This is a genomic window from Rhodococcus mengyinensis, from assembly GCF_048381435.1.
GTDB classification, from domain to species: Bacteria; Actinomycetota; Actinomycetes; order Mycobacteriales; family Mycobacteriaceae; genus Rhodococcus_F; species Rhodococcus_F opacus_D.
On record NZ_JBLWIT010000071.1, the window covers coordinates 1 to 53,618 of the forward strand.

Annotated in this window: 46 protein-coding genes and 2 pseudogenes; 34 read left to right on the plus strand and 14 right to left on the minus strand. The window is 67.2% G+C overall.

The annotated features are described in order from the left end of the window. From hppD to ACNJ7E_RS13895, 4 genes are all read left to right on the plus strand, one after another. A partial coding sequence (gene hppD, locus ACNJ7E_RS13880) for a 4-hydroxyphenylpyruvate dioxygenase (RefSeq protein WP_418340133.1) occupies positions 1-1,206 on the plus strand: 1,206 nt, incomplete at its 5' end. 101 nt (positions 1,207-1,307) lie between these two features. Then, positions 1,308-2,858: an FAD-dependent oxidoreductase gene (locus ACNJ7E_RS13885; protein WP_418340135.1), complete on the plus strand. Its 1,551-nt coding sequence runs from the start codon at positions 1,308-1,310 to the stop codon at positions 2,856-2,858. A 14-nt stretch (positions 2,859-2,872) separates the two neighbouring features. Further along, complete coding sequence (locus ACNJ7E_RS13890) at positions 2,873-5,248, plus strand: FdhF/YdeP family oxidoreductase (RefSeq protein ID WP_280779620.1); 2,376 nt, start codon at positions 2,873-2,875, stop codon at positions 5,246-5,248. A gap of 132 nt (positions 5,249-5,380) precedes the next feature. Continuing rightward, positions 5,381-5,863 carry a DMT family transporter gene (locus tag ACNJ7E_RS13895; protein WP_418340136.1) on the plus strand — a complete coding sequence of 161 codons (483 nt, stop codon included), beginning with the start codon at positions 5,381-5,383 and terminating at the stop codon, positions 5,861-5,863. On the opposite strand, the gene ACNJ7E_RS13900 is transcribed toward ACNJ7E_RS13895, so the two are convergent. Beyond that, entirely contained in the window at positions 5,836-6,603 is a 768-nt protein-coding gene (locus ACNJ7E_RS13900) for a hypothetical protein (RefSeq protein WP_418340137.1), read from the minus strand. The two genes, ACNJ7E_RS13895 and ACNJ7E_RS13900, sit on opposite strands and share 28 nt — an antisense overlap. 132 nt (positions 6,604-6,735) lie before the next feature. Here ACNJ7E_RS13900 and ACNJ7E_RS13905 point away from each other — a divergent pair, with 132 nt between their 5' ends. The 3 genes and pseudogenes from ACNJ7E_RS13905 to ACNJ7E_RS13915 form a co-directional block, all read left to right on the plus strand. Then, on the plus strand, positions 6,736-6,981 hold the full coding sequence (locus ACNJ7E_RS13905; protein WP_418340138.1) for a sigma factor-like helix-turn-helix DNA-binding protein: 246 nt from the start codon (positions 6,736-6,738) through the stop codon (positions 6,979-6,981). 121 nt (positions 6,982-7,102) lie between these two features. Next, entirely contained in the window at positions 7,103-7,411 is a 309-nt protein-coding gene (locus ACNJ7E_RS13910; protein WP_418340139.1) for an antibiotic biosynthesis monooxygenase family protein, read from the plus strand. A 227-nt stretch (positions 7,412-7,638) separates the two neighbouring features. Next, positions 7,639-8,211, plus strand: a pseudogene (locus ACNJ7E_RS13915) (amidohydrolase family protein); the annotation flags it as partial. Between the two features lie 92 nt (positions 8,212-8,303). Here the strand turns inward: ACNJ7E_RS13915 and ACNJ7E_RS13920 are convergent. Together ACNJ7E_RS13920 and ACNJ7E_RS13925 are read right to left on the minus strand one after the other, a co-directional pair. After that, a complete protein-coding gene (locus ACNJ7E_RS13920; RefSeq protein WP_418340140.1) occupies positions 8,304-9,449 on the minus strand; it encodes a serine hydrolase domain-containing protein in 1,146 nt (381 codons plus the stop codon). Beyond that, positions 9,446-10,837: an APC family permease gene (locus ACNJ7E_RS13925; RefSeq protein WP_418340141.1), complete on the minus strand. Its 1,392-nt coding sequence runs from the start codon at positions 10,835-10,837 to the stop codon at positions 9,446-9,448. Before ACNJ7E_RS13925 ends, ACNJ7E_RS13920 begins: the two co-directional genes overlap by 4 nt. 146 nt (positions 10,838-10,983) lie before the next feature. On the opposite strand from ACNJ7E_RS13925, the gene ACNJ7E_RS13930 reads away from it, so the two are divergent. Beyond that, entirely contained in the window at positions 10,984-11,694 is a 711-nt protein-coding gene (locus tag ACNJ7E_RS13930; protein ID WP_418340142.1) for a TetR/AcrR family transcriptional regulator, read from the plus strand. 331 nt (positions 11,695-12,025) lie between these two features. Here the strand turns inward: ACNJ7E_RS13930 and ACNJ7E_RS13935 are convergent, their stop codons facing one another. Beyond that, the gene (locus tag ACNJ7E_RS13935; protein ID WP_418340143.1) at positions 12,026-12,718 is read right to left on the minus strand and encodes a GntR family transcriptional regulator; all 693 of its coding nucleotides are present in this window, start codon (positions 12,716-12,718) and stop codon (positions 12,026-12,028) included. 163 nt (positions 12,719-12,881) lie between these two features. Between ACNJ7E_RS13935 and ACNJ7E_RS13940 the strand changes: the two genes are divergently transcribed. After that, positions 12,882-13,775, plus strand: coding sequence for a LysR family transcriptional regulator (locus ACNJ7E_RS13940; RefSeq protein WP_418340144.1), 894 nt, complete (start codon positions 12,882-12,884; stop codon positions 13,773-13,775). Here the strand turns inward: ACNJ7E_RS13940 and ACNJ7E_RS13945 are convergent. From ACNJ7E_RS13945 to ACNJ7E_RS13960, 4 genes are read right to left on the minus strand one after another with little or no spacing between them, the layout of a single operon-like run. Further along, positions 13,715-14,584: a LysR family transcriptional regulator gene (locus ACNJ7E_RS13945; RefSeq protein ID WP_005250384.1), complete on the minus strand. Its 870-nt coding sequence runs from the start codon at positions 14,582-14,584 to the stop codon at positions 13,715-13,717. The genes ACNJ7E_RS13940 and ACNJ7E_RS13945 overlap by 61 nt on opposite strands. 41 nt (positions 14,585-14,625) lie before the next feature. After that, positions 14,626-15,369 carry a 3-oxoacyl-ACP reductase FabG gene (gene fabG, locus ACNJ7E_RS13950; RefSeq protein WP_009475780.1) on the minus strand — a complete coding sequence of 248 codons (744 nt, stop codon included), beginning with the start codon at positions 15,367-15,369 and terminating at the stop codon, positions 14,626-14,628. Positions 15,370-15,383: 14 nt separating this feature from the next. Then, positions 15,384-16,574, minus strand: a complete 1,191-nt coding sequence (locus ACNJ7E_RS13955; RefSeq protein ID WP_005250387.1) for an acyl-CoA dehydrogenase family protein — start codon at positions 16,572-16,574, stop codon at positions 15,384-15,386. Between the two features lie 22 nt (positions 16,575-16,596). After that, positions 16,597-16,947, minus strand: a complete 351-nt coding sequence (locus ACNJ7E_RS13960) for an AMP-binding enzyme (protein ID WP_009475779.1) — start codon at positions 16,945-16,947, stop codon at positions 16,597-16,599. A gap of 230 nt (positions 16,948-17,177) precedes the next feature. Here ACNJ7E_RS13960 and ACNJ7E_RS13965 point away from each other — a divergent pair, with 230 nt between their 5' ends. Genes ACNJ7E_RS13965 through ACNJ7E_RS13980 form a run of 4 tightly spaced genes read left to right on the plus strand, consistent with a single transcriptional unit; the run spans position 17,178 to position 21,288 of the window. After that, complete coding sequence (locus ACNJ7E_RS13965) at positions 17,178-18,347, plus strand: acyl-CoA dehydrogenase family protein (protein ID WP_009475778.1); 1,170 nt, start codon at positions 17,178-17,180, stop codon at positions 18,345-18,347. Positions 18,348-18,351: 4 nt separating this feature from the next. Next, positions 18,352-19,575, plus strand: coding sequence for an acetyl-CoA C-acetyltransferase (locus tag ACNJ7E_RS13970; RefSeq protein ID WP_418340145.1), 1,224 nt, complete (start codon positions 18,352-18,354; stop codon positions 19,573-19,575). Positions 19,576-19,621: 46 nt separating this feature from the next. After that, positions 19,622-20,074 (plus strand): MaoC family dehydratase, encoded by a 453-nt coding sequence (locus ACNJ7E_RS13975; protein WP_009475776.1) that lies wholly within the window; start codon positions 19,622-19,624, stop codon positions 20,072-20,074. A gap of 17 nt (positions 20,075-20,091) precedes the next feature. Continuing rightward, a complete protein-coding gene (locus ACNJ7E_RS13980; protein WP_418340146.1) occupies positions 20,092-21,288 on the plus strand; it encodes an acetyl-CoA C-acetyltransferase in 1,197 nt (398 codons plus the stop codon). 160 nt (positions 21,289-21,448) lie between these two features. Here ACNJ7E_RS13980 and ACNJ7E_RS13985 read toward each other — a convergent pair whose 3' ends face one another. Both ACNJ7E_RS13985 and ACNJ7E_RS13990 read right to left on the minus strand, forming a co-directional pair. Further along, the gene (locus ACNJ7E_RS13985) at positions 21,449-22,885 is read right to left on the minus strand and encodes an MFS transporter (RefSeq protein WP_418340147.1); all 1,437 of its coding nucleotides are present in this window, start codon (positions 22,883-22,885) and stop codon (positions 21,449-21,451) included. Beyond that, the gene (locus tag ACNJ7E_RS13990; protein ID WP_418340148.1) at positions 22,869-23,297 is read right to left on the minus strand and encodes a MarR family winged helix-turn-helix transcriptional regulator; all 429 of its coding nucleotides are present in this window, start codon (positions 23,295-23,297) and stop codon (positions 22,869-22,871) included. The genes ACNJ7E_RS13985 and ACNJ7E_RS13990 overlap by 17 nt, the downstream gene beginning before the upstream one ends. Before the next feature lie 209 nt (positions 23,298-23,506). Between ACNJ7E_RS13990 and ACNJ7E_RS13995 the strand changes: the two are divergent. The 16 genes and pseudogenes from ACNJ7E_RS13995 to ACNJ7E_RS14070 all read left to right on the plus strand — a co-directional run. Further along, positions 23,507-24,262, plus strand: a pseudogene (locus ACNJ7E_RS13995) (serine/threonine-protein kinase); the annotation flags it as partial. 2,091 nt (positions 24,263-26,353) lie between these two features. Further along, the gene (locus tag ACNJ7E_RS14000; protein WP_418340166.1) at positions 26,354-26,773 is read left to right on the plus strand and encodes a response regulator transcription factor; all 420 of its coding nucleotides are present in this window, start codon (positions 26,354-26,356) and stop codon (positions 26,771-26,773) included. Positions 26,774-27,230: 457 nt separating this feature from the next. Then, positions 27,231-29,054, plus strand: coding sequence for an amino acid permease (locus ACNJ7E_RS14005; protein WP_418340149.1), 1,824 nt, complete (start codon positions 27,231-27,233; stop codon positions 29,052-29,054). Continuing rightward, positions 29,051-29,941 carry a universal stress protein gene (locus ACNJ7E_RS14010; RefSeq protein WP_418340150.1) on the plus strand — a complete coding sequence of 297 codons (891 nt, stop codon included), beginning with the start codon at positions 29,051-29,053 and terminating at the stop codon, positions 29,939-29,941. Before ACNJ7E_RS14005 ends, ACNJ7E_RS14010 begins: the two co-directional genes overlap by 4 nt. Before the next feature lie 103 nt (positions 29,942-30,044). Continuing rightward, entirely contained in the window at positions 30,045-31,652 is a 1,608-nt protein-coding gene (locus ACNJ7E_RS14015) for an SLC13 family permease (RefSeq protein WP_418340151.1), read from the plus strand. Positions 31,653-31,870: 218 nt separating this feature from the next. Beyond that, complete coding sequence (locus ACNJ7E_RS14020) at positions 31,871-32,623, plus strand: TauD/TfdA family dioxygenase (protein WP_418340152.1); 753 nt, start codon at positions 31,871-31,873, stop codon at positions 32,621-32,623. Next, positions 32,620-33,630 carry an AurF N-oxygenase family protein gene (locus ACNJ7E_RS14025; RefSeq protein ID WP_418340153.1) on the plus strand — a complete coding sequence of 337 codons (1,011 nt, stop codon included), beginning with the start codon at positions 32,620-32,622 and terminating at the stop codon, positions 33,628-33,630. Before ACNJ7E_RS14020 ends, ACNJ7E_RS14025 begins: the two co-directional genes overlap by 4 nt. Further along, positions 33,627-34,949 (plus strand): KamA family radical SAM protein, encoded by a 1,323-nt coding sequence (locus ACNJ7E_RS14030; RefSeq protein WP_418340154.1) that lies wholly within the window; start codon positions 33,627-33,629, stop codon positions 34,947-34,949. The genes ACNJ7E_RS14025 and ACNJ7E_RS14030 overlap by 4 nt, the downstream gene beginning before the upstream one ends. Further along, positions 34,946-36,436 (plus strand): GNAT family N-acetyltransferase, encoded by a 1,491-nt coding sequence (locus ACNJ7E_RS14035; protein WP_418340155.1) that lies wholly within the window; start codon positions 34,946-34,948, stop codon positions 36,434-36,436. Before ACNJ7E_RS14030 ends, ACNJ7E_RS14035 begins: the two co-directional genes overlap by 4 nt. After that, positions 36,433-37,509: an Ldh family oxidoreductase gene (locus ACNJ7E_RS14040; protein WP_418340156.1), complete on the plus strand. Its 1,077-nt coding sequence runs from the start codon at positions 36,433-36,435 to the stop codon at positions 37,507-37,509. Before ACNJ7E_RS14035 ends, ACNJ7E_RS14040 begins: the two co-directional genes overlap by 4 nt. Continuing rightward, positions 37,506-38,732, plus strand: a complete 1,227-nt coding sequence (locus tag ACNJ7E_RS14045) for an ATP-grasp domain-containing protein (protein ID WP_418340157.1) — start codon at positions 37,506-37,508, stop codon at positions 38,730-38,732. Before ACNJ7E_RS14040 ends, ACNJ7E_RS14045 begins: the two co-directional genes overlap by 4 nt. Further along, positions 38,729-40,000, plus strand: a complete 1,272-nt coding sequence (locus tag ACNJ7E_RS14050) for a GNAT family N-acetyltransferase (RefSeq protein ID WP_418340158.1) — start codon at positions 38,729-38,731, stop codon at positions 39,998-40,000. The genes ACNJ7E_RS14045 and ACNJ7E_RS14050 overlap by 4 nt, the downstream gene beginning before the upstream one ends. After that, positions 39,991-40,911, plus strand: a complete 921-nt coding sequence (locus tag ACNJ7E_RS14055; protein WP_280779741.1) for a branched-chain amino acid transaminase — start codon at positions 39,991-39,993, stop codon at positions 40,909-40,911. Before ACNJ7E_RS14050 ends, ACNJ7E_RS14055 begins: the two co-directional genes overlap by 10 nt. Continuing rightward, the gene (locus tag ACNJ7E_RS14060) at positions 40,908-41,657 is read left to right on the plus strand and encodes a hypothetical protein (protein ID WP_418340159.1); all 750 of its coding nucleotides are present in this window, start codon (positions 40,908-40,910) and stop codon (positions 41,655-41,657) included. The genes ACNJ7E_RS14055 and ACNJ7E_RS14060 overlap by 4 nt, the downstream gene beginning before the upstream one ends. After that, entirely contained in the window at positions 41,654-42,973 is a 1,320-nt protein-coding gene (locus ACNJ7E_RS14065; RefSeq protein WP_418340160.1) for an MFS transporter, read from the plus strand. The genes ACNJ7E_RS14060 and ACNJ7E_RS14065 overlap by 4 nt, the downstream gene beginning before the upstream one ends. Further along, complete coding sequence (locus ACNJ7E_RS14070; protein ID WP_418340161.1) at positions 42,970-44,226, plus strand: ATP-grasp domain-containing protein; 1,257 nt, start codon at positions 42,970-42,972, stop codon at positions 44,224-44,226. The genes ACNJ7E_RS14065 and ACNJ7E_RS14070 overlap by 4 nt, the downstream gene beginning before the upstream one ends. A 22-nt stretch (positions 44,227-44,248) precedes the next feature. Here ACNJ7E_RS14070 and ACNJ7E_RS14075 read toward each other — a convergent pair whose 3' ends face one another. From ACNJ7E_RS14075 to ACNJ7E_RS14095, 4 genes are all read right to left on the minus strand, one after another. Further along, positions 44,249-45,652: a WS/DGAT/MGAT family O-acyltransferase gene (locus tag ACNJ7E_RS14075; RefSeq protein WP_418340162.1), complete on the minus strand. Its 1,404-nt coding sequence runs from the start codon at positions 45,650-45,652 to the stop codon at positions 44,249-44,251. A 215-nt stretch (positions 45,653-45,867) separates the two neighbouring features. After that, positions 45,868-47,343: an aldehyde dehydrogenase family protein gene (locus ACNJ7E_RS14085; protein WP_489686835.1), complete on the minus strand. Its 1,476-nt coding sequence runs from the start codon at positions 47,341-47,343 to the stop codon at positions 45,868-45,870. Between the two features lie 418 nt (positions 47,344-47,761). Beyond that, positions 47,762-48,787, minus strand: coding sequence for an acyl-CoA dehydrogenase family protein (locus tag ACNJ7E_RS14090; RefSeq protein ID WP_418340163.1), 1,026 nt, complete (start codon positions 48,785-48,787; stop codon positions 47,762-47,764). Next, on the minus strand, positions 48,787-49,938 hold the full coding sequence (locus ACNJ7E_RS14095) for an acyl-CoA dehydrogenase family protein (protein ID WP_280779746.1): 1,152 nt from the start codon (positions 49,936-49,938) through the stop codon (positions 48,787-48,789). The genes ACNJ7E_RS14090 and ACNJ7E_RS14095 overlap by 1 nt, the downstream gene beginning before the upstream one ends. Before the next feature lie 321 nt (positions 49,939-50,259). On the opposite strand from ACNJ7E_RS14095, the gene ACNJ7E_RS14100 reads away from it, so the two are divergent. From ACNJ7E_RS14100 to ACNJ7E_RS14120, 5 genes are all read left to right on the plus strand, one after another. After that, positions 50,260-50,712, plus strand: a complete 453-nt coding sequence (locus ACNJ7E_RS14100) for a MaoC/PaaZ C-terminal domain-containing protein (RefSeq protein ID WP_418340164.1) — start codon at positions 50,260-50,262, stop codon at positions 50,710-50,712. Beyond that, positions 50,709-51,158 carry a hypothetical protein gene (locus ACNJ7E_RS14105; RefSeq protein ID WP_009475743.1) on the plus strand — a complete coding sequence of 150 codons (450 nt, stop codon included), beginning with the start codon at positions 50,709-50,711 and terminating at the stop codon, positions 51,156-51,158. The genes ACNJ7E_RS14100 and ACNJ7E_RS14105 overlap by 4 nt, the downstream gene beginning before the upstream one ends. Continuing rightward, on the plus strand, positions 51,155-51,856 hold the full coding sequence (locus ACNJ7E_RS14110) for an SDR family oxidoreductase (RefSeq protein ID WP_009475742.1): 702 nt from the start codon (positions 51,155-51,157) through the stop codon (positions 51,854-51,856). Before ACNJ7E_RS14105 ends, ACNJ7E_RS14110 begins: the two co-directional genes overlap by 4 nt. A 199-nt stretch (positions 51,857-52,055) precedes the next feature. After that, positions 52,056-53,228, plus strand: a complete 1,173-nt coding sequence (locus ACNJ7E_RS14115; protein WP_009475740.1) for an LLM class flavin-dependent oxidoreductase — start codon at positions 52,056-52,058, stop codon at positions 53,226-53,228. Positions 53,229-53,256: 28 nt separating this feature from the next. After that, on the plus strand, positions 53,257-53,618 hold a 362-nt coding region (locus tag ACNJ7E_RS14120), incomplete at its 3' end, for a RidA family protein (RefSeq protein WP_418340165.1).

A 53,618-nucleotide genomic window follows, 5' to 3' on the forward strand; every position in this document is an offset into this window, starting at 1 on the left:
ATGACGATCGAGCAGACTCTCACCGACAAGGAACGCCTGGCAGGTCTCGACCTCGGCCAGCTCGAGCAACTGGTCGGGCTCGTCGAGTACGACGGCACCCGCGACCCGTTCCCGGTCAGCGGCTGGGACGCCGTCGTCTGGGTGGTCGGCAACGCCACCCAGACCGCCCACTACTTCCAGTCCGCGTTCGGGATGACCCTCGTCGCCTACTCCGGACCCACCACCGGCAACCGCGACCACCACAGTTTCGTCCTCGAATCCGGCGCCGTCCGCTTCGTCATCAAAGGCGCCGTGAACCCGGACAGCCCCCTGATCGAGCACCACCGCACCCACGGCGACGGCGTCGTCGACATCGCCCTCGCCGTCCCCGACGTCGACAAGTGCATCGCCCACGCCCGCGCCCAGGGCGCCACCGTCCTCGACGAACCGCACGAGGTGACCGACGAGCACGGCACCGTCCGCCTCGCCGCGATCGCCACCTACGGCGACACCCGCCACACCCTCGTCGACCGCAGCAACTACACCGGCCCCTACCTGCCCGGCTACACCTCGCGGGCGTCGTCGCACACCAAACGGGACGGCGCCCCCAAGCGGCTGTTCCAGGCCCTCGACCACGTCGTCGGCAACGTCGAACTCGGCAAGATGGACCACTGGGTCGACTTCTACAACCGAGTCATGGGCTTTACGAACATGGCCGAGTTCGTCGGCGAGGACATCGCCACCGACTACTCCGCCCTGATGTCCAAGGTCGTCTCCAACGGCAACCACCGGGTCAAGTTCCCCCTCAACGAACCCGCCCTCGCCAAGAAACGCTCGCAGATCGACGAATACCTCGACTTCTACCGCGGTCCCGGCGCCCAGCACCTGGCGCTGGCCACCAATGACATCCTCACCGCCGTCGACCAGCTCACCGCCGAGGGCGTCGAATTCCTGGCCACCCCCGACTCCTACTACGAGGACCCCGACCTGCGGGCCCGGATCGGCAACGTCCGCGCCCCGATCGCCGAACTGCAGAAACGCGGCATCCTCGTCGACCGCGACGAGGACGGCTACCTGCTGCAGATCTTCACCAAACCCCTCGTCGACCGCCCCACCGTGTTCTTCGAACTCATCGAACGCCACGGCTCCCTCGGCTTCGGCATCGGCAACTTCAAAGCCCTCTTCGAAGCCATCGAACGCGAGCAAGCCGCCCGCGGAAACTTCTGAGCGAGAGGATCACTCCACAAGGCCGGTGAGCAGGGAATGTCGTCGACGATTGTGCAGCGACTTTCCCGCGGAATCGGTGCCGTCCCGAATACGATGACGCCATGAGCCCTACCGAGGCAGTGGTGGCCGGTGCCGGTCCGACCGGGCTCACGCTCGCGCTGGAACTGGCGCGTCGGGGTGTGGAGGTGCGGATCCTCGACAAGTCGCCCGAGCCGTTCGCGGGTTCGCGGGGAAAGGGATTGACCGCGCGCAGCCAGGAAGTGATGGACGATCTCGGCATCGTCGACGAAATCCTCGAGGCCGGGTTCCGGCACCTGCCCAGCCGGGTCGCGGTGCGCGGCCAGGTGGTGCGCGACAGCGACCCGCACGCGGACCTGAGCCCCACCCCCGATCGGCCCTACGACGGCGGTCTGATGATCCCGCAGTGGCGGACAGAGCAGATCCTGCGAGAAAGACTGTCGGAGTTCGGGATCGACGTGGAGCGCGGTGTCGAGGTGGTCGGCTTCGAGCAGACCACCGACAAGGTGACCGTCCGGCTCGCCGGCGGCGGGACCGTCATGGCGCGCTACCTGGTCGGCTGCGACGGCGGGCGCAGCGCGGTGCGCAAGGCGCTCGGGGTGACGTTCGAGGGGACGGGCGGCATCGAGGGCATGCTCCTCGGCGACGTGTCCGTCGACGGGCTGGTCCCCGATCGCTGGTACCAGTGGACGCACCCCGAGCGGGGGTTCGTCGCGTTGTGCCCGTTCCGTGGAATCAACTCCTGGCAGTTCCAGGGCGTGCCGTTCGCGGACTTCGACGAGGAGGGCAACCTGCCCGAACCGTCGCTCGAGTACTTCCAGCGGGTTCTCGACGACATCGCCTGCGGCCCCGGCGTGCGATTGTCCGAACCGACGTGGCTGTCCACCTGGCATGTGAACGTGCGGATGGTGGACCGCTTCCGCGACGGTCGGGTGTTCCTGGCCGGGGACGCGGCCCACGTTCATCCGCCGTCCGGTGGGCTCGGGATGAACACGGGAATCCAGGACGCCTACAACCTCGGGTGGAAACTCGCTCTCGTCCTGGCCGGCTCCGCGGACCCGTCGCTCCTCGACACCTACCAGGAGGAACGCTTGCCGCTCGCGCGCTGGACGCTCGGGGTGAGCAGCGCGGGACTGCAGAAGGTGGCCGCGAGCCTCGGGCGCGAGGACTCCGAGGGGTTTGCGGGCGCGGTGACCGAGGACGGTCAGCAACTCGGTCTGGGCTACCCGTGGAGTTCGCTGTCGCGGGAGGGGGACGCGACGACGGGTCTGCGCGCCGGAGATCGCGCACCCGACGCGCCCTGCCTGAGCCCCGACGGCACGCCGCTGCGGCTGTTCGACGTGTTCCGGGGGACGCACTTCACGGTCCTCGGGTTCGGCGGCGGCTCCCGGCACATCCTGCAGACCCTGGCCGAAGACGCGCCCGACGACGTGACGTACGTGGTGGTGGGCGATTCCCGAGGTCCCGGCGTGGACGTCGTCGACGACCGCGGTTTGGCGCGCAGCGCATACGGGGCACACGGTGGCACGCTGGTGGTGGTGCGCCCCGACGGGTACGTCGCGCTCACCGCCGCGGCCACCGCGGCCGACGACGTCATCGACTATCTCGGTCGACTGGTGGGGAGGTCGTCCTGACGAAAGGCTGAACGATGCGACACAAGGACGAGGAACGGGACTACGACGAGGCCGATCTCGAGGTCGGGCCCCCGAAGGACCACGCGGCAGGCCCGACCGCTGTCGCGGTGTCGATGAAGCGCGCGCTCGAGCACATGGGCGTGGTCCGCACGGCCGAGACGTTGCTGCAACTGAACCAGGCCGAGGGGTTCGATTGCATGAGCTGTGCGTGGCCCGATCCGGAGCCGGGCCACCGGCACGCCGCGGAGTTCTGTGAGAACGGCGCCAAGGCGGTGGCAGAAGAGGCCACCCGCGACCGCGCGACACCCGAATTCTTCGCCCGCCACAGTATCGCCGAGCTCGACTGTCACAGCGAGCACTGGCTGGGTCAGCAGGGCCGGATCACGCATCCGATGGTGAAGCGGCCCGGCGGAACGCACTACGAGCCCATCGAATGGGACGAGGCCTTCACCCTGATCGGGGATCAGCTGAACGCCCTGGACAGTCCGGACGAGGCGATCTTCTACACGTCCGGCCGGGCGTCCAACGAGGCGGCGTTCGCGTACCAGCTGTTCGTCCGCGCGTTCGGGACGAACAATCTGCCCGACTGTTCCAACATGTGTCACGAATCGACCAGCATCGCGCTGCAGGAGTCGATCGGCATCGGCAAGGCCAGCGTCACGATGGACGACGTCTATCAGGCGAAACTCATTGTGCTGCAGGGCCAGAATCCGGGGACCAATCATCCGCGGATGTTGTCGGCGCTGGAGAAGGCCAAGCGGAACGGTGCGAAGATCCTCTCGATCAACCCGCTCCGTGAGGCGGGCCTGGTCAACTTCAAGAATCCGCAGACGCCCCGCGGCATGGTGGGCCCGGGCACCGACTTGTCCGACATGCACCTGCCTATCGCACTGAACGGCGACCTGGCCCTGCTTCAGGCGTTCGGCTCACTGCTCGTCGAATGGGATGCCCTCGATCAGGAGTTCATCGACCAGCACACGATCGGATTCGAGCTGTGGAAGCAGCACGTCACCGACATCGACTGGGACGTCGTCACCCGCACGACCGGGCTGTCGCGGGAACAGATCACCGACGCGGCCCGGCTCCTGCGGGATTCCGACGCCACCGTGTTCTGCTGGGCGATGGGACTCACCCAGCACCACAACTCGGTGGCGATCATCAAGGAAGTCACCAATATCGCTCTCGCTCAGGGAAACATCGGCAAACCCGGTGCCGGGCTGCTGCCGGTGCGCGGGCACTCGAACGTACAGGGCGACCGCACGATGGGGATCTGGGAGCGTCCGCCGCGGCACTTCCTGGACGCGCTCGCGAAGGAATTCGACTTCGATCCGCCCCGCGAGAACGGGTACGACACCGTCGATTCCATCCGGGCGATGCGTGACGGCAAGGCGCACTTCTTCCTCGGGCTGGGCGGCAACTTCGTCCAGGCCGCCCCGGACACCGACGTCACCGCCGCCGCACTGCGCAAGACCCGGATGACGGTCCACATCTCGACGAAGATCAACCGCTCGCATCTCGTGTGCGGTGACACCGCCCTGATCCTGCCGACGAAAGGCCGCACCGAGCAGGACGTCCAGGCCGGCGGGCCGCAATTCATCTCGGTCGAGGACTCGACGTGCTCGGTCCACGCCTCCCGTGGTCCATTGAAACCGGCCAGCCCGCACCTCGATTCGGAGGTGGGGATCGTCACCCGCATCGCGGAGGCCACGATCGGCGACCGCTACGGTCTCGAGTGGAAGAAGATGCGGGACGACTACGCGAACATCCGCCTGCACATCTCCCGGGTGGTGCCCGGCTGTGAGGGGTACGAGGTCAACGTCCGCCGGCCGGGCGGGTTCGTCCTGCCGCACCCGCCGCGCGATTCCCGCACGTTCCCCACCCACTCGGGGCGCGCCGAATTCGCGGTGTCCCCGATCGAGGTGCTGCAGGTGCCCCCGCGGCACGTGATCCTGCAGACGATCCGCAGCCACGACCAGTTCAACACCACGATCTACGGGCTCAGCGATCGCTACCGCGGAATCGAGGGCGGCCGCCGCGTGATCTTCCTGCACCGCGACGACATCGCCGCCCTCGGATTCGACGACGGCGACATGGTCGACCTCTTCACGCACTGGGCAGAAGACGACCGCGTCCGCTGTGCCCACGATTTCCGGATCGTCGAATACGACACGCCCCGGGGTTCGGCCGCCGCCTACTACCCGGAGACCAACCCGCTCGTCCCGCTCGATTCCACGGCGGCAGGCAGCAACTGTCCCACGTCGAAGTCCGTCATCGTCTCCCTGGAACATGCCGGCAAATACAGCGCCGAATTCCCACCGGAGGCGAGCCAGGACGAGGTCGGATCGGACCGATTCCACAAGTCGACCCCCCAGCCGAAGCACCTCTCCTGACGTGAGTGGCATCGTGTGCCCCGGCACGCTTTCCCACTCACCTGCGCAGGTGAGCGGCGATGTGTCCGGGGGTGCGCTTCGGCGCTCACGTCACCGGGCGAACCGGACATTCTGCACTTACAGTGAATGACTGTGACCGCCTCCGTTCTGTCGCTGCTGTTCGCGCTACCGCTCGGGGCCAAGTTCTCCGAGCGCACGGTCACACGCGCCGACTGGCTGTGGGCGTCCGCCCTCACCGCGGCGATCGCGGTCCTGGTCGTGGTCGGCGACCCGCGGCCGGGCGTCGAGCGCGCGGAGACCCGGCACTGGGTCGTGATCTGCCTGATCGGGCTGCCCTTCGTCCTCGCGTGCCTGCTGGGTGCGCGGTCGGGTAGCCGGTCGCGGCGCGCGCTGCTGCTGGGGCTGGCGGGCGGCGCGTTGTTCGGGGTGGCAGCGGTACTGACGAAGGGTGTGGTGCACCTCGCCGGTGAGGGGCCGAGGCCGCTGTTCAGCTCGCTCGAGTTGTACGCGCTCGTCGTGGTGGGAGCCGCCGCGGTCGCGCTGGCGCGCGGCGCCGCCGTCGTGGAGGACACGGGCACCGATCCGGCTCAGCCCCTGTCCCGGTCGCGCAGGTAGGTCGCCAGCGGTTCGTGGCGTTGTATGCGTGACACGGCGATTCGACGCGCCGCCACCCACATCAGCGCGGAGACGACGACGGCGAGGGCGACGCACAGAGCGAAGTCCGCGGTGCCGATCCGCGTGTGCACATCGGCCGGTCGCACGAGGCGCCACAGCACGACCGGGACGACGGCGATTGCCACCGAGAACGCCGGGAACACCCCGTACGGCACCACCAGCAGGATCAGCCATCGGACGACGACGGTGCGCCACCGGCCGCGTTGCTCCCACCGCCACCGCAACGACCGCTGGTGGTACGGGAAGAACACCCCGACCAGACTCGACCCGGCGAGTGCACCGAACGGGCACAGCGCCACCGCGACCACCACCACCGCCGTGAACAGCCAGTCCTGCTCGACGACACCCACGGCGATCGCGATGGTCGCGCAGATCGGGGCGATCAACATCCACAGCGCCACCGCCTTGGCGGCGAGCAACGCACCCAGCGCGTCCCGGTCGTCGAGCGTGGCGAGAACGCGCTCGCGGTCCGGTGCCAGCACGTTGGTGGCGGTGACGTCGGCGTACATCCAGCCGGCGAGGGCCAGGGCGAAACCCGACGGTCCGGTCCATTCGAACAACCAGTTCCGGGGGAGCAGGAACCAGGCCCCGATCATCAGGACGGCGTTGAACGCAACGGTCGCCAGGGTGTCTGCCGGGTTGCGCCAGATCCTGATCCACTCCGCGCGAAGAGCGGCCATGCCGTTCAGCGTAAAGCGTCGGGCGGGCCGTCGGAGCCGTGTCGGCAGGATCCCGGACGGTCGGGACGCCGGTCCCTTCCACCTGGGACATCAGGTCGGCGACAGTGGTGCGATCCGAGAGAAAGGCCTGTCGTGACCATCGACGACGAGGAGGCGGCCGGGTCCGTCACCCTGATGGACAGCCTCCCCGACCGCCACCGGACGGTGCTGCGACTCCGGCTCGCGCACCGCCTCCCGGCCGTCGAGGTGGCACGCATCCTCGGGACGAACGTCGAGGCCGTACTTCTCCTCCAGCATGCGGCACTCAACCTCCTCCGGCGGCAACTCGCCGCGGGGGCGGTGGTCGACGGCGACCGTCCGGCGAGCGGATGGCAGTGATCGACGCTGCGAGCTCCCGCGGTGCCGCCTCTTTCACGTCGTCTCGGCGGTGTGCCGCCGCATTCGTGGAGTTTGCCGACCCACAGGTTCATTCTGAGGAGGGTCGGAAAGGAGAGCCACAATGATGACAATCATCACCAGAGTTGTGCTTCGCGACGAGGGTGCCGAGCGATGGGACCGCGCAATGCATGAGCGGGTTACTGCGGCGCGTGAAAAGCCAGGGTGGATTTCAGCGCAACTTCTCAAGGGGGTCGATGAGCCACTCGAGCGCGCCATCGTCGGTGTCTGGGAAACGAGAGAAGACTGGTCGGCCTGGCATCATGACGAAGCCTTCCGCGCCACTCGTGACGAGCTTGTGGGACTTGAAGCCGGCCAGATGGATTCCACGTGGTTCGAGGTGGTCCAGAACACTGCGACTGAAGAAGACTGATCGGGGTGTCGGTAGCTACCGCTGGAACAGAGCACGTGTGGTCCGGGCGTGCTGATCGAGCCGCGCCCGGACCACCAGGGATCCGGTTGTGCCGGACTTTCGGTTCGGCGGTGCAGATCCGGATTCGTCGAAGCATGCTCCGTTAAATGTTCGACGAAGTGAAGAGGAGTTCCCTCCTACACGAACTCGTGCCCGGAATGTGACGCTGCTTCACCGCCATCCATGCGTTGGCATGCTCAACGTGCGGTCGCGCTCGACGACGGCCCCTGCCCCGGCCTGCCTTCTGTCGCCGGTACCCACGCGCCGCCGACGAACACCGTTCCGGCTCCGCGGATCTGGCTGCAGCGAAGGGCCGCCACCTGAGCGCGGCTTCGAGCAGATTGGCGGACTCCGTTCCAGAGACGACGATGATCCTGAACCATCTGGGGTTGGCGATAGCCATGGAAACGAACGCTGAGGAGAGCAACGCAATCTTTCGAAGCTGGCGAGACTCCCTGCATGATCTTGCTCGACGTCCCAACGTCGTCTGCAAGATCGGTGGTCTAGGCCTGCCCTTCTGGGGTTTCGGCCTCGAAAGTCGGGAGACCAAGGCCGGTTCGGATGAACTGGCAGAGATCTGGCGCCCATACGTCGAAACCGCGGTGGAGGCGTTTGGTGCTGACCGCTGCATGATGGAGAGTAACTTTCCGCCGGATGCTCGATCGTGCGGATTCGTTCTCCTGTGGAATGCGCTGAAGTCCGTTACGGAAGCCTGCTCTGCCTCGGAGAGGACGGCACTGTTCAGTCGTACGGCGAGGCGTGTTTACCGAATCCCGTCCGTTGGACAGGCGGACGTGCGCGGCCTCCGCGGCCGTGGACCGGGGGCCTCCGCACGCCCTGATGCTGTGACCGTTCAGGCCAACGCTGTGGCGACGGCCTCGGCCGCGGCGAATCCGGCGTTGTCCAGTTCGTCGTTCACCGGTGTCGGGCAGGACGACAGTTTCACGACGACGACGCCCCGGTCGACGTCGATGTAGATGGACTGACCGTAGATGCCCAGACACAACAGCACACGCCGATCGGGGTGGGGAATCCAGAACTGATTTCGGTACATTCCGCCCGGGAACGGCGTTCCGGTCGGCGATTGGGAATATGCCTCATGCGAATCGGGCGCGCCACGTAGGGAATCGTCGATCCAGTGCAGCGGCACGACCTGTTCGGTGCCGATGCGTCCGCCGCGGCGGAGCATCTCACCGAATCGCGCAACGTCCCGGAGTGTCGCGGCGAGGCCGCCGTCCGCGAAAACGGCTCCGGCACGGTCTACCCCGGCGTCCATGTCGTCGGCGGCGAACTTCGACCACACGAGCCGCGACAGCAATGCCGGCATACGGTCGGCGGCGGCGCGTTCGCATACCCAGCCGAGTACATCCGTTTCGCACGATCGGTATTCGAAAGGGCCGCCGTGGGGGCGAGCCGCTTTCAGCATCGGAAGGAACTGGTAGAGCGACGGCGGTACCCAATCGTCGACGCGCGGAATCCAGCCCACGGCCTGATCGAGGTAGCGCACCTCGGCGCCCGGTTCCAGATATTCTTCGGAGAATCGGATGCCGGAACGCATGTCGAGGATGTGGCGCACAGTGGCACCCGCGTAGCCGGAGTTCGCTAGCTCCGGAATGTACTCGGTGAGTGCGGCTTCGGGGTCCAGCAGACCGGCCGCGATCAAGTTTGCCGCGACGGTTCCGACGATTGATTTGCTGACCGAGAACAGCATGTGCGTCCGGCCGGGTTCGAGGTCTCCGGGATACAACTCGGCGCGCACGGTGCCGTTGTGAAGAACCATGAACCCGTCGGTGTAGGTGCGGTCGAGCACCGAACGGAGGGTCTCGGTGCCGACGGGGAGGTCGAGATCGAGCGGGTCGCCGTCGGTGAGTCGCAGTGGCTCCGATCCGGCAGCGACCCGTGCGGTCGGCACGACTTGCCGCATTCGGCCGAAGGTGTACCGGTTGGCCGGTGGGCTCTGCCAATCAGCAAGGCTGACAAACGACTTGGTATCGATCATTTCACTGCCTCGCTGCTCTGTCCGGCGGCGACAATGACCGCCTGCTCGTGGGTAAAGCTCATTTCGGGTGTCGGCCGGCGGAAGCCGCGTGTGAGCCAGACGAGGTAGACGATTCCGATTGCCAACCAGGAGATTCCGGAGATCAGTGCATGCTCGCTGAGCTGGGTGATCATGTACAGCGTCACCGCGGCGCCGACGAGCGGCAAGACCACGAAGCGGACTGCACTCAACTGCCGTGTGGCGTAGTTTCGCAGGTAGTACACGATGACGCAGAGGTTGACTGCGGTGAAGGCCGTGAACGCGCCGAAGTTGATGAATCCCGTCGCGGTCTCGAGCGGCATGTTCATACCGAGGAGGCACATGCTGCCCGTGACGAGCACGCAGAACACGGGAGTCCGGGTGCGGCCGTTGAGCTTTCCGAACAATCGGCGGGGAAGCACGCCGTCGCGGCCCATGATGAACAGTAGACGGCTCGAGCTGAGCTGGACGGCGAGGCAGGATGCCGATCCGGCGATGATTCCGGCGAGGTTGGTCCAATCTGCGAAGAACTGACCACCGACCTGCACCGACATCGCGTACGACGCGGCCTGCGCATCGTCGAAGATGTCGCCGGGGTGGACGAGCTGCATGACATATGCCACGGCGAAGAAGATGACGCCGCCGATCGAGACGATCCAGATGATGGCCCGCGGGATGTTTCGCGCGGCGTCCTTGGTCTCCTCGGCGAGTGTGGTTACCGCGTCGAAACCGAGAAACGAGTATGCCGCGATCGCCGCTGCCGCGGAGATGCCGGCGACCGTGCTGTTGGAGTTCCAGAACGGCTCGCTGTACGAGGCGACGGGATTGCCGACGAGGAACTTGATGCAGTACGCGAAGAAGAGCAGTACCAAGAAGGTGGAGACGGCGAGCAGCAGCCGGTTGAGACGATCGGCGAGCGCGATCCCGATGACATTGATCGCCGTCGTCAAGCCGGCGTTGATCAACATCCACAGCCAGATCGGAACCGCCGGGAACTGTGCGTTGAGCAGGATCGACTGCGCCAGCCACGCGACCATCGGCAAGAACAGGTAGTCCAACAGGATCGCCCATCCGACCAGGAACCCGGCCGCCGAGCCGAGGTTGCGGCGGGCGTAGAAGTACGCCGAACCCGAGACCGGGTAGATGCGCGCCAGCCGTGCGTAGCTCAGTGCGGTGAGCAGCATCGCCCCGGTCGCGACCAGGAACGCCGTGGGCGCGGTGCCGGCACTGACGACTGCGATCACGCCGAAAATAATCATGACCAGGCTCGGAGCCATGTAGGACAACCCGAATGCCACTACTGACGGAAGTGTCAGTCGCGGCGTCAACTGTGGTTCGTCAGTCGCTGTCGCGACCCGCGATTCCGTCATGCGAACTCCTTGAAGTAGTGCTGTGGCGACGACCACTAAACTCTGCCCAAACGATGTTGTCAACGCTGTTGACAACTTTGTGGGTAGCGCAATGTGCGGGTGCTGTGTTGCTACGGTGGATCGGTCGAGGGATCGAGGGGAGCACGATGGCGAAGGACACCGCTCGCGCCACAACGCCGGCGCGGGCCACGCGGCGTGAACGCAAGGGGCTGCAGCAGGAAGCCGCGGTGAAGGCCGCGTTCGAACTCGCTCAGCGTGACGGCGCCGCCGGGCTGACCATGCGTCGCCTCGGCGAGGAACTGAAGGTCGATGCGACGACTCTGTACCGGCTGTTCCGCGACAAGGACGAGTTGCTGCTGGCCGTCTACGACCACGCGACCGCTGTCGAACTCGAGGAGATCGGGGACGTGCCCGACAGCGAACACTGGCAGGACACGTTGCGGCGCATCGCCGATCGGATCTGGGCGACCGCGGTCCGTTCGCCTGCCATCGCGGCGCTGACGTTCGCCCGTACGACGGGCGGTCCGGCAGAGCGCCGAATGGTCGAGCTGATCCTCGAGACGTTCGCGCGGTCGGGCCTTTCTCGCGAAGCCACGGTCCGGTACTACCGGGCATTCGCCGACGCCACGCTCGGGCTCGCCGGGCAGGTCGCCGTCCTTGCCACCCTGGACCCCGAGATCCAGGCGAAGGACGCCGCGTCATGGACGCGCATCTACGCGCATCTTCCCGACGGCGAGTATCCGACGGCCCGTGCCCACATCACGGAGCTGACCGGCATCGATCGTCGGACGATCTACGATCTGGTGGTCGAGGCTGTGCTGGCGGCCGCCGAGCGCGAAAGCGCCGAGTCCGCCTAGCGAATCGCGAGCGGCTCGAACGACACCGTTCGTGCCGCCACAGCACCGACGGGGTAGTGAGCGACGGGGACGCGGATGCCGTCATCGAAGCCATTACGACCGCGAGAACGTCGACGGCATCTGTGGGTGCAGTTACCGAGCAGACCAGTTCGTATCGAACGGCTTTCTCTGCCAGCGGCTCTATTTTCCGGCAGCGCCGCGTTTCCGCAAGTCAATCCCCCGACACTCACTGCCTACCTGCGTGGCGTTCGCCTCGACCGGGTTCATCGCGAGCTTATTTGCGGTGCAGCGCGCACGGCGCTGAGAACGGAGACGGGCGACAGGCCGCGGATCAGCCCGCGTTCGCCGCGTCGTCGGCATCCCACAGCCCGCGCTGCTCGAGTCCTTCGATCAGGTGATCTGCGCCGTCCAGAATGTGCGATTCCATGAGAGTCTTTGCTCTCTTGCTCGCGTGCTTGCGCAAGGCTTCGAGCAGGACGGGATGCTCCTGCTGCGTGGTGGTGATGTGGCCCTCGATGGTGGCGTAGAAGCGGTTCGGAAGATTCGTGACGACGGAGCCCAGGAGTCGGGCGAGGCGCGGAGAGTCCGCGGTCAGGTTGATCTTGCGGTGGAACGCGTGACCGAGGGAGGCGATACGTTCCGTGTCGCCCTGGGCGATGGCGTCCTGGTGCTGCCGGAGGATTCCCTCGAGTTCGGCGATCTGCTGGGGGGTGATGTTCTTCGCGGCCCTGGCAGCCAGTTCACCGGCCAGTTGCGCCTGAGCCCAGAAGAGGTCACGCACGTCTTGCTTCGTGAACGGGGCCACGACGAAGCCTCGACGGGGGACCAACTCGACGAAGCCTTCGCTCCGGAGTGCAAGAAGCCCCTCGCGGACAGGCGTCGTGCTGACTCCCACGGCTTCGGCAATCCGCTCGATGCGGAGGAAATCGCCTGCACGCACGTCGCCGGAAATGATCATCTCGCGTACATACGAGGCAACTTCCTCCGGAAGTTGCTGTCGCCTTGATCTGTCATGCAGCGGCATCGGCGGTCGCACCTTCCCGGATATGAGACTAGATATGATATACCATCGGCGTCTAATGTGGTTGCGAGCTTGTGAAACGGGGCAGTCGCAGGCCTTCAATTTGGTTGCGCATCTCGTCGACCGGCGTGGCCTCGGCGCACTTCGTGGTCGCTAGACTCGGGCGGTGGACATCCGGGACGCCGAGTACCTCGTCGCCGTGGCCGATCACGGCAGCATTACCGAGGCCGCGCGGGCACTGTTCATCGCGCAGCCGTCGCTGTCGCAGGCGATCCGGACTCTCGAACGCGATCTGGGTGTCGAACTGTTCGATCGTGGAGGACGGAGGCTGCGGATCACCCCGGCGGGCACGTCGTTCGCGCATGCGGCGCGGCAGGTCCTCGCCGATGTGGAGCGGGCGCGGGCCGTCGTGCACGACGTCGCCGAACTGCGGTCCGGCACCCTCACGATCGCGGTTCTCAATTCTCTTGCCGCCGATCCGCTTCCGCGGGTCGTCGGCCGGTTTCATCGTCAGTACCCGCGCGTGGTCCTGGCCACGGTGTCGGCGGACGTTCCGGACGGTGTGGGCCGCGCGGTCCGGTCGGGTGAGTGCGACCTCGGGCTCACCGAACTGCTCGTCGACGATCAGGGCCTCGAGTTCCGGGCGGTGGGGGAACAGGAGATCGTGCTCGCGCTCCACGCCGATCTGGCGATCGAGCTACCGGATCCGGTGCCCGTCGGCCTGCTTGCCGACATTCCGATGATCGTCGAGATCGGGTCGCGTCCACGACTGCCGGTGAACAACATCGCCGTCGAGTGTGCGCATCGCCAGTCGATGTGGGAGCTGGTTGTCCAGGGTGCGGGGGCGACCCTGCTCCCGCGGCGCGTCGCCGAGCAGGAACTGCCGGGGGTCGTGGTGCGCTCGCTCGCACCGCCGGAGGTGCGCACCATCGGTCTCGTCCATCGACCGGATCCGCTTCCGCCCGCGGCGGCGGCGTTCATCGCCGCGCTCGACGAGGCTCAGGGCGCGAGCGTATCGAGGAACGCGCGTCCGGCCGGAGACAGCCGGGCTTCGTCGTAGATCACCCCGTACGGGACGGTGATCGGCGGGTCGAGGGTGCAGATCCGGGCTCCGCCGACCGCGGCCCGTTCCGCAAGGGTGCGTTCCATGAACGACATTCCCACGCCCTCGACGACGAACGCGCCGACGGCTTCCCGCTGCTCGACGACGGCCGACATGATCGTCCGGCTCCCAGCGGCCTGCAGTGCCTTCTCGATGACGGTGCGCGACGACGACTCCTTGGGCAACCCCACCACGGGAATATTCGGAAGATCGTCGAGGGGGAACGGATCCCGCCAGTCGATCTCGGCGTCGTGCGGAACCACCAGCCAGTACTCGTGGATTCCGAGGACGCGCGTCGTCAATCCGGCTGCAGCGAAAGGGAAATGACTGAAGGCGATCTCGCAGTGTCCGTCTCGGATCAGCGAGGCGATGACGTCGACCGGCCGCAGGTCGGCGAGCCGGACGACCACGCCGGGATACTGCTTGCGGAAGGACCCGATCAGTTCCGTGACGGGGCCTTCCGCGACGTGCGCGGACGCGCAGATGTCGAGCCGGCCCCGCGGCAGTCCCGAGACGTCGACGAGTGAGCTCTCGGCGGCCACCAGGTCTCGCACGATCTTCCGCGCCGGACCGACGAATGCCTTTCCCGCCGCACTGAGCACCAGGCCGCGGCCCACGCGGTGGAACAGTTCGACGCCGAGGTCACGCTCGAGATTGCGCAGCCCCTTCGACAACGACGGCTTGGTGACGCCCAGGGCCTCAGCCGCGAGCGCGAGGCCGTCGTTGTCGACGGTGGCGAGAAAGTACTCGACGTGACGCGACTCCACCAGTGCAGACTACTGCGTACGACCCGTCGATCCGCCGGATGTCAGATGTGACGTCCGCCGGTGACTTCGAGAACGGTGCCCGTCATGTAGCTGGACAGATCGGACGCGAGGAACAGTGCGACGTTCGCGATCTCCTCGGGCTCGGCACCGCGGCCCATCGGGACCTCCTTGAGCTTCGCCTCGATGATGTCGGCGCGCAGGGCGCGGATCATGTCGGTGTTCACCACGCCGGGCTGGATCGCGTTGACCCGCACCCCGAGGTGGGCGACCTCCTTCGCGGCCGCCTTGGTCAGGCCCACCATGCCGGCCTTCGCGGCGCTGTAGTTGGTCTGCCCGACCATGCCGACCTTGCCCGAGATCGACGAGATGTTCACGATGGAACCCTTGCCGGCCTCCCGCATCGCGATCGACGCGATCTGGGTGCCCAGCCAGGCGCCCTGCAGGTGCACGTCGATGACGGAGCGGAAATCGGCGAGCGACATCTTGCGCAGCGTCGCGTCGCGGGTGATGCCGGCGTTGTTGACCCACACGTCCATCGCGCCGAACGCGTCGATCGCCGTCTTTCCCAGGTTCTGCATCTGATCCGGATCGGTCACGTCGCAGGCGACGGCGACGGCCTGGAAGCCGTCGGCTTCCAGCTTTCCGGCGGCGGCCTTGACGTTCTCGGCGTGCATGTCGCCGAGGACGACCGACGCGCCCTCACTCGCGAACTTCCGGGCCATCTCGAAACCGATGCCCTGGGCCGCGCCCGTGACGACGGCGACCCGTCCCTCGAGAAGTGTCATTGATTCTTCCTTCCTCAGTTGTACGAACGCAGCAGCCCGCGGCTGATGATCTGCTTCTGAATGTCGCTGGTGCCCTCGCCGATGAGGAGGAACGGTGCCTCCCGCATGAGGCGTTCGATCTCGTATTCCTTGGAATAGCCGTAGCCGCCGTGGATCCGGAAGCTGTCCTGCGTCACCTCCGAGCAGAACTCGCTCGCGAGGTACTTGGCCATCCCGGCCGCGACGTCGTTGCGTTCCCCGGAGTCCTTGAGCCGCGCCGCATTCACCATCATCAGGTGTGCGGCCTCGACCTTGGTCGCCATCTCCGCGATCCGGAAGGCGATTGCCTGGTGTTCGGCGATCGGCGAACCGAACGTCTCCCGAGTCTTCGCATATTTCACGCCGAGTTCGAATGCGCGCTGTGCGATCCCGCACGCGCGGGCGGCGACGTTGACGCGGCCGACCTCGACGCCGTCCATCATCTGCCGGAAGCCGCGGCCCGGGGCGCCGCCGAGGATCGTGTCTGCGGCGGCCTGGTAACCGCTGAACACCATCTCGGTGGTGTCGATGCCCTTGTAGCCCATCTTGTCGATCTTCCCGGGGATCGTGAGCCCGGGAAGCACCTCGCCGAACCCCGCGGGCTTCTCGATGAGGAACGCGGTGAGGTTGTCGTGGGGCTTCGCCGCACCCTCCTCGGTGCGGACCAGCACCGCCACCAGCGTCGACGACCCGCCGTTGGTCAGCCACATCTTCTGGCCGTCGATCACGTAGTTGCCGTCCGCTGCCCGGGCCGCCTTGGTCCGGATGGCGGCGACGTCGGAACCCAGTTCGGGCTCGGACATCGAGAACGCGCCGCGCAGTTCACCCGTCGCCATGCGTGGCAGGTAGTGGGCCTTCTGTTCGGGTGTGCCGTGATTCGCGATCATGTGCGCCACGATGAAATGGGTGTTGATCACCCCGGACACGCTCATCCAGCCCCGCGCGATCTCCTCGACGCACAGTGCGTAGGTGAGGAGGGATTCCCCGATTCCGCCGTACTCCTCGGGGATCGTGAGCCCGAACAGGCCCATCTCCTTCATCTGCTCGACGATGGCCGTCGGGTACGTGTCGGAATGTTCGAGCTCCTGCGCCTGCGGAATGATCGCCTTGTCCACGAACTCCCGCACCGCCGAGACGATCTCGCCCTGGGTGTCCGTGAGCCCGGCGGTCTGCGCCAGTCGTGTCATTGTTCCACCTGTCCCGTATTCATCATTTCTCCGTACTCTGCTCGGCGTGCACGTCATTCAGACGGTCGCGCAACGCGGACCGCAGGACCGCACCCCGTGGGGACAGGGGCAACTCGTCGACGAAGACCACCTCGCGCACCTTCTTGTACGGCGGCACCGTGGCCGCCACGAACTCGATCAGTTCCTCGGCGGTGATGCGCGCCGTGGTTTCTGCCACCACGAAAGCGACGGGCATCTCCCCGACCCCGGGAACGGAGCGGCCGACCACCACGACGTCGAGAATGCCTCGTCGTGACAGCAACAGCTGTTCCAATTCGTGCGGATCGACGGTGTAGCCCTTGTAGAGGAGTGCGTCCTCGGGTCTGCCAACCATGTCGAATATCGAGTTCCATCTCGCCGGGAAATTTCATTGTTCGTGAATATGCCGGACAATTCCTCCGGACACTGACACCTATTGAAGTCCCTCGGGCCGCCGTGGTCAAAGACGCTGAAGGAAACCGACAGTTGCCCTCTTCCTATGGGTCGTAAATGCCGTCTGCGCTGCAAGTTCTCGTTCGCGGCACTCGCTTGACAGCGAGGCCGGGTTGCTGGATATTCACCTTCATGGCTGAACGCGAAGTGAGTGACGAAGACTTCAAGGACATTCTCGCGCAGACGAGAACCTTTATTCAGAAGGAAGTAATTCCCAGGGAAAATGAAATCGCGGAAAAGGACCTGATTCCGGACGACATTCGCCGCAAGGCGGCGGAGATGGGTCTGTTCGGGTACGCCATCCCGCAGCAGTGGGGCGGGCTCGGACTCGACCTCACGCAGGACGTGGAACTGGCCATGGAGTTCGGGTACACGAGCCTGGCGTTGCGGTCGATGTTCGGCACCAACAACGGGATCGCCGGCCAGGTGCTGGTGAATTTCGGTACGGACGAACAGAAGTCAGAATGGCTCGAGCGCATCGCGTCCGGTGACGTGGTCGCGTCGTTCGCGCTGACCGAGCCGGAGGCCGGGTCGAACCCGGCGGGCCTGACCACCCGCGCCGTCCTGAAGGACGGCAAGTGGACAATCAACGGCACCAAACGGTTCATCACCAACGCGCCGTTGGCCGATCTGTTCGTGGTCTTCGCCCGCACCCGTCCCGCCGACGAGACCGGCACCGGCATCGCGGTGTTCCTCGTCCCCGCCGACACCGCCGGCGTCGTGGTCGGGCCGAAGGACAAGAAGATGGGCCAGGAGGGTGCCTGGACCGCGGAGGTCGCGTTCGACGACGTCAGCGTCCCCGAATCCGCCCTGGTCGGCGGCAGTGAGGAGGCCGGCTACCGCGCCGCCATGACGTCGCTCGCGCGGGGCCGCGTGCACATCGCCGCTCTCGCCGTCGGGAGCGCTCAGCGGGCGCTGGACGAGTCCGTCGCCTTCGCGGCGGTCACGAAGCAGGGCGGCACCCCGATCGGTGACTTCCAGTTGGTGCAGGCGATGCTCGCCGACCAGCAGGTGGGCGTGTCCGCGGGCCGCGCGCTGGTGCGGGACGCGGCGCAGAAGTACGTCAGCGGTGAGGACCGTCGGATCGCCCCGTCGGTGGCGAAGCTGTACTGCACGGAGATGGCCGGCAAGGTCGCCGACCTCGCGGTGCAGGTCCACGGCGGCACCGGATACATGAGAGACGTTCCGGTGGAGCGGATCTATCGTGAGGTCCGCCTGCTGCGCCTGTACGAGGGCACCAGCGAGATCCAGCGCCTGATCATCGGCGGCGGCCTCGTCCGCGAAGCGAAGAAAGCGCTCTGAGCCCATGTACGACGCAGTGATCTGTGAACCCGTCCGCACCCCCGTCGGGGGATTCGGCGGCCTGTACCGCGACATCCCCGTCACCACCCTCGCCTCGACGGTGTTGAAGGGCCTGATCGAACGGACGTCGATCACGTCCGACGACATCGACGACGTCATCTTCGGTCAGGGCTACGCCAACGGCGAGGCTGCGGCCATCGGCCGGATCGCTGCGCTGGACGCCGGCCTCGACGTCACGGTGCCCGGCATCCAGCTCGACCGCCGCTGCGGCTCCGGGCTGCAGGCGGTCATCTACGCGGCCATGCAGGTGCAGACCGGGATGAGCGATCTGGTGATCGCGGGCGGCGCCGAGTCGATGAGCCAGACCGAGTTCTACAGCACCGGAATGCGCTGGGGCGTCAAGGGTGCGTCGGTGGAATTCCACGATCGCTTGGCCAAGCCCCGCACCAATTCCGGCGGCGTCAACTTCCCCGTCGAGGGTGGCATGATCGAGACCGCGGAGAACCTCCGCCGCGAGTACTCGATCAGCCGCGAGGAGCAGGACGCGTACGCCGCCGAATCCCACGCGCGTGCGATCCGCGCCCAGGACGGCGGCCTGTTCGACGCCGAGACGATCCCGGTGACGGTGCCGGGCAAGCGCGGTAAGTCCGACGTCGTCGTCACCACCGACGAGCACCCGCGCCGCGATGTCACGGCCGAGTCGTTGTCGGCGTTGCGGCCCATCCGGTCACGCGTCGACCCGGAGGCGACCGTGACCGCGGGCAACGCCTGTGGTCAGAACGACGCGGCCGCCGCCGCGATCGTGACCACCCCCGAGAACGCGGAACGACTGGGCCTGCGCCCGTTCGCCCGGCTCGTGAGCTGGGGTGTCGCCGGAGTGGAGCCGAACCGGATGGGCATCGGCCCGGTCCCGGCCGTCGACAAGGCCCTCACCCGGGCGAAGCTCACCCTCAACGACATCGATCTCCTCGAGATCAACGAGGCGTTCGCGGCGCAGGTGCTGGCGTGCGCGCGGGAGTGGAAGTTCGACGAGTCCGACATGCGAGACCGGTTCAACGTCAACGGATCCGGCATCTCCCTCGGTCACCCCGTCGGCGCCACCGGCGGTCGCATCCTGGCCAATCTGCTTCGTGAACTGGACCGCCGCCAGGCCCGCTACGGCATCGAGACGATGTGCATCGGCGGTGGGCAGGGCATCGCGGCCGTGTTCGAGAACGTCAACATCTAGCCGTTTCCACTTCCGCCCGGTATCGGGCCGACCCGAAAAGAGTGTCATGCGCGTATTCCAGGGAATCGACGACGTCGAATCCGCAGTCGGCGAACATCTCGGCCACAGCGACTGGCTCGAGATCACGCAGGAACGCGTGAACGTGTTCGCCGATGCCACCGGCGACCACCAGTGGATCCACGTCGACCCCGAGCGTGCCGCCGAGGGCCCGTTCGGCGCCCCCATCGCCCACGGCTACCTCACGCTGTCGCTGCTGCCGAAACTCGGCGCCGACCTCATGCGCGTCGACGGCGTGAAGCTGGTGATCAACTACGGTCTCAACAAGGTTCGGTTCCCCCAGCCGGTCAAGGTCGGGGCGAAGGTGCGGGCCGGTGGCGAGATCGTGTCGTTCGAGCACACGAAGCAGGGCGCGCAAGTGGTCGTCAAATACACCATCGAGATCGAGGGTGCGGACAAGCCGGCGTGCGTCGCCGAAACCGTCCGCGTCCTGGTTGCCTGAGACACAAGGAAAGAATTATGCGAAGAGCAGCACTGGTCGCCCCGGTCCGCACCGCGGTCGGCCGTTTCGGCGGCGCACTGCGCGACGTCCCTGCAGAGACGTTGGCCGCCACCGTGATCAAAGAGACCGTGGCGCGGTCCGGCATCGACCCGATCCTCATCGAAGACGTCGTGATGGGGCAGTCGTACGCCAACTCCGAGGCCCCGTGCATCGGACGGTGGGCGGCCCTCGAGGCGGGACTGCCGATCCGCGTCGCCGGACTGCAGACCGACCGCCGGTGCGGCACCGGGCTTCAGGCCCTCGTGACGGCGTCGATGATGGTGCAGACCGGGGCAGCCGACGTTGTGCTCGCCGGCGGCGTCGAGTCGATGAGCAACATCGAGCACTACACCACCGGTGCCCGCTGGGGCACCCGCGCCGGTTCGCTGAACCTGTACGACCGCCTCGACCGGGGGCGGGAACGCTCCCAGCCGGAATGGCGGTTCGGGAAGATCAGCGGAATGATCGAGACCGCCGAGAACGTCGCGACACGATGTGGAATCGGCCGTGAGGAGTCGGACGCGTTCGCCGCCGAAAGCCACGCCAAGGCCCACGCCGCGTGGGAGGCAGGGAAGTTCGACGACGAGGTGATCGAGGTCAAGATCACCGACCGGAAGGGCAACGTCACCGTCGTAGCGCGGGACGAGGGTATCCGTCCGGAAACCACGCCCGAGAACCTGGCGCGCCTGCGGAGTGCTCTCAAAGACGGTGTCGTCACCGCAGGCAACGCGAGTCAGCAGAACGACGCCGCGTCGTCGATGCTCGTCGTCGCCGAAGATCAACTCGACGAACTCGGGCTCGAGCCGATGGGTTTCCTCACCGGGTGGTCCGCCGCCGGGTGCGAACCGGCACTGATGGGGCTCGGGCCGGTCGCGGCCACGTCCAAGCTGTTCAGCAGGACGGGTGCGAGCTTCGACGACTTCACGCTGATCGAGCTGAACGAGGCTTTCGCGTGCCAGGTGCTCGGCGTGCTGAAGGAATGGGGATTCGAGGACCGGGACCGCCTCAACGTCAACGGGTCCGGGATCTCGCTCGGACATCCCATCGGCGCGACCGGAGCGCGGATGACGACCACCGCGCTGCATGAATTGCGGCGGCGCGGTGGCGGCAAGGCGCTTCTCACGATGTGCATCGGTGGCGGGCAGGGAATGGCCGCCATCGTCGAGGGCGCGTAGGGCGAATCTCCCAATCCCCATTTCGGCGCTCCTGGCGCCCAATCGCCGCCCTGCTGCGTTGTCGTCGGCGCCGATACAACAGCGGTATCGGCTTCTCCTCCGCCTTGCCGGACGCCGATTGTTTCGCCAGGTGCATCCGAGAGGGATCGGGAAACACGCCCTAACCCCGACTGATGCGCGCGTCCGCCGGCTCCGACACCGGGGTCGGCGGACGCGACATCACGTGATTGACGAGGAGTGCGACGAAGACGACCGCGCACCCGATGGCACCGACGGCGAGAGCGAGCCTGATTCCGTTTTCGGTGGGAAGTAGGTCCGGTGCCAGGTTCGCGGCGAGCACCGCACCTGCGAGGGCGCTGCCGAACGAGCCGCCGACGGTACGCAGAACCTGGTTGAAGCTCACTGCGCTGCCGAGTTCGGTGTCGGCGACGCTGCGGGCGATCAGGGCCGGCATCGCCGCGTACGTCATGCCCATCCCGGCCCCGAATCCCAACATCCCGATCAGGATTTCCCACAGCGCGTTGTGGGCGACCCAGAGGAGCACGCTCGAGGCCGTCACGAGGCCTGCACCGACGAGCAGCAGAGTCCTCATGCGGATCCGGTGCGAGACCGCGCGGACGAGTCGGTTCGCGCCGAAACTCGCCACCGACAGGGGAAGCATCACGAATCCGGCCCAGAACAGGGGCAGCGCGATGCCGTATCCGGTGGAGGCGGGCGCCTGGGCGATGAGGCTGCCGATCGAGAGTCCGATGTACATCGCGGCGCCGAGGCCGATCGCGGTGCTGTTCGCGACCAGGACGTCACCGTTGCGCAGTACCCGCAGGTTGATCAGTGGGTATGGGGTGCGCAGTTCGACGAGCGACCACGCCGTCAGCAGTGTCGCCGCCCCGGCGAAGAATCCGAGTGTCCACGGCGAGCCCCAACCCCACCTCGAGCCTTCGCTGACGGCGACGAGGAGCGATGCGAGTCCGGCACCCACCAGCAGTGCGCCCGGGACGTCGAGGGTGTTGCGTGGTGCCTGCTCGTCGGGGCCGGCGGGAACGACTCGCCAGACGACGAGGATGGTGGTGATCAGGAACAGCGCCGCGAACCAGAAAGCGAAACGGAACCCGAGAAGGTCGGCGAGGATGCCGGTCAGCGGGTATCCGAGTCCCAGGCCTGTCGTCACCGTCACCGACAGGCTGGAGATGCCGAGCCGGGCCTGGTTCTCGGGGAGATAGCGGCGGGCAAGGGCGATAGTCACCGGAACGATCCCGTAGGTGAGTCCCTGCAATGCGCGCCCGATCAGGAAGACAGTGAAGTTGGGAGCGGCGGCCGCGACGATCGAACCGACGAGGATCGTGGTCAGGGAGAACAGGAGCAGGCGCTTCTTGTGGGGGCCGTCGCTCAGCCGGCCCATGATCGGTGTTGCGACCGCGCCGACCAGGAGGTTGACAGTGAGCATCCATTGGCCGGTGCTCACCTCGACGTGCATGTCATGGGAGATCGTGGGGACCAGGAGCATGCCGAGTGAACTGACGATCGCGGTCGTCAGGGCGGCATATGCCAGGGCCGGCAGTAACCGGGGACGCGTGGTGGACTCAGTCGACTGGGGCATCGTCCACCAACTTGCGCAGAATCGGGACGACGGAGTCGAGCGTCTTCTTCTCCTCGTCCGTCAGCCGTTCCGCGATGGCGTGTTCCAGCCAGTCCAGGCCATTCGACCGCTCTTGTGCCAGCCTCTCCCGGCCGGCATCGGTGAGCTCGATCCAGATTCGGCGTCGATCCTGCTCGTCGGGTGTGCGCACAACCAGGCCGAGACTCTCGAGTTCGCGCACCGCATTGGCGATTGCCTGTGGGCTGATCTTCTCGGCCGTCGCGAGTGTCGAGGCAGACGTTTGTCCGTGCTTCGACAGGTAGGCGAGCACGCCGATCTTGCCGACCGAGATCGACCTGCCTGCGGTGAGCTGTCGCCAGATCGGGCGCAGTGCTTCCCGCAGGACCTGCGCGGTGGCCTGTTCGGCGATCATGAGCAAAGCGTACAACCAAATTGATCAATCTAATTGACTAAATGGGGAGACTCACACCGGCACGGCAAGGATCGCCCGCACCGATGACCGTCAGCGATATCCTCGAAAGTACGCTATCGAGAGGTGAGTCCACGGTGGTATCCGCGCTGGTCGTGCCGTCGGAACCAGGGCGCGGGATCGATGAGCCGACGGGGTGAGTAGACCGTCCGATGAGTGAAGGTGATCCGCTCGACACTCAGCGGTACCCGCCGTCCCCGGCCGCGGAGTTGGCTGGCACGGGCTTCGACGGTGCCGAGGAGATCGGCCGCGGCGGTTTCGGCGTCGTCTACCGCTGCACCCAGTCGGAACTGGATCGCACGGTGGCGGTGAAGGTGCTCACCGTCGACCTCGACGACGAGAACCGGGCCCGATTCTTCCGGGAGCAGCGGGCGATGGGGCGGCTGACCGGGCACCCGAACATCGTCAACATTTTGCAGGTCGGTGCCACCGACAGCGGCCTTCCGTACATCGTGATGCCGTATCACCCGCAGGATTCGCTGGAGGCCCGGGTCCGGGAGGGCGGTCCGCTCCCGCTGGAGCAGGTTCTGCGCGTGGGGGTGAAGATGGCCGGTGCGGTGGAGACGGCGCATCGGCTCGGGATTCTGCACCGGGACGTCAAACCGGCGAATATTCTCCTTTCCGAGTACCGGGAGCCGGAGTTGGCGGATTTCGGTATCGCGCATGTCAGCGGGGGTTTCGAGACGGCCACCGGTGCGGTCACCGGGTCGCCGGCGTATACCGCGCCGGAGGTGCTCGGCGGTGATCCGCCGAGTCCGGCGGCCGATGTGTACGGTCTGGGCGCGACCCTGTTCAGTGCGTTGACCGGGCATGCCGCGTTCGAGCGTCGCAGCGGTGAGCAGGTGGTGGCGCAGTTTCTGCGGATCACCACGCAGGAGGTGCCTGACCTGCGTGAGCACGGGATCCCGGACGATGTGTCCGACGCGATTGCGCGGGCGATGTCCCGCGAGCCCGGTGCGCGCCCGGCCACCGCCGCCGACTTCGGGGAACAGCTGCGAACCCTGCAACGCGACCACGGCTTTCCGGTCGACGAGATGGCGCTCCGTGCCGAACCCGATGTGCAGGTGAACCGAAAGCCATCGACCTCGCGCAGCGGACGAGGCTCGCCGGCGCACTCCACGCTGGGCGCGACGGGAGGTCTCCCTCTGGAGCTGACCAGCTTCGTCGGCCGCCGACACGAGCTCACCGAGGCGAAGAACCTGCTGGCCGGGTCGAGGCTGGTGACGTTGACCGGGATCGGCGGTGTCGGCAAGACGCGGCTGGCGATGCGGGTGGCGTCGGCGGTGCAGCGCGAGTACTCCGACGGTGTGCGCCTGGTCGAGTTGGGTGAACTGCGCGACGGGTCGTCGCTGGTCGATGCGGTGGCCGCCGCCGTGGGGGTGCGGGACCACTCGCCGCGGCCGTTGCGGGAGGTGCTGATCGAGTTCCTCGCACCGCGAGAGGTGTTGTTGGTCCTCGACAATTGCGAGCAGGTGGTGGATGCGGTTGCCGACCTCGCCGGCCACCTGCTGCGGGTGTGCCCACGGTTGCGGATGCTGGCCACCAGCCGTGAACCCCTGGGAATCGGCGGGGAAGCGGTGCTGCGGGTCCCCCCGCTGGCCGTCCCGGATCCCGGGCGGCGGACCTCCCTGCGCGGGCTACCCAAATACGATGCGGTGACTCTGTTCGTCGAACGCGCCAATGCCGCGGTTCCGGGGTTCGCGCTCACCGAGGAGAACGCGGCGACGGTGGCGGGGATCTGCCACCGGCTCGACGGGTTGCCGTTGCCGATCGAATTGGCGGCGGCGCGGTTGCGGGCGATGTCACCCGAGCAGATCCTGGGGCGGCTGACCGACCGCTATGCCCTGCTGACTCGCGGCAGCCGGGGTGCGCCGACGCGGCAACAGACGCTGCGGTTGTGCATCGACTGGAGTTTCGAGTTGTGCTCTGCCGGTGAGCAACTGGTGTGGGGTCGCGTGGCGGTCTTCGCGGGGAGCTTCGAACTCGATGCGGCCGAGCAGGTGTGCGGCGAGGGACTCGACCCGGACGAGTTGCTCGACACGCTGACGTCCTTGGTGGAGAAGTCGATCCTGATCCGCGAGGAGCACGGGTCGGTGGTGCGGTTCCGGATGCTCGAGACGCTCCGCGAATACGGCTACGAGAAACTCGAACAGACCGGTGAGGCTGTGGCGTTGCGTCGCCGGCACCGGGACTGGTACGAGGCGTTGGCGCTGAATGCGGAGGCCGAATGGATCAGCGCCCGCCAGCTCGAGTGGATCGCCCGGCTGAAACGGGAACACGCGAATCTGCGGGAGGCCCTCGAATTCAGCATCGACGACGACCCCACCACCGGCCTACGCATCGCCGTGGCGCTGTTCCTGTTCTGGAGCTCCCAGGGCCTCTACAACGAGGGGCGCCGGTGGTACGACCAGCTGCTCGCCCGCCAGAGCGGCCCGCCCACCTTGGATTCGATCAAAGGGCTCTACAGCCACAGCGTAATGGCTTTCGCTCAAGGCGACCTCCAGGCAGCGACAGCGCTCGTCGAGGAGGCGCGGACTCGCACCGCCGACACGAGTGATCCCCTACTGCGCGCCTACGTCGACTGCGCCGACGGCATGCTGGCCCTCTACCGCGGTGATCTCGCGCGAGCGTGCTCGCAACTGGACATCGCGCTCGCCGAGTTCACCGAACGCGGAGATCAAATGCTCCAAGTAGCCATCCTTTACCCGTTAGGCCTGGCGCATGGACTGTCCGGCCGGACGGACCAGGCGATCGAATGCCACGAACGTGCGATCGCGATCACGGAAGCGCACGGCGAGACGATGTATCGATCGCATTCGCTGTGGGCCTTGGGAATTGCCGTGTGGAAGCAGGGTGATGCACGTCGTTCGGTGCAGCTTATCGAACAATCACTGAAGCTGACCAAGCAGGTGCGCAGCCCCCGCGTCGCTGCAGCCTGCCTCGAGGCGCTGGCCTGGATCAGCTTCGAACGTCGCGATGCACTCCGGGCCGCAGTTCTGATGGGAGCCGCGGACGGGCTGGCGCGGTCGATCAACAGTACGGCGGTCATACATACCAATCTGATTCTCTACCAAGAAGAATATGCAACGAAGGCCCGGCAGGAACTCGGGGACAAAGCATTCGGGGCGGCCCACCACAAGGGTGAACAGCTCGGCTTCGACGCGGCAATCGCCTACGCCCTCCACGAGCAACAGGCCCACACCTCCACACCCGCCACCGCCGCGTCGACGCGACTGACCAAGAGGGAACGGCAAGTCGCCGACCTGATCGCCGAAGGCCTGACCAACCAGGCCATCGCCGACCGCCTCGTGATCTCACCCCGCACAGCACAAGGGCACGTCGAGCACATCCTGGCGAAACTGGGCTTCACCTCCCGGACCCAGGTCGCGGCCTGGGTCGTGGAGCGGGCGCACGATTAGGCCGTACGGGAGAGCACGAAGATACAGCGCGGTCCGACTACCGCTCGAAATGGGTTCGAGCGGGCTCCGGCAACGACGATGGCCGCCTTGCGACGGCGCTACGGAATTCCGGTGTGTCAGCAGTTCCTGCAGGGGGTCCCAAGGAAACCATTTCCACGGCTGGTCCCAGTGCCCGGGTTACCGGGCGATGGACGACTGCAAGGCACTGAAGGTCCCGTGACGTTCCGGCCGTGATCCGGCCGTCGGCCGCGGAAGTTCCGGTGCGCCTAACCGCGGCACACCGGACCCGACTGTCCAATCCCGCTCGGTGGACGGACGCTGCGGCTTACGATTGAGATTCAAGCCCTGCGGCTCATTCCCTCTGATCGCGTGCCCAGCCGAGTACATCCCACGGAATCCGACAGCCGGTCTCGCCAAGAGAGCGAGTAGCCGGTGCGTCGAGTATCGGAGGGATGCAATGAGTGCAACACCCACTTTGAAGAAGGCGCTGAGCCAGCGGCAGCTGACGATGATTGCGATCGGCGGGGTCATCGGCGCAGGCCTGTTCGTCGGCTCGGGCGTCGTCATCGGCGACACCGGGCCGGGGGCCTTCATTACCTATGCGCTTGCCGGGGTCCTGATCATCATGGTTATGCGGATGCTGGCCGAGATGGCGGTGGCCAACCCGTCGACCGGATCGTTCGCCGATTATGCCCGCGCCGCGTTGGGCAACTGGGCCGGCTTCTCCGTCGGCTGGTTGTACTGGTACTTCTGGGTGATCGTCGTCGGTTTCGAGGCGATCGCCGGCGCGACGATCATTCAGTACTGGATCGACATCCCGCTGTGGTTGTCGGCGTTGGTTCTGATGATTCTGATGACGGCGACGAATCTGTTCTCGGTGTCGTCGTTCGGCGAGTTCGAATTCTGGTTCGCCGGGATCAAGGTGGCCGCAATCGTGGTGTTCATCGGGCTGGGCGCGCTGTTCGTTCTCGGGGTGTGGCCGAACAAATCGCTCGATTTCTCGAACCTGTGGAGCCATGACGGGTTCCTGCCGTTCGGCGCCATGGCCATCACCGTCGGTGTGGTCACGGTGATCTTCTCCATGGTCGGCGCCGAAATCGCGACGATCGCCGCTGCGGAATCGGCGGACCCGGAGCGGGCGGTGACCAAGGCCGCGAACTCGGTGATCGTGCGGATCGCCGTGTTCTTCGTCGGCTCTACGTTCCTGCTGGCGACGATCCTGCCGTGGAACGACGAGGATGCGGCCGCGTCCCCGTTCGTCGCCGCGTTCACCGAAATGGGGATTCCGTACGCCGACCACATCATGAACGCCGTGGTGTTGACGGCGGTGCTGAGCTGTCTCAACTCGGGCATGTACACCGCCTCCCGCATGTTGTTCGTGCTCGCTGCGCGCCGGGAGGCGCCCGCGCAGCTGGTCAGGGTGACCCGGCGCGGGGTTCCTGCTACCGCGATACTCGCGTCCTCGGTCGTCGGTTTTCTGTGCGTCATCGCCGCGGCAGTCTCACCGGACACCGTCTTCGTCTTCCTGCTGAACTCCAGCGGTGCCGTCATCCTGTTCGTCTACCTGCTCATTGCCGTCTCCCAGATCGTCCTGCGGTACCGCACCCCGGACTCGGAGCTTCGGGTCAAGATGTGGCTGTTCCCGGTGTTGTCGATCATCACCGCGGCCGCGATCGTGGCGATCCTGGTGCAGATGTATCTGCAAGAGGATGTGCGGTCGCAACTGGTGCTGAGCCTGTTGTCGTGGGCCGTCGTCATCGTGCTGTTCCTCGCCAACAAGTGGTTCGTGGGCCGGCGGCCCGTCGTGGAAGGGGTCGCGGCCACGACACGTCCGCACCGCGTGCTGGTGCTGGCGAACCAGACCGTCCAGTCCAAGGAAATGCTCGACGAGCTTCGTCGCATCGACGCGGATCGGGATGCCACCTACTTCGTGGTCGTGCCTGCCAGCCCGATCGAAACCGGAACCGCCGCCACCCACGGTCCACTCGACGTCGCGGAAGCGACCCGAGAGGTCGCACAGCGGCGGTTGGACGACACGCTGGCGACACTCCGCGCGGAGAACCTCGAAGCCGACGGCGAGTTGGGCGACTACCGGCCGCTGCGGGCCCTGGCCGCCGCCGTCGACTCGTTCCGTCCGGATCAGATCGTCATCTCGACACTGCCACCCGAAGAGTCGGTGTGGCACCGCTTCGACGTCGTGGACCGCGCCCGCGCCGAGCACAGCGTGCCGGTGACGCACGTCGTCGTCACCCCGGTCGCCGCAGGGAGAGCCCCCCGATGACGATCATCGCCGGCTTCAGCTCGAGCCGTCAGGGCACCGCACCCCTCAACCTGGCGGTGCAGATATCACGCTGGACCGGCGACAAGGTTGTGGCCGCGGCGATCGTGGAACGGCCGTGGCCGGCGAAGGACGACCCCATCGAACGCGAATATCTGGGCTACGTCACCGAGGAGGCTTCGCACGCACTGGACAGGGTGGTCGGCCAGCTGCCCGGGGGCCCGGACATTCCCCGCGTCGTCCACCAATCCGATTCCATTCCAACAGGGTTGATCGAACTCGTCACCGCCCACGACGCGCGTCTCGTGGTTGTCGGGTCGTCGTCGTCCGGGCTGCTGGGCAGGGTGACGCTGGGCAGCGTCACCGAACGGCTGGTCCATACCGCGGCGGTGCCCGTCGCGATCGCTCCGCGCGGCTACCCGCCGGCGCCGGAGTCGATCCGCCGGATCACCGTCGCGTATGGAGGCGAGGCCGATGTCAACGGCCTCGTTGCTGCCACCGCCGAGCTGGCCAGGCAGTGGCCGGTGCAATTGCGGATCGTGTCGTTCACGGTGCGGCCGATGACGATGTTCGGCGGCGCGATCGAGCGATCGACGGAGGACCTCGTCGTCCAACAATGGGCACGCCGGACGCGCGCCGATATCATCAAGCAGCTCAACGCAGTTCGCGCACGAATTCCGGTTCCCGACGTGGACGTCGTGGTCGGCAGCGGCCACGACTGGCGCGAAGCGGTGGAAGCTGTCTCCTGGGAAGCCGGCGACATGCTGGCGCTGGGGTCGGGGGCAGCCGGACCCGCGGCCCACGTATTCCTCGGCTCGGCCGCCTCGAAGATCCTGCGTCACGCTCCGGTGCCCGTGCTGATCGTTCCCAGAAACAAGGTGACGGCCTAGGCGTCGTTCGTGCCCACCTGGGAGAAAACATGCCGTTGCAACGACTAGGACGTTCGTTGGTGGGTATTACTTCCGTACCAATCCGTGTCGCAGGGGAGGCACCATGACAGCCGAGAACCAGGGCGACCGCACCGACGTCGACAAGGCGTTGCTAGGGCACACCACCTATCGCAGCCTCGGCGAACAGCATCTCTCACCCGCCGAGGAGCGATTCGAGAAGGGCCGCCGCACGATCGGGCTCTTTCTGGCGCCACTGATCACGATCGCGTTCCTCGCCCTGCCGATCGACATACCGCCCAATCAGCAGACGTTGGCCGGCGTGCTGCTCGGCGTCATCGTGCTGTGGGTAACCGAGGCGGTGCCGATCCCGATCGGCGGGCTGCTCGGGGTGGCGATCGTGGTGTTTCTGGGCGTGGCGCCGGCCGACGAGGTCCTCGCCGCGTTCGGGTCGTCGACGATCTTCACGTTCATCGGAGCGTTCATCCTCGCCCAGGCGATGCTCAAACACGGCGTCGCACGGCGGTTCGCGTTTCGGATCCTGACCCTGCCGCGTGTCGGCCAGTCCACCACCGGAGTGATCGTCGCGTTCGGCGCGATCACGTGCGGGCTCTCGGCGTTCGTATCCAACACCGCGACCGTGGCCATGCTGCTGCCCACCGCCCTGGGCATCCTCGGCGTCATCGCGAAACTCATGCAGCGCCGCGGCGTCGTCGCAGAGAACTTCGACCCGTTGCGTCTCCGGGTGGGTGCCGCGATCATGTTGATGCTCGCGTACAGCGCAAGCGTGGGCGGCCTGCTGACACCGGTCGGGAGCCCACCCAACCTCATCGGACGCGGGCTCATCGAAGAGGCCACCGGGGAGCGGATCAGCTTCGGGCAGTGGATGGTGATGGCCATCCCGATCTGCCTGCTGATGTTCATCGCGCTTGCCATCATCCTGCTGCGCCTCAACAAGCCGGAGATCCGGCGGATCGAAGGCGTCGCCGATTACCTGGCGGAGCAGCGCGCAGAAATGGGTCCGCTGTCGCGTGCCGAGAAGAACACGCTCATCGCGTTCGGAGTGACGGTGACGCTGTGGATTCTGCCCGGTGTCGTCGCGGTGATCGCCGGCAACGACTCGGACCTCTACGGCACGATCAGCGACCGACTCGACGAGGGCATGGTCGCGGTCTTCGGGGCGGCGTTGCTCTACCTTCTGCCGACCGATTGGGAGAATCGCGAGTTCACGCTGACCTGGCGGGACGCAGCGAAGATCGACTGGGGCACGATCGTGCTGTTCGGCAGCGGCATCATCTTCGGCGCACTGCTCGCCGACACCGGACTCGCCGAGACAATCGGCACCTCCGTCGCGGACTCGCTGGGCCTGACGAGCGTCGTCGCCATCACCGTCTTCGCGGTGCTGCTGGCCATCGCCGTGTCGGAGACGACGAGTAACACGGCTTCCGCGGCGGTCGTGGTGCCGATCGTGATCCCGGTGGCGTTGGCGGCCGGGGTCAACCCCTTCGTGCCTGCGCTCGCCGCCACGTTCGCCGCATCGTTCGGCTTCATGCTGCCGGTCTCGACGCCGCAGAACGCCGTGGTCTACGGCTCCGGAGCCGTCCGGATCACCACCATGATCCGAAGCGGAATCACCTTCGACATCGTCGGTGCAATTCTGATCATCGTCTTCCTGCCCTTGATGATCGGAGTGGTCGGCCTCGGCGGTGGATGATCAGTAGGTGCGGCCCACCTGAAGATGGTGCGACCACCTGACGATGTCGTTGTTACAGCCCCGGCAGTTCTGTCCGGGTGACGTTTTGGCTCCCCTAGGGTGCCTGGTGTGCGTGGCGGCGCGACCACATTCTTGAAACCGATCACGACGATCCCGGTCTCGAACGACCGGCATCACGGGGTACGTATCCCAGTCGGGTTTTCGGAATGGAGGAATGGATGTCGCCGAATTGTCATGTCGTTTCTGCGGGTGTGGAAACGGTGGAAGGCCGTCTCGACCGGTCCCGGCTGGGGGAGGACGGCTACGTCGTCGTCCACGACGTGCCCGACCGCACCGCTGCAGCGGAAGTGGTTGGCTCCCTGGGTGATCTGGTCCCGCAATACAACGGTCTGCTCACCCACGAGGTGACGTACCGTCCCGGCAACGATCATCGGGCGTACTCGCAGAGCGCGAACACGATTCTGGCGCATACCGAGGCCCCGGGCTGGAATCCCAGCCCGGCGTACCTGGCGCTGTTCTGCCACCGGCAGGCGCGCTGCGGCGGCGGCCACACCGATCTGCTCGACATCCGGCGGCTCGTCGACGCCCTGGAACCGGCCGAGCTCACCTTGATGACGGACGCCGAACTGACCTTCCCGGGCCCGGGCGGGGGTGTACGCACCGCGATGCTGGGCGCGGACGACACCGGCCGCACCGCCCTGCGCTTCAGCTACAACCTGCTCACCGCGGCCGACTACGACCCACACCACGACTCCGACGTCGACGACACTCGGCTGCCGCTCGGCCTGGCCGGTCGCAGGTTGGCGCATCGCGTCAGCGACCTGTTCCACGAACTGCGCACCCGCGTGCTGATCCCCGAGAATGCGCTGCTCATCTGGGACAACCAGCGCATGCTGCACGCGCGCTCGGAGTACGCCGACCGCGCCCGTCACCTCACCCGTTTCTGGGCCGGCGACCGGACCCGCGCATGATCATCGACGACCTGCAGTGCTCCGACGCCGACGGCCTGGTCCACCTCCCCGGACTGCCGTCGTTCGACCCCGCCGACGAAGCCGAGAACGCCGTCATCAGCCGCCTCGCCGGCAACTGGCACCGACGGTCGACGGTGAAGCGCGACGAGCCCGACCTCGACGAGTTGTTCGACGCCGGCCGGGCCGACTACCCCGAGGGCATCGTGCCGTTCCGTGACCATCCGACGTGGCAGGCGATGCCCGACGCGCTGCGGTCGCGGCTGCTGAGCTGGGCCTGGATCGCGTACAACCGGCACACGGTGCTCGCCGAGCAACGCGTCGCCAACCCGGCGTTCGCGCTCGTCATGGACGGGGAGTTCCCGGGGCTCGGCGGCCAGGACATGGATATCGCCCTCGCCCAAGCCATGGTCGACGAGCAGTACCACACCCTGATGCACATCAACGCGAGTGCGCTGACCAGACGTAAACGAGGGAACCCGTTCCCCGACAGCGCGTTACCCGAATCCCACACCTCACGGGCACACCGTCGGCTGCGGGCCCGTGCCGCCGAACGCTGGCAGCGCAGCCTGACCACGCTGGCCTTCGCCACGGTGTCCGAGATCTCGATCAACGCGTATCTCGATCTGCTCGCCGACGATCACGACATCCAGGTGGTCAACTCCACCACCGCAAAGCTGCACAACCGGGACGAGTACTGCCACGCATCCATTTCCGACGAGATGGCGAAGCTGGTGTACGACATGCTGGACCCCGGCAAACGCCGATTCTTCCTGGACATGCTGGTCGCCGGACTGGACGCGTTCGTCGCCACGGACTACTCGACGTGGGAGGCGATCTTCCGGATCGAGAAGGTCACCGGATGGGAGAAGATGCTCGCCGACGTGCGGGCCGAGAAGTCCGGTTCGCGGCTCGTGCGCGACTACAGCGGTCTGTATTCGCTGATGTCGGACATGAATGTTCTGGGCGAAGTCGACTTCGACTGGGGCCTGGCGGTGACGGACAAATGACCGTGCTCGATATCGACACCCGCACAGCCCTCGCTCCGCGATCGATCAGCGGCGACCGGCTCCGCAAGCTCGTCGCCGAGCGAACCGGCGACCCGACCTTGGGGCACGAGGCCCACGTGGTCTCCCAGGTGCTGCCGTTCAAGGTCAGCAGCTACGTCGTCGACGAACTGATCGACTGGGGCCGTGCGCCGGACGACCCGATCTACCGGCTGACCTTCCCGCACCGCGACATGCTCGAGCCCGAGCACTTCGCCATCATCGAACGGGCTGTGGCGCAGGGAGATCGGGGAACCGTCCGGCAGGCCGTCGACACGGTCCGGGCCGCGCTGAACCCGCATCCCGGCGACCAGCTGAGCATGAACGTTCCGCAGCACGACGACATCGACGGTTCGGGCATGCAGCACAAGTACGCCGAGACCCTGCTGGTGTTCCCCCGCCAGGGGCAGACGTGCCACAGCTATTGCGGCTACTGCTTCCGCTGGGCCCAGTTCGTGGACACCCCGGACCTGAAGATGGCCATGTCCGGGCCGGAGGCGATGACCCGGTACCTCGACCTGCACCCCGGTATCACGGACGTGCTGTTGACCGGCGGCGACCCACTGGTCATGCGGACCGAGTTGCTGGCCTCGTATCTGGAGCCGCTGCTCGAACCGGGGCGGGAACACGTCGAGACGATCCGGATCGGCACGAAGGCCGTCTCGTTCTGGCCGTACCGGCTGTTGGCCGGGCCGGAAGCCGATGACCTGTTGCGGTTGCTCGAGCGGCTGACCGCCGCCGGCAAGCACGTCGCGATGATGCTGCACCTGTCGCACGTCGCGGAACTGCAGACCGATGCCGCCCGGACGGCGCTGGCCCGGCTGGCGTCGACCGGCGCGGTGCTCCGCGCTCAGGCGCCGGTGGTGCGTCACGTCAACGACGACCCGCGCACGTGGGCCGACCTCTGGCAGGCGCAGGTCCGCAACCGGGTCGTGCCGTACTACATGTTCGTCGAACGGGACACCGGTGCGCGACCGTATTTCGGTCTGCCGCTGGCGCGAGCGGTCGACATCTACCGCGAAGCGCTGCAACGGGTCTCCGGACTCGGGCGGACCGCGCGGGGTCCGGTGATGTCGGCGTCGCCGGGAAAGGTCGTGGTCGACGGCGTTGTCGATCTCGACGGCGGACGTGCGTTCGCGCTGCGGTTCCTGCAGGCACGCCGGCCGGATCTGGTCGGCAAGCCGTTCTTCGCGAAATACGACGAGCACGCGCAGTGGTGGGACGACCTCCGCCCGCACGGCCCGCGCGACCGCGAGTTCTTCGGCGTCGGAGGCACCGCGTGAAGGTCACCGCGCACGAGATCAGCTTGACGCAACGGCATCTGTGGCGCTCTGCCCGAGAGGCGATTCCGGTGCAGCGGGGCCTGGTGGTCGAGGTGGAGCAGGACGGTCTCGCCGGGTTCGGCGAGGCATCCGCGTTCATGACCGACCACTACAACTCGGGCCTGGACCGGATGCACGCAGATCTGCGGCGGATTGCGCCGTTACTGATCGACCTCGGTCCCGACGACCCGGTCGCCGTGTGGCGAGCCCTGTCCGCGGAGCTTCCCGATTCGCCGTTCGTCCTGGCCGCCCTCGACACCGCGGTGCACGATCTGCGGGCACGGCTGCTCGGGGTGCCGCTGTGGCAGGCCCTCGGACTGGAACGTCCGCGGGAGTTGCGCTCCAGCTTCAGTATCGGGCTCGACGAGACCGAGGTGATGGTCCGCAAACTCCGCGAGCGACCCGGGTGGTCGGCGTACAAGATCAAGCTCGCCGATCCGGGCGACCTCACCGTCGTCAAGGAACTTCGCTGCCATACGACCGCGCCGTTCTCCGTGGACGGCAACTGCGGGTGGGAGCTGTCCCGGCTGCTCCACGTCCTGCCCGGCCTGCAGGAACTCGGTGTGCAGCTGATCGAGCAGCCGTTTCCGCGCTCGGCGTGGCGCGACGCCCGGATTCTGAAGGAGCGCAGCCCGATCCCGGTGATCGCGGACGAGAGCATCGCGTCGCCGCAGGACCTGGACGCCTGCACCGACGCGTTCGACGGCATCAACGTGAAGCCGATGAAGGCGGGAGGCATCACCCCGTCCCTCGCGCTGCTGCGCCGGGCGCGTGAACGCGGTCTGATCACCATGCTCGGGTGCATGCCCGAATCCGCGGCCGGGGTGTCCGCCACGGCGCACCTCGGGGGATTGGCCGACCACCTGGATGTCGACGCAATCGACCTTCTGGCGGTGAACACCGGCCGTGGACTGACACTCGACGGCGCCGGCCGCGTCACCCTGCCGGATCGTCCCGGTTCCGGCTACCTTCCCGATCCGGCCGCCCACGGCTGGCGGGTGCGGCCGGTGTCCGCCGCCGACGTGCGACCGATCCGCCACGCGGTGCTCCGACCCGGGCAACCGGCCGAGACCTGCGTCTACCCCGAGGACGCGCATGCCGGCACCCGGCACTTCGCCACACTCGTCGCGGGACGCCCGGTCGGCGTGGCCTCGCTGTACCACGAGGATCCCCCCGAAACGCACGCCGTGCTGGGGCTTCTCCCGGGCCGGGGGTGGCGCCTCCGCGGCATGGCCACACTCGAGGAGGTCCGCGGCACCGGTGCGGGGACAACACTTCTGCGCGCCATCCTCACGAACGCCGCGCTGGCCGGCGCCGGCGCGGTCTGGTGCAACGCCCGCACCACCGCCGCCGGCTTCTACGTCAAGCAGGGCTTCCGGATTCTGGGCCCGGAGTTCGACATCCCGGGGATCGGGCCCCACGTCTTCATGCATTGGAGTGCTTCATGATCCACGAGACACCGAACACCATTTCGCTCATCGACGAGCAGGAGGCCCGCTGGCTCGCCTCGATCGCACTCGTCGAGGCGGGAGTGCCGGAGGATGACGCCGATCTGGTGGCTGCCGCGCTCGTCGACACGTCCTTGCGCGGCATCGACACCCACGGTCTGCGTTTGCTGCCGCAATACCTGGACGAACTCGCGACCGGCGTCGCGAATGCAGCGGCGTGCCCGACCGTGGTCCGGGACCGTGGGGCCGGACTGCTGCTGGATGCGGACGGCGCACTCGGCGTGCTCGCCGGACTCGCCGCCGCCCGCCTGGCAGCCGACCGGGCCAAGGCCTTCGGCGTCGCGGCGGTGGGCGTGCGCAATTCCAACCACTTCGGCGCGGCGTCGGTGTACACCCGGCACCTGGCCGGGCAGGGGATGATCGGCATCGCCGTCACGTCCGCCGCGTCCCGGGTGGCTCCGCACGGCGGGGTCGAGCCGCTGTTCGGCACCAACCCGATCAGCGTGGCCGCGGGCACGGGGGACGACGGGCTCGCCCTCGACATGGCCACCAGCCAGGTGTGTTTCGGTGAGGTGAAGCACCGCCGGGCCGAGGGGCGACCACTGGGCAGCGGCTGGGCCACCGACCGCGACGGGCAGCCCACCGCGGAACCCGGCGAGGCCTACGCCCTGTCTCCCCTCGGCGGCTACAAGGGACAGGGCCTGGCAATGGCGGTCACTCTGCTGGGGGCCGTGTTGACCGGGTCGCCGCCCGACTGGCAGCTCGAGCAAGTCGGTGAGGGAACGCCCGGTCGAAGCCGAGGGGTCGGCCATTTCGTCCTCGCCCTCGATCCCGGAGCGTTCAGCGGGCATGCGCACTTCGCGGCCGGGCTGGCAGACCTGCTCGGCACCGTCCGCGGATCAACGCCCGCCACCGGGACACCGGTGGTGGCCCCGGGCGATCCGCAACGCGCCCACGAGCGCGAACGGCGGGTGGGGGGAATACCGCTCGACCCCCGGACCGCGGAGGTCTTCGCCACGCTGGAAACAACTTTCGACGGATTGGCCGTGACGACAAAGGGGGCTTCTCGATGATTCTCGTACTGATCAGCCCGCGCGCCGCCGGGCTGCCCTTCGCCCAGTGGCTGCCGGAGATGCGCGGACGTCTGGTGGCGGTCTGCGCCCAGGGATCGGATCCGGGCGAGGGATTCGCCGAGATCGTCACGGTCACCGACTACCACGACGACGACGCCGTGCTGGCCGCCGCTCGGGAACTCGCCGGACGGCACCGGCCGACCGCGGTCTTCGCGCTGGCCGAGGTGGACGTGGAGCGGGCCGCCGGACTGCGCGGCGAACTCGGCCTCCCAGGCCTGTACACCGCCACGGCGGGGGCCTACCGCGACAAGATCCTGATGAAGGAATTGGCGCAGGCCGCAGGGCTTCTCGTCCCGGCCTTCGCCCCCGTGCGCGGCCCGGCGGACATCGTCGACTTCATGGCCGAGAACCCGGGCCGCGTCGTCGTCAAACCGCGCAGCGGTTCCGGCTCCACCGGCGTGTACGTGCTCGATTCGCCGGCGCAGGCAGCCGGACTCGCCGACATCGTCACGGCGACACCGTACGAAGTCGAGGAATTCGTCGACGCTGCGGTGCACCACGTGGACGCGTTCCGCGTAGCCGGAGACCCGGTGGCCGCCATCGCGTCCCGCTACACCGGCCAAGGGTGCCTCGAGCACTGGACCGACGCCCCGTTCGGCTCCCGGACGGTAGACCCCACCGACCCGGTTTGCGCGCGCCTGGTGGACGAGACCTGGCGGCTCGTCGATGCACTCGGCTCGCCGCCCACCGTCTGCGTGCACGCCGAGTTCTTCGTCACCGCCGGCGGCGACATCGTGCTCTGCGAAGTGGCCGCGAGGATCGGCGGCGGGCCGATCCCGACGATGCTCCGCCACGTCCTGGGCATCGATCCCCGGAATCTCTGGGCGCGGGTGGAATGCGGGCTGCCGACCGACCTGGACGCGGTCCGGGACCGGGTGGCGGCCGCCCCGCACGCAGCGTTCTACGGCGTGCCGCCGCGCCGGGGCCGGGTGCTGCGACTGCCGGACGCACCGCGGGGCGTGCACGACTTCACGCTGAACACCCACATCGGGGACGACTGGACCCCTGCCCGGTACAACGAGCGCAAGTCGGCGGACTTCCTCGCCTACTGGGTGGTGACCGACCCCGATTTCACGGCGCTGGGCGACCGGCTGATCGCCACCGGAGAACAGGTGAGCGCCGGATTCGATTGGGACCGTGCCGAAAGCGAGGGCGCAGCATGATCTCCACCCACACCGACATCGACGGGTTCACCGGCCACGTCCTGCCCCGCGGCGCCCGCCCGACCGCCGCCGACTTCGCGGGCATCGCCGACCCGGACATCATCTGGGAGGACGCGCGGTGGTGGCGGTTCACCGAACGCACCGACCTGCACGAGGTGCGATACCTCGAGGTGCGCGCGGACGGCCGGACCGTCGCGGTCGCGCCGCTGCTGATCACGGCGCGGCCAGGGGGCCTGCTCTTCTACGACGCGCCCCGGCTGGCGGGAACCGCAGGGCCGATGGCCGAACCGGAGTTGCTCGATCACCCCGATCGGCTGCGCTGGGCCGAGCTGACCGCGGCGCTGTCCGGTGCCCGCGAGGATCAGTACCCGTCGGTGGCGCTCGCCACGTTCGGAAACCACCACGGTGTCGCGCACGCGCCCGGCCGTTCGCACGATCAGCGCCGCGCGGTCATGGCGGCCCTGCCCGGCCTGCTCGACCAGGCCGGCGACGAACTCGGTTGCTGCAGTGTGGCATTGCTGTACGTCGGGGGTTCTGACGCCGACGATGTGGACGGGTCCGCCACCCGCACCGGGTACACGGCGGCCTTGCTGGGCGCCGAGGGTGTGCAGGACCTGAGCGGCCACAGCTGGCCGGAGTACGTCGCGAGCCTCAGCAAACGCCGTCGCGCCCGGCTCCGCAAGGAGGTCGCGGACTACACCGACGCAGGCCTCCGCACGGTGGTCCGCTGGGGTGCCGAGGCGATCGACGACGATGTCGTCGCCCTCCAGGTCGCGCACCGGGCCAAGTACGGACTGCCCGGCGGCGAGGACCGGGTCCGACGCGATTTCGACGCCGTCCGTGAAGAATTGGGTGACTCGTGTGTGGTGCTCGGTGCCGAACTCGACCGTCGGCTCGTGGGATTCGTGCTCTACCTCCGCACCCCCGACGCGTTGTTCGCCAGGACCGCGGGCTTCGCCCCGGGGATTCGTGGCTGCTACCTGACACTGACCTACCACGAGACGGCGCGCTGGGCGGTGGAGCACGGCATCCGTCGCGTCCACTACGGCCTCGCCGCCTACGAGGCCAAGATCGCCCGCGGATGCGAACTGCGACCCCGCTGGGGCTGGTTCGCCTTCCGCGGCGAAGGCGCCGACAAGTATCGAGAGGCTCTGACGCTGCAGTCGCGCAGCATCGAGCGAAGGCTGGACCAGGTCGGCGCACCGGCAGTCCCTGTCCCGTCCCGGCGGCCCGCCGCCACCGAACCGAAAGCGGAACAATGGAACTGATTCCGACCAGCACCGTCTGGATGGACGGCGAATTCGTTGCCTGGGACCAGGCGCAAGTCCATGTGCTGACACCGAGTCTGCACTACGGATGGGGTGTCTACGAGGGCATCCGGGCCTACGCGACCGACCGCGGTCCGGCCGTGTTCCGGCTGCGCGACCACCTGCGACGGCTGCACGACTCGGCACGGGTGTACCTGATGGACCCCGGGTGGTCGGTGGACGAGCTCACCGAGATCTCGCTCGAACTGCTGCGCCGGACGGGCCTGGACTCCGGCTATCTGCGACCGATCGTCTACCTCGGCTACGGCTCGATGGGTGTCGCGCCCGCGCTGGACACTGCCCGGGTGGCGATCGCGGCGTGGCCGTGGGGTTCGTACCTCGGCGCAACCGCGGACCAGGAGGGCTGCCGACTCGTCGTCAGCAGCTGGCAACGAAACGGTGTCCACTCGGTCCCACCGCTCGCCAAAGCGACCGGAGCCTATGTCAATTCGGCTCTGGCCAAGGTCGGGGCGCTGCGCGCCGGTTACGACGACGCGCTGATGCTCACCTCCACCGGGCACGTGGCCGAAGCGTCCGCCGCGAACATCTTCGCCGTCCGCGACGGTGAGCTGATCACCCCGCCGGTCGGCGACAACATCCTGCCCGGTCTCACCCGCGACACCGTGATCACGCTCGCCCGCGACCTGGGGATCACGGTGAGGGAGCAGAGCCTGACCCGCAGCGAGCTCTACGTCGCCGACGAGGCGTTTCTCACCGGCACTGCCGCCGAAGTGGTCCCGGTGGCGTCGGTCGACGACCGCCCGGTGGCGGCGGGCGGGTGCGGCCCGATCACCAAACAGCTGCGCGACGTCTTCCACGACGTGGTCCGCGGGCGTGAGCCCACCTACCGGCACTGGCTGGAGTTCGCATGAGCACGCGTCTACTGTCTTCGGCCGTACCGGATCGGGTCGCGGCGATCTGGGATGCCGAGGGACTCGGCATCCTGGAAGGTGCCGTCACCGGATTCGCCAGCGCGGCATACCTGCTCGACGGCAGCGCGTGGGCGAATGCGCGTCGCGAGGAGATCGCCGACCGGGTCGTCGACGTGATGGCCGCCCGGGCGTGGCAGGCCCTCCCGGAGCAGTCGCACGGCCGCGCCCGGAGAGTGGCCCGGCGCTGCATCGCCTACTCCCTTGCCGCGGACACCACCCGCGCCGACGGGAGCGGCACCGCCCGGTCCGACTGCTGGGCCCTGACGACCCATGCGCTGGAACTGCTGACGATTCGCGAACACTTCGACGCGGCGGCCCACCGGTCCAGGGAGCTTCTCGGAGCGGCCCCCCAGGGCAGGTTGCTCGCGGCCTGGCAGATGGTGGACGACGCGCTCGGTGCCCTGGGCACCACCCGCCACGAATGGGTGGGGGCAGACCCCGCGACCGTCGCCGCCGCCGGGTGGGTGCTCGTCGACCGGATGAGCCGGCTCCTCATCGCGGCGGCGCTGGTCGCGCAGTCCGCGTCGGCCGAGTCGGCTCAGGACGCCGAACTACTCGTCAACGCGGCCCGGCGGTACGCCTGGAACCACCTGCGGCGTCCGGCGCCCGAGGCGGCGACACCCACCCACGTGCAGCGGTCGGCCGATCTGGTGCACGCCTTCCTGACGCCGGGGAGCATCCCGTGAACGCCCGCCTGCGACGGCTGGGTGATGCGCTGCTCCCCGACAGCCCGGCCGGTCGCACGCTCGCCGTCGGCGCCGGCATCGACTCGCTGGGCACCGGGATGTTCTTCGCGTCCTTCGCCCTGTACTTCATCGGCGTCGTCGGTCTCACCGCGAACCAGATCGCCCTGGCCACCACGACAGCGGGTGCGCTCGCCCTGCTCGCCCCGGTGCCCCTCGGCAGGCTGGCCGACCGGGTGGGACCGGGCCGGTTCTATGTGGCCCTCCTGCTGGTGCGCGGTATCGGTTACGGATGCTTCGCGCTCGTATCCGACTTCACCGGCTACCTGGTGCTCACCGTGCTGCTCACCGCGGCCGACCGGGCGAGCAGCCCGATCCAGCAGGCCGTCGTGACGGCGGTGATAGGCGGCCGCGACCGGACCCGGACGATGGCCACCATCCGCGCCATCCGGAACGTGGGTCTCACCGCGGGGTTCCTGCTGGCGGGCGTCGTCTTCGTTACCGGCACCTCCGCCGCGTTCACGGCGCTGTTCCTGGGCAACGGAATCTCCTTCGTGGTCATCGCGTTCGCCGTCCGGTTCGTACTCCGGAGGACGGGAACCGTGGTGCAACGTAAGGCTCTCCCGGCTGATCCCGGGCCGGCCGGAACCGCGGTGCGCTCGCCGTTCCGCGACTGGTGGTTCATGGTCTTCACGGTCGGCAACGGTGTGCTGTCGCTGTACGACACCGTGCTGATCGTTCTGCTCCCGATCTGGGTCATCGAGTACACGTCGGTGCCGCTCGCGTGGGTTCCGGTGCTCATGGCCGTCAACACCGTGCTGACGGTGGTCCTGCAGGTCTACGTCGCCCGGTTCGCCGACGGCACGTCCGCGGCGACGCGACTCCTGACGTGGACCGGGGCGCTGATGGCCTTCTGCTGCGGTGCACTCGCCGTCGGCCAGATGGCCGACACCCGACAGGCGATCGCCGCCGTCGTCGTTGCGGTGGTGGCACTGTCGATCGCCGAGAACATCCACTCCGTGGCCGCCTGGGAACTGTCGGCCGAACTGTCCCCGCAGCCCGCCGTGGCCCGCTATCTCGGCGCGTTCAGCCTCGGCATGACGGGCCAGAAGGTGCTCGGCCCCGCCGTTCTGGTCGTCGTCCTGTTGCCGGCCGGTCTCCTGGCGTGGCCCGTCCTGGCCGGGACGTTCGGTGCCGCGGCACTGGTCTCCCGGACGGCGGCGCGTCGCAGTCTCGCGGAACGCGCACGGACGAAGGAACTCCCGGCCGGCGACCATCCTGCACTGTCTCCCTTCTCGATACTCGAGGTGAAGAAATGACCGAACACGTCCTCGTCGTCGGCAGCGGCCGCGACCTCCCGGGCCGGGTCCGCGATGCCCTCCCCGGCACCCAGACCTCGGTGATCTGCCGACTGGAATTCGTCGCCAAGCTTCGCCGTCTGGCCGAGCATTCGCGGGTCATCGCCGTGCGGCACGATGCGCCGGACGAGGAATGGATCGCCCTGGCCGCGGCCGCGCATGCGCAGCATCCGTTCACCCGGATCGCCACGTTCGGCGAGCGCGACCAGGACCGCTGCGCCGCGATCGGGGAGGCCCTCGGTCTGTCCACCCACTCACGCCGCACCGTGACGTCGGTCCACGACAAGAACGCCATGCGGGCCGCGCTTCGCGAGTCCGGCGTCGACGCCACCGCCTCCGCCGTCGTCGCCGACGTGGAGGCGGTGCGCGCCTTCGCGTTCGAACACGGGTTTCCGTGCGTCGTCAAACCGGTGTGCGGCGCGGGCAGCGTCGGGGTGGCCGTGGTTCGGGAGGAGAGCGCACTGGCCGCGGCGTTCGCGCGCGCCGGGGGCGACTTCGACGGCCTGACTACCAGCGGGGTGCTCGTCGAGCGGTTCCACGAGGGCCCGCAGTTCAGCGTGGAGGCCTTCTCGGAATGCGGCGAACACCAGATCGTCGCCGTCACTCGCAAGTTCTCCGACCCGGCGACCTTCGTCGAACTCGGGCACGTGGCACCGGCAGCCCTCTCCGCGGAGCAGGAAGAACGGATCCATACGTACGTGACGAGTGTGCTCGACGCCGTCGGTGTGGAGTTCGGTGCGACCCACACCGAGATCGTGCTCACCCCGACCGGTCCCCGGGTGATCGAAACCCATGTGCGGATGGGCGGCGACGAGATACCGTCCCTGGCCCTCGATGCCACCGGCGTGGACCTCGCCGAATGCGTTGTGCGGCAGACCGTCGGGGAGAAGGTTCTACCCGGGATCCGGGCCGTCCTCGCCGAGGAGCGGCCGGCCCGCTGTTCCGCGATCTGGTTCGCGGCCGCACCGGTCGCGGGTGTTCTCACCGATGTCAGCGGCGTCGACGACGCCCGGAACGTCGACGGCGTGACCGACGTACAACTCCTGGTCCGCCCGGGCGGCGCGGTCAGCGTCCTGGAATCGTCCGATTCGCGTGTCGCATGCGCACGCGCGGTCGGGGACACCGCCGAGCAGGCGCTCGACGCCGCCCGGGAGGCCGTGTCACGCCTCGAATTTCAGGTGCGCGTGGCCGCCGCGAGCACGGTGACGGTGTGATCGCGCAGATGCTCCGCCGAGGTCACAGTCCGACGGCGGTCTCGAGGAGATCGAGTTCGGCGTCGAGCTGATCGAGCATGGGGTGCAGATCCGGGACGGTGCGGCGGCAACCGGTGAGGCCGAAGACGATCTGGTCGTCGCTGCTGGTGCACGTGATGTTGAGTGCCTGCCCGGTGGTGGGGATGGAGAGCGGGTAGAGGGATTCGAGCCGGGCCCCGTTCCAGTACAACGGGGTTCGGGGGCCGGCGACGTTGGAGATGACGACGTTGAACGGTGGCCGCAGCGGGCCGCGGCGGCCGAGGAACATCTCGACTCCGAGCGGGGCGGCGCCGAGGGCGCTCATCGCGAGCACCTGGGCGGGACTCATCGCCTGGAGGGCCGCCTTGCCCTCGTTCATGCAGTTGCGCACGGTCTCGAGGCGGTGCGCGGGGTCGGGGAGGTGGGTGGCCAGGTTGCACATGAGCACTCCCACCCGATTGCCTCCGGCCCCGGTATTCGGCGCGCGGAGGGAGACGGGGACCATCGCGATCAGCGGATTGTCCGGTAACGCGTCGCGGGTGTGCAGATAGGCACGGAGGGTGCCCGCGCACATCGTCAGCACGATGTCGTTGATGGTGGCGTCGGCGTGCTTGGCCAGCAGGCGGATCCGTTCGAGGGGGAAGGACCGGGCGGCGACGTGCCGGGCTCCGCTGATCGGCACGTTGAACAGGGTGTGCGGTGCGGTCAGCGACACCGCACCACCCTTGCCGTGCAGGGCGCGATCCACGGTGCCGACCGCTGCGGGCAGGAGTCCGGCCACCTCGCCGACCGCGGCGCGGGCGGCGTCCCACGCCATCGCGGGCAGTGCCGAGCCGAGCCCACCCGAAACCGCGACGCCCGCGTCCGGCACGGCCGTCAGCGGGTTGCGGGGTTGCCACGGTGTGGGCATGTTCCGACGATGCGGGTCCTCGCTCATGCTGTCGCGGAGCAGCCTCATCGCGGATGCACCGTCAGCGAGGGCGTGGTGGATCTTGGTGTAGATCGCGTAGCGGCCGTCGGCGAGGCCCTCGATCAGGTGCATCTCCCACAGGGGGCGGCTGCGGTCGAGCAGGGTGCCGTGCAGCCTCGACACCAGGGTCATCAGTTCGGCCATTCCGCCCGGCTGAGGCAGGGCGTCCCGGCGCACGTGGTGTTCCAGGTCGACCTCGTGGTGCGGGAGGGTGTCCCAGCCCCACTGGCCGAGCGACGTCACCGAACGGCGGGCCCGCTTACGGAACGGCACCGCCACCTGGTCACCGACCAGCGCGGCATCGAACATCGCGCGCACATCGGCCGCCGACGCCCCCTCGGGCGGCATGAACACCGCCAGGCCGCCGACGTGCATCGGATGCTCGCGGGATTCGCCGAGCAGAAACAGTGAATCGGTCGGTGCCATCGGCAACAGCATGTGGTGTCCTTACCGTTCCCGAACCCGAATCCACCTGCGCGGATCCGCTCCCCCCGGAACTGTTGTTCATGTCTGTGTAGTGGTGTCGCAAAGTAACGTTTAGATGTGGTTCATATCACAAACCGGTCTCGCTGTTTATGTTCTACAGCACAGTCACGCTTTCCGCCACATGCACAAATGTCCAACAGGGCGTATGGGACGGCCCTCCCACACGCTCACGGATGCCGTCGGATCAGACGCCCGTGTACACGGTCTTCCCCCAGGTGTAGAAATCCACCGCGCTGCGACCCTGCTCCCGGAACGTGTTCGTGGACGAATCGTTCCCTCCGCCGAACGGCACATTCAGGTCGAGCCCGGCGGTCGGGCGGTTGATCTTGACGACGCCGGCCTGCGCCCGGGCCGCGAAGTCCGTCTAGCGGGCGAGGCTGTCGGTGCAGATTCCCGCGGTGAGTCCGTAGCGGGAGTCGTTGACGGCGGCGAGCCCGGCCTCGTAGTCGGCGACCTCCAGGACGGCGACGACCGGGCCGAAGATCTCGTCCGTGACCGCCGGATCGTCGAGCGGCAGATCGGTGAGCACGGTGGCCGGGAAGAAGAACCCGGCGGACGAGTCGCCGGCGTAATCCCCGTGTCGCAGTGTTGCGCCTGCGCCCGACTGCGGAGCGCACCGCGGCCTGGTCCTGCTCGAACTGCGCGCTGCTCACCACCGCGCCCATGCGGATCGTGTCCGCCGAACCGTCACCCGGAACGTACCGAGCAGCTTCCTCGACCAGCGCATCGAGGAACGCATCGCGGATTCCGGGTGTGACGTACACGCGGGACGTCGCCGTACAGGCCTGCCCGGTCAGGCCGAACGCCCCGGCGGCCACGACCTGTGCGGCATTCCGGGCGTCGTCGAGCACCAGTTCCCCGTTCTTGCCGCCCATCTCCAGCTGTACCCGGGCTCGGCGGGCGTTCAGGATGTCCTGCAGTCCCAACCCGACGGAGGTCGAGCCGGTGAAGGACAGCCCCGCGACGCGGGGATCGCGGGCAAGGGCATCACCCACCACCCGTCCTTTGCCGTGGACCACGTTGAAGACACCGGCGGGGAGACCGGCGTCGTGGAGGGCGCGGGCAAGGTGCGTTGCGGACAGGGGTGTGAGTTCGGCGGGCATGAACACCACCGTGTTGCCCGAGACGAGTGCGGGGGCGGTCTTCCACGCGGGGATGGCGATGGGAAAGTTCCACGGCGTGATGAGCGTGAAGACGCCGAGGGGTCCGCGGCGGGTGGTGACGCTGGTTCCGGGCAGTCCGCTGGGGAGCACCTCGCCGGTGGCCGCCCACCCGAGGGAACCGAAGAACCGCGACACGTCCACGGCGCGCGTGACTTTGCCGCGGGCTTCGGCGAGGGTCTTGCCTTCTTCCCGGACGAGGTCCGCGGCCACAACGGAACCACGTTCCTGCAGCAGATTCGCCGCCATCATGAGGATGGCGCCCCGGGCCGGTGCGGGGAGGGCGGCCCACGCCGGCTGGGCTGCGGCGGCGGCCGTGACGGCGGCGTCCGTGTGGACAAAGTGCCGCGTGGTGCTGCAGCTGCCTCGAACAGTGCGGATCGGCGGTATGTGGGGCGGTGTCTGCTCAGACCGGTGAGCTACCGCGCGTTGTGGGTGCTGCCCAGTGGGACCGCCGGCGCGGATAGGTGGAGGAAAGCGCACGGACGAGATGCGGATCGCAGCGAGTATCCTGCATTACTGCCCATAGCCTGTCGACGAACTGGTGCTCGGTGATTCCGAATGTCTGGAAGACAAGCTCTGCGGGAACCCTGCCATAGGGAATCCATTGCCGAGCGAGGGTGATGAGTTCGCGTGCTTCGCGGGGTAAGTCCTGGCAGTCACTCATCGGGCGTCTTCCTTTCTGGGGCCGTCGCTGTCTCTCGTGTCGAGGCCGCCAAAGGCGTCGACCGGTCTTCTCGGCTCAGGTGAGGAAGCCGGGCTGGTCATGGCAGTCCAGAACTCGAACTCTCGCGCGGCTACACGAGTGTGCGCGAGAACGCGAAAGACTTCCGTAATTCTCTGTGCAAGTGCGAATGTCATTCGGCACTACTCAATTCGTTGGTCATTGGCGGCCGGAAGACTATGCGGTGACGAGGCACCACAGATTCTGTCGGCCTGCCGTGATGGATGCGGTGGTGAGCATGTCGTCCCAGTGGTGGAGGGAGCCGAACTCGGAGCGCCACGCGAGGGCAGGTTGGGTGAACTCGTGCAGGCGGTGCTCGCGGGTGGTGCCGATCGCTCCGTGTACCTGGTGGGCATTGCGGACGACGGTAGAGGCGGCGTGCCCTGTGCAGGAGCGGGCAACGGCGACAAGGACGTCGAGGTTCGTTGCGGACCAATCGGTGCGGACGGCTTCGTTCAGGGCGGCTTCGGTGGCGGCCCGCGCGAGTGCGGCTTCGGCGGCGATGTCGGCGACGAGGTTCTGGACGGACTGAAACTTCGCGAGGGGCCGCCCGAACTGCGTGCGCTCGGTGGTGTGGGTGATCGACAGGTCGAGGATGCGATCGAGGGCGGCGCTCGTCTGCACGGCTCGGATCAGTGCGCCACGCAGGAGTAGTTGGTCGACGACCGCGTCAGCTATCGGAGTGCCCGAGTGGGCGCTGTCGATGGTGACGGTGTCTCTGGGTTCGCCGGCGATGTTGGCCTCCGGCGTGATGGTGAGCATGTTCGTCTCGATGTCAGCGACAACGTACGTGTGGGTGTCGCGCCAGACCGTGACGATCTTGTCGGATTGGGCGGCCCAGGGCACCCGGTGGGCAGTTCCGGTGTGATCGAGCAGGCAGACGGTGCGGCGGGCGTCGTCTGCGGGAAGCCCGGCGGTATCGAGCAGCCAGCCGGCGAGCAGGTCGTGTTCGGCCAGCGGGATTCGGACGCCGTTGGCCGCGGCGGCGCGGAGCAGTTCCGCGGCTTCGAGCCATCCGGCTCCGCTGCCGTCGGATTCCTCTGGTCCGGTGAGGCGGGTCAGGCCGAGATCGGTGAGGTGGGACCAGAGGATCGGGTCCCACGTAGCGGTACCGGCGTCAGGTTCCTTCTGGTCGCGGTAAGCGACGAAGACCGCAGACATCATTTCCACAAGATCGGGGTCGACAGTGGTCGGTGTCGTCATCAGCGCATTCCCAATCCCCGCGCGATCACGCCGCGCAGAACTTCGTTGGTGCCGCCACGAAGGGTGAATCCGGGGCGTTGGGCGGCGGCGTCATCGATCATTGCCCGGTAGCGACGGGGGGTCGGACCGGTGTCACCGGTGATGACGTCGGCAAAATCGGCGATGTCGCCTTCGGTGGTAGTTCCGAGGACTTTGACGACGGCCGCGGCGACGTCGGCGGGTTCGTGGCGTCCGAGGGCTCCGGCGACCGCGGTGGACATCTGGTGCAGCCCCATTGTTCGGGCGAGATACCGGCCTAGGTCGGGGTGTCGGGATACTGCCCCTGTCCGCATCTGTTCCGCGGTGTCGGCGAGGAGAGGAAATGTGGACAGGAAGCGTTCGGGTCCGCTGCGTTCGAAGCTCAGTTCCGAGGTGACCTGCTGCCAACCGCTGCCGATGGTGCCGAAGACCATGTCGTCGGAGACGAAGACGTCGTTGAGGATGACTTCGTTGAAATGGTGCCCACCGTGCATCGAGACGATGGGCCGGATGTCGACGCGCGGGGACCGCAAATCGACGATGAACTGGCTCAGTCCATCGTGCCGATGTGCGGGGTCGACGGGGGTCGTGCGGGCGAGGCAGATGAATGCATGGGCATGGTGGGCGCCGGACGTCCAGACCTTGGTGCCGCTGAGGACCCAGCCGTCGTCGACGCGGGTGGCTTTGGTGCGGACGCTGGCGAGGTCGGATCCGGAGTCGGGTTCGCTCATGCCGATGGCGAAGTAGCACTCGCCGCGGGCGATCTCGGGTAGGTACTTCCGTTTTTGAAATTCGGTGCCGTACAGGAGGAGTGACGGTGCAATCTGGCGGTCGGCGATCCAGTGCGCGGCGACCGGGGCGCCTGCAGCGAGGAGTTCCTCAGTGACGACGAAACGTTCGAGGTGGCTGCGACCATGGCCACCGTACTCGATTGGGATCGTCATGCCGACCCATCCCCGGTCGGCGAGTGTGCGCGAGAAGTCCTCGTGCCAGCCGGTGAGCCAGCTGTCGATCCGCGGAGTGATGCGCCCATCAGCGAACTGGGCGTCGACGAATTGCCGGACTTCGGCGCGTAAGTCGTCCATGTCGTGTGGGTCCGACGCTATGGGCGGAACCAGTCGCGGATCTCTCATTGGAGAATCCCTTCGGTTGTGGCTGAGTCGGTTTCGGGTGTTGCGTCACGTTGCGTCCCGGTGCCAGCGTGTGCGTCTGCAAACCGGTTGGAATGTTGGACGAGAGGCTGATCGCCGTATGTCGTGATTACGCACTATGGCAAAAGTGGGCGATATACGCAATGCTGGTAAGTAATTCGGCGTAGGTACCGGGATCGTCCAGGCGAGTGCATCTTAATGCTTGACGTACCGACCGGGCGGTACTAAGTTTCCGTGAACGGTAGCCGCTCGGCAAACTGCCTCGAGTCGGAGTTCCGCAAATGAATTCTCGAAAGGTGTCCCATGGCCGGACTGTGGTTCGACGACGTGGAAATCGGAATGACGTTCGAGACTCCGCGTCGCACTGTGACGGAGGCGGACGTGGTCAACTTCGCCGGAGTGTCCGGTGATTTTCACACTCTGCACACTGATGCGCAGACTATGCGCGAGAGTCAGTTCGGCGAACGGATCGCTCACGGAGCGCTCGTTCTGTCGATCGTGACAGGCCTTCGGGGCCGGCTCGGAATCTTCGACGACACCCTGGTGGCGTTCGCCGAGATCCGTCGCTGGCGCTTCGTGCGTCCGGTGCTCATCGGCGACACGATCCGCGCGGCCAACGAGGTCGTGGAGCTGACTCCTACGTCGAAGCCTGACCGTGGCGTCATGGTCCAGTACGTGCAGGTTCTCAACCAGCACGATGTCGTCGTACAAGAAGGAGAAATGGTGGCATTGGTGAAGCGGGAGGCGAAGGTATGAGGGTCCGCGCGGACGACCCGCAACTCAATGAGGTGTTGACCGGCGCCGGCCCTGCGGGAAAAGACCCCCGTGACGGTCTCGTATTCGTCGCACGGACCGGTCTTCGTGAATGGGCGGAGACCGAGGACGAACTGGCTCAGGCGTTCGACATGACCCGGGAGACAGTCGCGGCCGGTGGTGCAGTGGTCTACGTCGTGCCCTCGGCCGCACTGCTGGGACGAACCGAACCGCTGGACGCGGCTGTCGCAGCCGGCCTACTCAGCGGCGCACGCGCACTCGCGCTCGAGCGCCGAAAACACAACGGCTACTCGACGGTCGTCGCCGTGGCCGACGATGTGGAACCGAAGTCGGTTGCCGACGCGGTGGATCTCCTCGTCGCCACTCGCGGGGCCAACGGTCAAGCCTTCGTACTCGGCGACGAACATTTAGGAGCAGCTCTGCCATGAAGATTGCAGTGGTCACAGGCGCGGCCCGGGGTATCGGCTTCGAAATTGCCCGGCGCCTGACGAAGGACGGCTACCGCCTGGTCCTGGTAGACGTGGATCCGACGGTCGGGGACAGCGCGGCATCGATCGATGCCACGCCAGTAAAGGCCGACATCGCCGATCCGGAGGGCCGTGCGCAGATTCGCTCCGCGATACGGTCCGAAGAGGGGCAGCCGACCTTGCTGGTGAACAACGCCGGTATCACGCGCGATGCTCTGATCGGCGACATGACCGAACCGAACTTCCGACTCGTCAATCGAATCAACCTCGGCGCGACCTTCGAGTTGACGTCCGAACTGGCCGACGAGATCGTCGATGGTGGCGCGGTGGTCAATATCAGCTCACGCGCATACCTCGGCAACGTCGGCCAGTTCAACTACGCCATCTCCAAGGGCGGCGTAGTCGGTCTGACCCGGTCACTGGCGTTGAGCCACGCGCCGCGCTTGCGCGTCAACGCCGTGGCACCGGGCTTCATCGCCACCGACATGACCGACGCGGTACCCGCGAGGGTGCGTGACCGCATCATCTCGCGCATTCCGCTGCAACGCCCGGGCAGGCCCATCGATATCGCCGAAGCCGTCGCTTGGTTGGGCTCCGACCAGGCGGCATATGTCACGGGACAGGTATTGCCGTGCTGCGGAGGTCGCAGCCATGGCTGAAGGCGGTCATGGCAGATACGTAGTGCACAGGTAGTGGATAGGTAGTTTCCCGCTGGCATCGGGGCCGGCCCGCAGGGACCCTCGTGTGATGGTCGTCACGGAAGGGTGCGGTGTGACGTCGGCCCTCGAAAACCGGTTGAAGAAACGACGGTCGTTCTCGTCGGGAGCGGCGGTCGGCCACAGAGACTTGGAGTGAAGTATGAAACTGGATTTGCTGTATGCGTTGACGAATCGTTCGGGCGAGTTGTCCTGGCATGAGGTGCTGGAGGCGACGCGGCGACATGCCGTGATGGCGGACCAGCTCGGATATGACCGTATTTGGTTGGGGGAGCATCACTTCGATGTCGACGGGACCGATGCGAGCCCGAATCCGATCATGCTGGCGACGGATCTGGCCGCTCGGACGAGCCGCATCCGTTTCGGGATGGCGGCGGTATCGCTGACCCTGTGGCATCCACTGAGGGTGGCGGAGGATCTCTCCATCCTGGACCACTTCAGTGACGGTCGTCTCGATGTGGCGTTCGGTCGGGGAATTCTGCCGATCGAGGTGATGAACCTCAATCCCGAGGCAAACCGCTGGAACGGCAGCGAGAACAGTTACGGGATCTTCGACGAAAACCTCGCGATCGTGAAGGGGATCTGGACCGACCGCCAGTTCAGTTGGAAGGGGCCGCGCTACACATTCCCGGAGCCGGGGACGAAGTTCATCCACTCGCCCGGTGCGCCCGATCCGGAAGGCTGGGTCGGCGATGACGGCATACTTCAAGCGTTCGGGATCACTCCGCAGCCGTACCAGCAGCCGATGCCGCCGCTGTTCGCGGTCACCGAGACTGTCGAGGGCTTCCGGCGCGCCGCTCAGAAGGGTATGCAGCCGATCACCTGGTACCCCACTGGTCAGGTTCTCCACAACCTCTGCGAGCTCTACCGTGACGAGCGGGCCAAGGTCACCGGCGTCACCCCGGCACTCGGCGAGGATGTGGGCGTGCTGCGCATGGCATACGTCGCGGACACGGACGAGGAGGCGCGTCGCATCGCTGAGCCGGCGGTGGTGGAGTTCTTCGAGCTTATCTGCCGGGTTCGCGGTATCGGGGTCTTCCTCGACGCCGACGAGGACCCGAACGATCCCAAGTACAAGGCGATGGCCCCCTGGGATCTCATGTTCGATCGTGATCACCTCTTCATCGGTTCGCCGGACACCGTGCTCGAGAAGATGACGCGGATGACGAAGTCGCACGGGATCCAGAACTGGCTGTTGCAGATGGGCGTGCCGGGCATCGCACACGACGACATCGACAGATCCCTGAAACTCTTCGCCAGCGAGTGCATGCCGGAACTCCGCACACTCGATTCCACGGCTGTCGCCGCGAACTGATCCACCGGATCCCACAGAAGGAATACTCATGACGGAATACCTCAACCCAGGCAACCTTCCCTACCCTCGATTCGGAATGAATCCGGGTGTGGCGACCAAGGACTACGTGTTCTGCGGCGGCATGGCGCTGGATCTGGAGACGCTGGCGCGTAAGCCGGAGGCCGACACCGTCGCGAACGAGACGAAGATCGCGCTGGAGGAGATCCAGGGGATCCTCGAGACTGTCGGCTGCACGCTCGGGGACGTGGTGAAGACGACGTGTTACCTGGCCGACGATTCGTATCGCAAGGAGTTCTGGACCGCGTACACCGAGGTCTTCGGCGAAGGCCCGTACCCGGCGCGCACGACGCTCGTCGTCGGCATCGCCGGCGACTGCCGCGTCGAGATCGA

Bases quoted from the DNA above. Each gene is read 5' to 3' on its own strand.
- ACNJ7E_RS14110 (WP_009475742.1), top strand. From the start codon at position 51,155: ATGAAGATTGCAGTGGTCACAGGCGCGGCCCGGGGTATCGGCTTCGAA.
- ACNJ7E_RS13925 (WP_418340141.1), bottom strand. From the start codon at position 10,837: ATGACGGAATCGCGGGTCGCGACAGCGACTGACGAACCACAGTTGACG.
- ACNJ7E_RS14010 (WP_418340150.1), top strand. From the start codon at position 29,051: ATGACGATCATCGCCGGCTTCAGCTCGAGCCGTCAGGGCACCGCACCC.
- ACNJ7E_RS14060 (WP_418340159.1), top strand. From the start codon at position 40,908: ATGAGCACGCGTCTACTGTCTTCGGCCGTACCGGATCGGGTCGCGGCG.
- ACNJ7E_RS14040 (WP_418340156.1), top strand. From the start codon at position 36,433: ATGATCCACGAGACACCGAACACCATTTCGCTCATCGACGAGCAGGAG.
- fabG (WP_009475780.1), bottom strand. From the start codon at position 15,369: ATGACACTTCTCGAGGGACGGGTCGCCGTCGTCACGGGCGCGGCCCAG.
- ACNJ7E_RS13885 (WP_418340135.1), top strand. From the start codon at position 1,308: ATGAGCCCTACCGAGGCAGTGGTGGCCGGTGCCGGTCCGACCGGGCTC.
- ACNJ7E_RS14030 (WP_418340154.1), top strand. From the start codon at position 33,627: ATGACCGTGCTCGATATCGACACCCGCACAGCCCTCGCTCCGCGATCG.
- ACNJ7E_RS14055 (WP_280779741.1), top strand. From the start codon at position 39,991: ATGGAACTGATTCCGACCAGCACCGTCTGGATGGACGGCGAATTCGTT.
- ACNJ7E_RS14095 (WP_280779746.1), bottom strand. From the start codon at position 49,938: ATGAGAGATCCGCGACTGGTTCCGCCCATAGCGTCGGACCCACACGAC.
- ACNJ7E_RS14045 (WP_418340157.1), top strand. From the start codon at position 37,506: ATGATTCTCGTACTGATCAGCCCGCGCGCCGCCGGGCTGCCCTTCGCC.
- ACNJ7E_RS14015 (WP_418340151.1), top strand. From the start codon at position 30,045: ATGACAGCCGAGAACCAGGGCGACCGCACCGACGTCGACAAGGCGTTG.
- ACNJ7E_RS13890 (WP_280779620.1), top strand. From the start codon at position 2,873: ATGCGACACAAGGACGAGGAACGGGACTACGACGAGGCCGATCTCGAG.
- ACNJ7E_RS14100 (WP_418340164.1), top strand. From the start codon at position 50,260: ATGGCCGGACTGTGGTTCGACGACGTGGAAATCGGAATGACGTTCGAG.
- ACNJ7E_RS13980 (WP_418340146.1), top strand. From the start codon at position 20,092: ATGCGAAGAGCAGCACTGGTCGCCCCGGTCCGCACCGCGGTCGGCCGT.
- ACNJ7E_RS13960 (WP_009475779.1), bottom strand. From the start codon at position 16,947: ATGGTTGGCAGACCCGAGGACGCACTCCTCTACAAGGGCTACACCGTC.
- ACNJ7E_RS14050 (WP_418340158.1), top strand. From the start codon at position 38,729: ATGATCTCCACCCACACCGACATCGACGGGTTCACCGGCCACGTCCTG.
- ACNJ7E_RS14070 (WP_418340161.1), top strand. From the start codon at position 42,970: ATGACCGAACACGTCCTCGTCGTCGGCAGCGGCCGCGACCTCCCGGGC.
- ACNJ7E_RS14115 (WP_009475740.1), top strand. From the start codon at position 52,056: ATGAAACTGGATTTGCTGTATGCGTTGACGAATCGTTCGGGCGAGTTG.
- ACNJ7E_RS14005 (WP_418340149.1), top strand. From the start codon at position 27,231: ATGAGTGCAACACCCACTTTGAAGAAGGCGCTGAGCCAGCGGCAGCTG.
- ACNJ7E_RS14000 (WP_418340166.1), top strand. From the start codon at position 26,354: ATGGGAGCCGCGGACGGGCTGGCGCGGTCGATCAACAGTACGGCGGTC.
- ACNJ7E_RS13900 (WP_418340137.1), bottom strand. From the start codon at position 6,603: ATGGCCGCTCTTCGCGCGGAGTGGATCAGGATCTGGCGCAACCCGGCA.
- ACNJ7E_RS13970 (WP_418340145.1), top strand. From the start codon at position 18,352: ATGTACGACGCAGTGATCTGTGAACCCGTCCGCACCCCCGTCGGGGGA.
- ACNJ7E_RS13935 (WP_418340143.1), bottom strand. From the start codon at position 12,718: ATGCCGCTGCATGACAGATCAAGGCGACAGCAACTTCCGGAGGAAGTT.
- ACNJ7E_RS14075 (WP_418340162.1), bottom strand. From the start codon at position 45,652: ATGCTGTTGCCGATGGCACCGACCGATTCACTGTTTCTGCTCGGCGAA.
- ACNJ7E_RS13975 (WP_009475776.1), top strand. From the start codon at position 19,622: ATGCGCGTATTCCAGGGAATCGACGACGTCGAATCCGCAGTCGGCGAA.
- ACNJ7E_RS14020 (WP_418340152.1), top strand. From the start codon at position 31,871: ATGTCGCCGAATTGTCATGTCGTTTCTGCGGGTGTGGAAACGGTGGAA.
- ACNJ7E_RS14090 (WP_418340163.1), bottom strand. From the start codon at position 48,787: ATGACGACACCGACCACTGTCGACCCCGATCTTGTGGAAATGATGTCT.
- ACNJ7E_RS13990 (WP_418340148.1), bottom strand. From the start codon at position 23,297: ATGATCGCCGAACAGGCCACCGCGCAGGTCCTGCGGGAAGCACTGCGC.
- ACNJ7E_RS14105 (WP_009475743.1), top strand. From the start codon at position 50,709: ATGAGGGTCCGCGCGGACGACCCGCAACTCAATGAGGTGTTGACCGGC.
- ACNJ7E_RS13930 (WP_418340142.1), top strand. From the start codon at position 10,984: ATGGCGAAGGACACCGCTCGCGCCACAACGCCGGCGCGGGCCACGCGG.
- ACNJ7E_RS13910 (WP_418340139.1), top strand. From the start codon at position 7,103: ATGATGACAATCATCACCAGAGTTGTGCTTCGCGACGAGGGTGCCGAG.
- ACNJ7E_RS13920 (WP_418340140.1), bottom strand. From the start codon at position 9,449: ATGATCGATACCAAGTCGTTTGTCAGCCTTGCTGATTGGCAGAGCCCA.
- ACNJ7E_RS13965 (WP_009475778.1), top strand. From the start codon at position 17,178: ATGGCTGAACGCGAAGTGAGTGACGAAGACTTCAAGGACATTCTCGCG.
- ACNJ7E_RS13955 (WP_005250387.1), bottom strand. From the start codon at position 16,574: ATGACACGACTGGCGCAGACCGCCGGGCTCACGGACACCCAGGGCGAG.
- ACNJ7E_RS13985 (WP_418340147.1), bottom strand. From the start codon at position 22,885: ATGCCCCAGTCGACTGAGTCCACCACGCGTCCCCGGTTACTGCCGGCC.
- ACNJ7E_RS14025 (WP_418340153.1), top strand. From the start codon at position 32,620: ATGATCATCGACGACCTGCAGTGCTCCGACGCCGACGGCCTGGTCCAC.